The organism is Flavobacterium sp. (genome assembly GCF_029945805.1).
Taxonomy (GTDB): Bacteria; Bacteroidota; Bacteroidia; order Flavobacteriales; family Flavobacteriaceae; genus Flavobacterium.
In genome coordinates, this window is the sequence record NZ_JAQSDH010000008.1 from 1 (window position 1) to 45,770 (window position 45,770).

General features: G+C 35.2%; 38 protein-coding genes and 1 other RNA gene. 15 read left to right on the forward strand and 24 right to left on the reverse strand.

Features of this window, described 5'->3' with window-relative positions; genetic code table 11:
- The 10 genes from PSU83_RS01570 to PSU83_RS01615 all read right to left on the reverse strand — a co-directional run.
- The coding region (locus PSU83_RS01570; protein WP_300585951.1) for a lamin tail domain-containing protein at nucleotides 1-4,177 on the reverse strand (4,177 nt) is incomplete at its 3' end.
- Between the two features lie 141 nt (nucleotides 4,178-4,318).
- On the reverse strand, nucleotides 4,319-5,488 hold the full coding sequence (locus tag PSU83_RS01575; protein WP_300585954.1) for a proline dehydrogenase family protein: 1,170 nt from the start codon (nucleotides 5,486-5,488) through the stop codon (nucleotides 4,319-4,321).
- Nucleotides 5,489-5,815: 327 nt separating this feature from the next.
- The gene (locus PSU83_RS01580; RefSeq protein ID WP_300585956.1) at nucleotides 5,816-7,114 is read right to left on the reverse strand and encodes a DASH family cryptochrome; all 1,299 of its coding nucleotides are present in this window, start codon (nucleotides 7,112-7,114) and stop codon (nucleotides 5,816-5,818) included.
- Complete coding sequence (locus PSU83_RS01585) at nucleotides 7,111-8,646, reverse strand: cryptochrome/photolyase family protein (RefSeq protein ID WP_300585958.1); 1,536 nt, start codon at nucleotides 8,644-8,646, stop codon at nucleotides 7,111-7,113. Before PSU83_RS01585 ends, PSU83_RS01580 begins: the two co-directional genes overlap by 4 nt.
- A 76-nt stretch (nucleotides 8,647-8,722) precedes the next feature.
- The gene (locus PSU83_RS01590) at nucleotides 8,723-8,860 is read right to left on the reverse strand and encodes a DUF2256 domain-containing protein (RefSeq protein ID WP_300585960.1); all 138 of its coding nucleotides are present in this window, start codon (nucleotides 8,858-8,860) and stop codon (nucleotides 8,723-8,725) included.
- Nucleotides 8,861-8,864: 4 nt separating this feature from the next.
- Complete coding sequence (locus tag PSU83_RS01595) at nucleotides 8,865-9,578, reverse strand: DUF2071 domain-containing protein (protein ID WP_300585963.1); 714 nt, start codon at nucleotides 9,576-9,578, stop codon at nucleotides 8,865-8,867.
- Nucleotides 9,575-11,080 (reverse strand): deoxyribodipyrimidine photo-lyase, encoded by a 1,506-nt coding sequence (locus tag PSU83_RS01600; RefSeq protein WP_300585966.1) that lies wholly within the window; start codon nucleotides 11,078-11,080, stop codon nucleotides 9,575-9,577. Before PSU83_RS01600 ends, PSU83_RS01595 begins: the two co-directional genes overlap by 4 nt.
- Nucleotides 11,077-11,721: a flavin reductase gene (locus PSU83_RS01605; RefSeq protein ID WP_300585967.1), complete on the reverse strand. Its 645-nt coding sequence runs from the start codon at nucleotides 11,719-11,721 to the stop codon at nucleotides 11,077-11,079. Before PSU83_RS01605 ends, PSU83_RS01600 begins: the two co-directional genes overlap by 4 nt.
- Before the next feature lie 13 nt (nucleotides 11,722-11,734).
- The gene (locus tag PSU83_RS01610; protein ID WP_300585970.1) at nucleotides 11,735-12,154 is read right to left on the reverse strand and encodes a DUF2452 domain-containing protein; all 420 of its coding nucleotides are present in this window, start codon (nucleotides 12,152-12,154) and stop codon (nucleotides 11,735-11,737) included.
- A gap of 24 nt (nucleotides 12,155-12,178) precedes the next feature.
- Entirely contained in the window at nucleotides 12,179-12,469 is a 291-nt protein-coding gene (locus PSU83_RS01615) for a TIGR03643 family protein (protein WP_300585972.1), read from the reverse strand.
- Between the two features lie 135 nt (nucleotides 12,470-12,604).
- Between PSU83_RS01615 and aroB the strand changes: the two genes are divergently transcribed.
- The 4 genes from aroB (at nucleotide 12,605) to PSU83_RS01635 (ending at nucleotide 16,905) form a co-directional block, all read left to right on the forward strand.
- Entirely contained in the window at nucleotides 12,605-13,672 is a 1,068-nt protein-coding gene (gene aroB / locus PSU83_RS01620; RefSeq protein WP_300585975.1) for a 3-dehydroquinate synthase, read from the forward strand.
- A gap of 293 nt (nucleotides 13,673-13,965) precedes the next feature.
- Nucleotides 13,966-15,369, forward strand: a complete 1,404-nt coding sequence (locus tag PSU83_RS01625) for an arginine decarboxylase (RefSeq protein ID WP_300585978.1) — start codon at nucleotides 13,966-13,968, stop codon at nucleotides 15,367-15,369.
- Between the two features lie 134 nt (nucleotides 15,370-15,503).
- A complete protein-coding gene (locus PSU83_RS01630; RefSeq protein WP_300585981.1) occupies nucleotides 15,504-16,478 on the forward strand; it encodes a deoxyhypusine synthase family protein in 975 nt (324 codons plus the stop codon).
- A 10-nt stretch (nucleotides 16,479-16,488) separates the two neighbouring features.
- Complete coding sequence (locus PSU83_RS01635) at nucleotides 16,489-16,905, forward strand: DNA primase (protein WP_300585983.1); 417 nt, start codon at nucleotides 16,489-16,491, stop codon at nucleotides 16,903-16,905.
- Nucleotides 16,906-17,014: 109 nt separating this feature from the next.
- On the opposite strand, the gene PSU83_RS01640 is transcribed toward PSU83_RS01635, so the two are convergent.
- A complete protein-coding gene (locus tag PSU83_RS01640; RefSeq protein ID WP_300585984.1) occupies nucleotides 17,015-17,533 on the reverse strand; it encodes a DinB family protein in 519 nt (172 codons plus the stop codon).
- 76 nt (nucleotides 17,534-17,609) lie between these two features.
- Here PSU83_RS01640 and PSU83_RS01645 point away from each other — a divergent pair, with 76 nt between their 5' ends.
- The gene (locus tag PSU83_RS01645; RefSeq protein WP_300585985.1) at nucleotides 17,610-18,416 is read left to right on the forward strand and encodes a hypothetical protein; all 807 of its coding nucleotides are present in this window, start codon (nucleotides 17,610-17,612) and stop codon (nucleotides 18,414-18,416) included.
- Between the two features lie 5 nt (nucleotides 18,417-18,421).
- Here the strand turns inward: PSU83_RS01645 and PSU83_RS01650 are convergent, their stop codons facing one another.
- The 5 genes from PSU83_RS01650 to PSU83_RS01670 all read right to left on the reverse strand — a co-directional run bounded on the left by PSU83_RS01650 (nucleotide 18,422) and on the right by PSU83_RS01670 (nucleotide 24,058).
- Entirely contained in the window at nucleotides 18,422-21,007 is a 2,586-nt protein-coding gene (locus tag PSU83_RS01650; protein ID WP_300585988.1) for a phosphoenolpyruvate carboxylase, read from the reverse strand.
- Nucleotides 21,008-21,010: 3 nt separating this feature from the next.
- On the reverse strand, nucleotides 21,011-21,733 hold the full coding sequence (locus tag PSU83_RS01655; RefSeq protein WP_300585990.1) for a phosphodiester glycosidase family protein: 723 nt from the start codon (nucleotides 21,731-21,733) through the stop codon (nucleotides 21,011-21,013).
- An 85-nt stretch (nucleotides 21,734-21,818) separates the two neighbouring features.
- The gene (locus tag PSU83_RS01660; RefSeq protein ID WP_300585992.1) at nucleotides 21,819-22,301 is read right to left on the reverse strand and encodes a winged helix-turn-helix transcriptional regulator; all 483 of its coding nucleotides are present in this window, start codon (nucleotides 22,299-22,301) and stop codon (nucleotides 21,819-21,821) included.
- A gap of 59 nt (nucleotides 22,302-22,360) precedes the next feature.
- Complete coding sequence (locus PSU83_RS01665; RefSeq protein ID WP_300585993.1) at nucleotides 22,361-23,497, reverse strand: M14 metallopeptidase family protein; 1,137 nt, start codon at nucleotides 23,495-23,497, stop codon at nucleotides 22,361-22,363.
- Between the two features lie 9 nt (nucleotides 23,498-23,506).
- A complete protein-coding gene (locus PSU83_RS01670; RefSeq protein ID WP_300585994.1) occupies nucleotides 23,507-24,058 on the reverse strand; it encodes a 1-acyl-sn-glycerol-3-phosphate acyltransferase in 552 nt (183 codons plus the stop codon).
- Nucleotides 24,059-24,118: 60 nt separating this feature from the next.
- Here PSU83_RS01670 and PSU83_RS01675 point away from each other — a divergent pair, with 60 nt between their 5' ends.
- Both PSU83_RS01675 and PSU83_RS01680 read left to right on the forward strand, forming a co-directional pair.
- Nucleotides 24,119-24,781, forward strand: a complete 663-nt coding sequence (locus PSU83_RS01675; protein WP_300585997.1) for a methyltransferase domain-containing protein — start codon at nucleotides 24,119-24,121, stop codon at nucleotides 24,779-24,781.
- Nucleotides 24,781-25,500: a potassium channel family protein gene (locus PSU83_RS01680; protein ID WP_300585999.1), complete on the forward strand. Its 720-nt coding sequence runs from the start codon at nucleotides 24,781-24,783 to the stop codon at nucleotides 25,498-25,500. Before PSU83_RS01675 ends, PSU83_RS01680 begins: the two co-directional genes overlap by 1 nt.
- On the opposite strand, the gene kdsB is transcribed toward PSU83_RS01680, so the two are convergent.
- From kdsB to PSU83_RS01695, 3 genes are all read right to left on the reverse strand, one after another.
- Nucleotides 25,497-26,222 carry a 3-deoxy-manno-octulosonate cytidylyltransferase gene (kdsB, locus tag PSU83_RS01685; RefSeq protein WP_300586002.1) on the reverse strand — a complete coding sequence of 242 codons (726 nt, stop codon included), beginning with the start codon at nucleotides 26,220-26,222 and terminating at the stop codon, nucleotides 25,497-25,499. The two genes, PSU83_RS01680 and kdsB, sit on opposite strands and share 4 nt — an antisense overlap.
- A 110-nt stretch (nucleotides 26,223-26,332) precedes the next feature.
- On the reverse strand, nucleotides 26,333-26,821 hold the full coding sequence (locus tag PSU83_RS01690) for a hypothetical protein (RefSeq protein ID WP_300586003.1): 489 nt from the start codon (nucleotides 26,819-26,821) through the stop codon (nucleotides 26,333-26,335).
- A 46-nt stretch (nucleotides 26,822-26,867) separates the two neighbouring features.
- The gene (locus tag PSU83_RS01695; protein WP_300586005.1) at nucleotides 26,868-28,289 is read right to left on the reverse strand and encodes an AAA family ATPase; all 1,422 of its coding nucleotides are present in this window, start codon (nucleotides 28,287-28,289) and stop codon (nucleotides 26,868-26,870) included.
- Nucleotides 28,290-28,561: 272 nt separating this feature from the next.
- On the opposite strand from PSU83_RS01695, the gene PSU83_RS01700 reads away from it, so the two are divergent.
- Both PSU83_RS01700 and PSU83_RS01705 read left to right on the forward strand, forming a co-directional pair.
- A complete protein-coding gene (locus PSU83_RS01700) occupies nucleotides 28,562-29,374 on the forward strand; it encodes a DUF3822 family protein (protein WP_300586007.1) in 813 nt (270 codons plus the stop codon).
- Nucleotides 29,371-29,961, forward strand: a complete 591-nt coding sequence (locus PSU83_RS01705; RefSeq protein ID WP_300586010.1) for an RsmD family RNA methyltransferase — start codon at nucleotides 29,371-29,373, stop codon at nucleotides 29,959-29,961. The genes PSU83_RS01700 and PSU83_RS01705 overlap by 4 nt, the downstream gene beginning before the upstream one ends.
- 2 nt (nucleotides 29,962-29,963) lie before the next feature.
- Here PSU83_RS01705 and PSU83_RS01710 read toward each other — a convergent pair whose 3' ends face one another.
- Nucleotides 29,964-32,051, reverse strand: a complete 2,088-nt coding sequence (locus PSU83_RS01710) for an outer membrane beta-barrel family protein (protein WP_300586012.1) — start codon at nucleotides 32,049-32,051, stop codon at nucleotides 29,964-29,966.
- A gap of 121 nt (nucleotides 32,052-32,172) precedes the next feature.
- Between PSU83_RS01710 and PSU83_RS01715 the strand changes: the two genes are divergently transcribed.
- Together PSU83_RS01715 and PSU83_RS01720 are read left to right on the forward strand one after the other, a co-directional pair.
- Nucleotides 32,173-33,528, forward strand: a complete 1,356-nt coding sequence (locus tag PSU83_RS01715; RefSeq protein ID WP_300586014.1) for a HAMP domain-containing sensor histidine kinase — start codon at nucleotides 32,173-32,175, stop codon at nucleotides 33,526-33,528.
- Nucleotides 33,529-33,531: 3 nt separating this feature from the next.
- Nucleotides 33,532-34,218, forward strand: coding sequence for a response regulator transcription factor (locus PSU83_RS01720; protein ID WP_300586017.1), 687 nt, complete (start codon nucleotides 33,532-33,534; stop codon nucleotides 34,216-34,218).
- Between the two features lie 13 nt (nucleotides 34,219-34,231).
- On the opposite strand, the gene rnpB is transcribed toward PSU83_RS01720, so the two are convergent.
- An RNA gene (rnpB, locus tag PSU83_RS01725) (RNase P RNA component class A) lies at nucleotides 34,232-34,537 on the reverse strand.
- A gap of 107 nt (nucleotides 34,538-34,644) precedes the next feature.
- On the opposite strand from rnpB, the gene PSU83_RS01730 reads away from it, so the two are divergent.
- Nucleotides 34,645-34,950, forward strand: coding sequence for a hypothetical protein (locus tag PSU83_RS01730; protein ID WP_300586019.1), 306 nt, complete (start codon nucleotides 34,645-34,647; stop codon nucleotides 34,948-34,950).
- A gap of 184 nt (nucleotides 34,951-35,134) precedes the next feature.
- Nucleotides 35,135-36,901, forward strand: coding sequence for a DNA polymerase III subunit gamma/tau (locus PSU83_RS01735; RefSeq protein ID WP_300586022.1), 1,767 nt, complete (start codon nucleotides 35,135-35,137; stop codon nucleotides 36,899-36,901).
- 193 nt (nucleotides 36,902-37,094) lie between these two features.
- Here the strand turns inward: PSU83_RS01735 and PSU83_RS01740 are convergent, their stop codons facing one another.
- The 3 genes from PSU83_RS01740 to PSU83_RS01750 are packed head-to-tail and all read right to left on the reverse strand — an operon-like array spanning nucleotide 37,095 to nucleotide 40,611.
- Nucleotides 37,095-37,985, reverse strand: a complete 891-nt coding sequence (locus PSU83_RS01740; RefSeq protein WP_300586024.1) for an exopolyphosphatase — start codon at nucleotides 37,983-37,985, stop codon at nucleotides 37,095-37,097.
- A 9-nt stretch (nucleotides 37,986-37,994) separates the two neighbouring features.
- Nucleotides 37,995-40,124, reverse strand: coding sequence for a polyphosphate kinase 1 (ppk1, locus tag PSU83_RS01745; RefSeq protein WP_300586027.1), 2,130 nt, complete (start codon nucleotides 40,122-40,124; stop codon nucleotides 37,995-37,997).
- A 1-nt stretch (nucleotide 40,125) separates the two neighbouring features.
- Nucleotides 40,126-40,611, reverse strand: coding sequence for a histidine phosphatase family protein (locus tag PSU83_RS01750; RefSeq protein WP_300586029.1), 486 nt, complete (start codon nucleotides 40,609-40,611; stop codon nucleotides 40,126-40,128).
- Between the two features lie 674 nt (nucleotides 40,612-41,285).
- On the opposite strand from PSU83_RS01750, the gene PSU83_RS01755 reads away from it, so the two are divergent.
- Entirely contained in the window at nucleotides 41,286-41,807 is a 522-nt protein-coding gene (locus tag PSU83_RS01755; RefSeq protein WP_300586031.1) for a hypothetical protein, read from the forward strand.
- A gap of 22 nt (nucleotides 41,808-41,829) precedes the next feature.
- Nucleotides 41,830-45,770: hypothetical protein (locus PSU83_RS01760; RefSeq protein ID WP_300586033.1), on the forward strand; the 3,941-nt coding region annotated here is incomplete at its 3' end.

Sequence of the window (45,770 nt, forward strand, 5' to 3'; positions counted from 1 at the left end):
TCTCAGTGTTTGAACCTGCAGTAGTATTACACAATAGGTAGTCGGTTGGAACTGTGGCTACTGGAGTTGGATTCACATTTAACTGGAGTTGGACAATTTGAAAACAGGTTGAAGTGCTTGAAGTAACTCTGATATAAATCACCTGTAAATCAGGCAAAATATTTTCGTATGAAGTAGGAGTTGGAATAAACGTTCCGCCTATATTCGCATCAACTTGGGTTTCATGGAACGTAACTGTACTATTTGGATTTCCTCCTGTGATGAAACTAATGGTTTGTGTTAAATCAAACGATTCAAATCCATCATTATTAGAGTCACACGCTTGCAATGGCTGTGGGGTGTTTACAGTAAAATTAGCAATAATACTAACTAAAACAGGTTCAATATCGGTACAATTGCCTAGAGTACTTTTGACATAATAGGTTCCGCTTACTGTAATTGCTGTTGGATTAGCCAGCGCTATTGTAGCACCTGCATTCGTCCAATAACTTAAAACTCCCATACTAGTACTTCCAACGGTAATTGATGGTGAAGTAATATCAACCGTACTTGGCGCACAGACTGCTGGAGGATTGGTAATTACTAAATTAGGACTAGTAATGGTAACGATTACTGCTTGAATATCGGAACAAGAACCAACTGTACTTTTTATATAATACGTTCCGCTAGCTGCAATTGCATTTGGATTAGCCAATGCGATTGTAGCGCCAGCATTGGTCCAATAAGTTAATGTGCCGCCTCCTGTACTTCCTGCTGTAACAGCTGGCGAAGTAAGGCTAACCGTGTTTGGGGAACAAACGGCTGCTGGATTGGTAATTGTTAGTACTGGTGTCGGATTTATAGTTACTATAACTGGTTTAATATCAAAACAATTTCCAACGGTACTTTTAATATAATAGGTTCCACTTGTAGCAACCGCTGAAGGATTTACTAATGCTGTAGTTGCTGCAACGTTAGTCCAATAACTCAAAGTTCCACCTCCAGTGCTTCCAGCTGTAATAGCGGGTAAAGTTATATCAACTGCATTGGGTGCACAAACTGCAACTGGATTTGAAATAGTTAATGATGGAGAAGGATTTATTGACACTAATACAGGATTAATATCTGTACAACTTCCAAGAGTACTTTTAATATAATAGGTCCCGCTAGTTGTAACAGCAGTTGGATTAGCTAGTGCAATTGTAGCAGCCGCATCAGTCCAATAAGTTAAAATTCCGCCACCTGTACTTCCAGCAGTGACAGCCGGTAAAGTTAGATTAACGGTATTTGGTGAACAAACAGCTACTGAATTGGTAATGGTTAAAACCGGACTTGGATTTATAGTAACAATAACTGGTTTGATATCCGAACATATTCCGACGGTAGCTTTTATATAATATGTACCGCTCATCCCAACTGCCGTTGGATTTGCCAATGGTATTGTTGCAGCTGCATTCATCCAATAAGTGAATGAGCCACCTGAAGTTCCTGCGGTCACATTATTGGCAGTAAGATTGACTGTGTTTGATGAGCATACAGCGGGTGGATTCGTAATGACTAAAGTTGGAGTAGTTGAAATGTTTACCAAAACCCCCTCAATATCCGAACAAGTACCTAATGTACTCTTAATGTAATACGTTCCGCTTATTGCTATTGCTGTGGGATTAGCCAGTGTTGCGGTAGCTGCGGCATTTATCCAGTAGGTTAATGTTCCGCCTCCTGTACTTCCTGCGGTAATTGCCGGTAAGGTAATGTCCTGTGTATTTGGTGTACAAACTGCGGTTGGACTATTAATTAGTAAAACAGGACTAGGGTTTACAGTAACTAAAACAGGTTTAATATCATAACAAGTTCCTGATGTACTTTTGATATAATAAGTTCCACTTGCACCAACTGCATTTGGACTTGTTAAAGCGGTAGTTGCTGTTGCATTTGTCCAATAACTCAACGTTCCGCCACCAGTACTTCCTGTCGTTACAGCTGGTAAAGTAATATCAACTGTAATTGGTGCACAAACAGCTGCGGGATTCGTAATGGTTAGTGTTGGATTTGGATTAATAGTAACGATAACCGGTTTTATATCGAAACAAGAACCTAAGCTACTTTTTATATAGTAAGTTCCGCTAGTAGCAATTGCATTTGGATTAGCCAAAGCTATGGTAGCGGCAGCATTAGTCCAATAACTTAAAGTTCCACCACCCGTACTTCCAGCGGTAACAACTGCTGAAGTTATATCAACTGTACTTGGTGAGCAAACGGCAGCTGGATTACTAATAGTCAATTGCGGTGTTACAGTACACGGAACAGAACATGTTCTTGTTATTGATGGTGTGCAAATTCCATTCCAAGTTATCGTTAAAGTAACAACTTGTCCCTGTGAAAGTCCTGATACAGTATAATTTGAAAACGGGATAATAAATGGATTATAAGTTCCAGTGACAGCAGGTCCGCCATCTATTGAATAACTATAATTAACAGTTAAATTTCCAACATTATTAAAATCAAAATTTATAGATGTAGCAGTTGTAAATGGACTTGAATTATCACAAAATAAAAATGGAGCTGCTGTTGGAACATTTCCTATGTAAACAGGTAAATCAGCTCTTGTACTTTCACAACCTCCAATAGTTTGGCTCACAAAATAATGTATCACAGAACCTGCAGCACCAGTAGTTAGCGGCGTTGGTGCTGTTGCAGAAGCTGTACCTCCTGTTGCATTGGTTCCGTACCAATTTAATGTTCCGCCAGCACTTGGAGTGGCTGTAAGAGGAACGGCTGTTGCATTTGGACAATAGGTTACCGGTAAAATACTTGGCGGTGTAGCTGATGTTGGTGTGTTTACTGTTAGTACTATTGGACTTGAAATACAACCCGTTATGATGTCTCTTATAACTACATTATTGTAGACACCCGGTGCAACACTTGTAAATGTTGGACTCGTTTGAAAGTTTACCCCATTTATACTATACTCATAACTATTCAGTCTATAAGTTCCAATGTCAGTATAATCCTGAGGATCTAACGCGGTCCAATCGGCAGGATTCCAAACCAAACTTGGATGTGGCGCTGTTTGCAATCTTCTGTAGGTATATCCATCCTGATTACTTGGCGTAAAATTAACCCCATCAGTTCTTCCCCATAAATCAATTTCTAAGTCTGTACTTGTTGTCAAACGAACATTATCATTGGTATTAAAACCTGGACATAAATTCATCACCATGTCCGGCGTTACTCCTCCCTGATTGGCCAAATTACCAACAGATATAACAAATACATCATTGCTTGCTAAACTTCCTAACAATGGAAAGTCACAATTAAGCGATGGTCCTGGATTTCCGTTGTTGTATATTTTAAGTTTATAATTGGTTAAGTTTTTCGTTACACCGGTTCCGTTGTAAATTTCGATATATGATAAAGCTCCCGTACTTTCATCGGTAACTTCAGAAATAAATAAATCGGACGGAATCGGAATTGGTGCTGTATTCAAAGGACTCGTAAACACAATTGTCCCTGTTGGCAACGGACAAGTTGGTTGTTGCGTAACGCTTGCAATCGGGTTTGGACATAAATTGGCTATATCGATAAGAGAAAGGTTATCTAACGCAAAATCATTTCCTGTTCCTCCGCCAAAAGTCTGCGTATCTACCAACCAAATTTGAGCGTTATTAGTAGATGCTGTCCATCTGTAAACAACTTTGGTCCAAGGCGATGGATTTCCAACGGGACAAATCGAGGGCCCTGACATCAATTGGGGGATGCTTGATGTTCCGTTAGTTTTTACATCAATAATTGCCGAATTAGCATTATTATTTGTACCAGAAATCGAACGGATATAATAGGTAAATTCATAGGTTCTGCCACTAACGACTCCAATACTTGCACCATTCAGTAATTCCCATACCTTATCATTAGGGCTACCTGAACCATCAACCACCATCATTTTTCCTGTTCCAGAAGGATAATCAAACGCATGCGAAAAATTGACTGTATTCATTGTAAATGAATCATTTAAGATATTATAATTTCTCGGAACGCTATTCCCTGGCGCTACCGGCAGAAAATAATTCGTTTGAAATCCAACACCAGCACCACCACTTTCAAAATCGCCATTGACTAACAAATTTTGTGCAATTGCCTGAAAGGAAACTAATGTCATTACAACAAATAATAGTTTATTTAAAAAAGTAATCATCTTCATATTTAAAGTAGCTTTTTAGTAGTGTTTAAAGGGGTCTGTTCAAAAACATGGTCAAATATATTCATTTTAACAAAATGAACAATACTATTTTGAACTAAATAACATAAAAAAGCCTCAACGAATCAAGGCTATCTATCTCTATTACTGACGTTTTCTCCTATCTCTTTCCGTCTTTAATAAATTTAATTCTCTGCTGGTTTGACCAGCAACTGATGTATTTTCTTCTGCTCTTCGTATTAAATACGGCATCACATCGCGAACGGGACCAAATGGTAAATATTTGGCCACATTGTAGCCGTGATCTGCAAGGTTATAGCTTATATTATCGCTCATTCCGTACAATTGTCCGAACCAGATTCGAGTATCATTTTTCAAAATTCCTTTTGAAGCCATCAGATCAATAACTTTATACGAACTTAATTCGTTATGCGTTCCCACAAAAATGGACATCGATTCTAGATTTTCCATCATGTATTCCATTGTGAGATCATAATTAACATCGGTTGCTTCTTTGCTTGCGCAAATTGGTGTTGCATACCCTTTCTCTTCGGCACGTTTGTTCTCTTTTTCCATATAAGCACCTCGAACCAATTTCATACCGATGAAAAAACCTTCAGCTGTTGCCTGCTCGTGTAACTTCTTTAAATAATCCAATCGATCCCAACGGTACAATTGTAATGTATTGAAAACAATCGCCTTTTGCTTGTTGTATTTGCGCATCATTTCAGTAACCAACTCATCTGCAGCATCCTGCATCCAGCTTTCCTCGCCGTCAATTAAAAGCGCTACATCTTTTTCGTATGCTGTTCTACAAATCAAATCAAAACGAGCAACAACTCTATTCCACTCCCGCTGTTCTTCAAGAGTCAGTGGCTGCTTTTCTCCAATTTTTTCATACAAATGAAAACGTCCCAAACCGGTTGGCTTAAATACTGCAAACGGAATAGCTTGACGTTCTTTAGCAAATTCGACCGTTTTAAGTGTCATTTCCAACGCGGCATCAAACTGGGCCTCTTCTTCTTTTCCTTCGACCGAATAATCTAAAACCGATGAAACTCCTTTAGTAAACATTTTATCGACGACAGAAAGGCAATCTTCCTCGCTTATTCCGCCACAAAAATGGTCAAAAACCGTCGCTCGTATCAATCCTTCTACAGGTAAATGGGCTTTGAGTGCAAAATTGGTTACAGCAGTTCCGATGCGCACTAATGGCTCGTTGTCAATCATTTTGAACAGAAAATACGCTCTGTCTAATTCGGTATCTGTTTTAAGTGCAAAAGCAACTTGAGTATTGTTGAAAATTTTTTCCATTTTTTTCTAATATTGTCACAAATATAGATGAGTTTTATGAATTATTGTCTTTAAAAAACTAGTTTTCAATAACTGATTTTGTATGGTTAGAAAATAGAAAAAAGCTTTCATATTATGAATCAAATTTTAACCCGTCGTATACAAGTATATAGTAACGTCCGTTATTTGCAGTTTGTCAAACTGAGCTTGTCCGAGTGCTTAGAAAAAGATCTTCGACAAGCTCAGACTGAGATTTTTGGGTCTTATTAAACTAAGGTGAAAATTTATTTTTAATTAAACTAATGATAATTGTACCCAAACTTTAAAAAACTAATGTTTATTTTAGTATCAACTTTGATAAGGGCTCCACAAATTCCGATAAATTTTAATTTTATCATAATCTTGAGCTTGCTTCTCAATATTAAAATACCGGTTTCCTCTTGGATCGTTGCCTACTCCTGCCAAATAAGCCCAATTACCCCAATTGCTACACACATCATAATCAATCAATTGTTGTTCAAAATAGCTCGCGCCAAAACGCCAATCCAACTTTAAATCGTTGCATAAATAACTTGCTACATTTTGACGTCCGCGATTACTCATAAATCCGGTTAATTTTAATTCAATCATATTAGCATCAACAAAATCAATACCGGTATTTCCATCAATCCAATCCTGCAGTTGTTGCTTATTGTGCTTGTTAACCGTAATTCCTTTGTCTTGAATTCCGGCTTGTTGAAAGAATTTAGCATTGTATTTTTTCATCATGAACCTAAAATAATCACGCCATAATAATTCAAAAACCAACCAATAAGTGGAATCATTGGCTCCGAATTGGGTTTCATATTTTTTCAATTCTTGGTATATAAATCTTGGTGAAATACAACCTAGACCCAGCCAAGCTGAAAATTTAGACGAATAATCAGCACCAACTAATCCGTTTCGAGTTTCTTTATATTTTGAAATGCATTTGGATTCAAAAAAATAATGGTTTAAGCGTTTGATACCTTCCGATTCTCCACCTTTAAAATGGATGGCTGCTCTTTTATCCATTGGAGTAAACGCTAAATCTAAATCTTCAAACGAAGGTAAATTTAGGGGTTCAATTTCGGGGCTATGTATTTGAGTTGGTTCTTCAAATGCGATTCTAATCACAGCATCTTTCTCTGTTTTTTTTCTAAAATTGGTAAAAACATCTGGAATATCTTTAATCGAAAACGGCAAATCTTCCGCATGATATAATGTACTTGTACTTAAGGTTTGTAGTTCGCATCGTAGTTTAAAAAGCTCATTTTGCACCAGTAATTCCGTTTGTTGTTCTTCGTAGGTGACCTCTCGCTTTGCAAAAACTTTAGATGCTTTATAGTGTTCAACAAGTTTTGGAATTTCAATTTCGGGTTTGCCGTGAACAATTACTAATCCGGAACCAATAGCTCTCAAATTAGCATCTAAATCTAACAGCGATTCCAACAAAAATTGTAATCTGAAACTTCCTGTTTTTTTAAATCCAAATTCAGTGGTTGTGAAATGGGAATCCTCAAAACAATAAAAAGGGACAATACTGTCGCTTTGCGCAATTGCTTTTACCAAGGTTTCATTGTCGTGTAATCGTAAATCGGTTTTAAACCAAACTAGTGCAGTCTTCATAATTCATTTATATTTTTCAAATAGTAATCCGCTTGTTCCAATAGAGCCGTTTTGGCTTCAGGTTGCATTTTTCGCCAAACATTATACATCATCCCGATACGCGGATTTTTAGCCAATTTATCCTCATTTCTATCATAAAAATTCCAGTACAAACTATTAAACGGACAAGCTTTGTCTCCTGTTTTAACCTCTTTTTTATAAAAACAACTGCCACAATAATGACTCATTTTATCAATATACGATGCCGAACTTACATAGGGTTTTGTACCTACTATTCCGCCATCGGCAAACTGACTCATGCCACGTGTATTGGTGATTTCAACCCATTCGATAGCATCAATATAGATCCCGAGATACCAAGCGTCAATTTCATCTGGATGGATTCCAGCTAAAAGTGCAAAATTCCCCGTAATCATTAAGCGCTGAATGTGATGCGCGTATGCATAATTTAAGGATTGCCCAATAGCGTCTTTCAAACAATTCATTTTTGTTTTTCCGGTCCAAAACCAATCAGGTAATTTTTCCTGATTGTTGAAGAAATTCATGTTGGCATATTCTGGCATTTTGAGCCAATAAATACCTCTCATGTATTCGCGCCAACCTATAATTTGTCGCACAAAACCTTCAAGTTGGTTGTATTCAATTTCAGTGGGTCGTTTTTCCCATTCTTGGATTGCTTTATCGATAACTTCTTGTGGCGAAATCATTTTTACATTCATCGAAAAAGATATTCGAGCATGATATAACGACCATTCGTTAGGTGCCATCGCATCTTGATAACTGCCAAATAAATGCAGACATTCCGCTAGAAAAAAGTCTAATAATTCCAAAGATTGTTTTCTGTTGATTGGCCAAACAAAATTCGAAGCATCAATAGTTCCAATGGTTTTGATATCCGTTTTCGTTATTTCATTTAAAATTTCAGAAACATCAGTATTGAAAACTAAAGGTGAAGTTGCTTTATGATTTTTGGGTAATTTTTTTCGGTTTTCACTATCGTAATTCCATTTTCCGGTTAACGGATTTGAACCATCCATCAAAACATGGTGCTTTTTTCGAAGCATCCTATAAAAGCTTTCTAACAAAAAGGTTTTTTTTCCTTCAAAAAAATCACCTAATTCAGTTCGAGAGGTAAAAAAATGTTCACTATCCACTACGGAACTGCTGATCGAAATAGATTGACACAGCTGTTTTAAATCCAAATCAACACGATATTCATCAGGTAATTGGTATTCAAAATGTTTGAAATCGTGTTTTGAAATTAGGTTTTGAATATTTTTTTCAAACGACTGCAGGTTGTCTTCATCATTCAAATGAAGGTAAATTACTTGATGCTTTTTAGCTTTTAGTTCATCAGCAAAAGCCTGCATTGCCGAAAAGAAACCAACCACTTTCTGAATATGATGCGTGGCATAATCGGTTTCCGATCGAATTTCCATCATCACATAAACAACAGCGTCATCTAAAGTTTTAAACCACGAATGATTCGCATTTAGTTGATCGCCAAGAATTAATCGTATCGTTTTTGACATTTTTTTATTTTTGAACCTTTAAGAGATTAAGAAAATTAAGTTTAAAAAAAGCTAATTACTAATTACTTTTCACTAATCACTTTTTACTCCTACATTTATCACTACAATATTTTACTTCGTCCCAAACTTTCTCCCACTTTTTGCGCCAAGCAAACGGTTTGTTACAAACAATACACGTTTTAGTGGGTAAGTTTTGCTTTTTTACACCTTTCATTCGTCTAAATTTTGTGTCGTTTCCAGTTAATTTCTATCGCTGAACCTTCGGCTAAAAATATCGAAGTTGGTTGTGTTTGATCTAGAACTGCAAAATCATTTCCGTACATCATTTCAAAATCGCAATCAATTTTATAGTCTGTAATTTCATTAATTAACCAACTTGGATGTGCAATTTGATATTCTTGCGTTGTGGTTTTATTGTATTTTGTGTATCCGTAGTAATGTTCGAAAATGAAACTTTCAAAACTATTTTTCACCATCACTTTTTTTTCTTTCTCGGCTACTAATTCAATACTATTCCATTTTTTATTTACTCGCCACTCGTATTTTATTTCTTTATGTTCATTGGTGTAATCCCAATGATGTCGTGTCGGAATCGTGGTGTAATGTTCTTTATACAATGCATTGGCTAGCCAAGCAACCGCTTTGTAAGGTACGGTTTCATTGATAAAAACAACACCTCGTCTGATTTTATTTCCAACTTTTCTCGAAACATAAAAGCGCAAATTAATTTCTTCAAAGGTTCCGAATTTGAAAATGGGCACATTGAATATTTTAGTGTTTTTAAACATAAACCCAACTAGACTGACGTACGCTTTTCCGTTATACAAATCCAATTCAATTCCTTTTGGAAGATATTTTTCCAAAATGGCTGGCGCTATTTCATAATTGGCCATGACGATATTTTCCCAATTCGCTTTTAAAAAGACACTCATTTGGATTTCTTTTTTAGTGGTTTACTTCTCATCAGTGCTTTTGAACTGTTCACATGTTTTTTCAAAATGCGTTGTCCTTCTTCTTTAACATCGTCCTGCTTCCGGAAACTCCAAACTATGTTGCTAGCATGTTTTCGAGTTTCTTCAATATTAACAATCGGCAACGGATAATCTAAACCAATTTCACAGTTGTAAAACTGCTGTTCGATCACATTCAATTTCCATGGTTCATGAATTAGTTCCACCGGAATTTCCGCTAATTCAGGCAACCATTTTTTAATAAAAATGCCATCTGAATCATGGTCTTCCGAGTTTTTTATTGGATTATAAATTCTAATCGTATTGATTCCGGTTGTTCCTGATTGCATCTGAATTTGCGGATAATGAATTCCGGGTTCGTAATCTAAAAATTGTCTTGCCAGAAAATGCAATTCGCGCCAATCTTGCCATAAATTGAATGTAAAAAATGAAACCACCATGGCGCGCATTCTGAAATTGATGTAACCCGTTTGCACCAAACAGCGCATGCAAGCATCAACAATGGGAACGCCTGTTTTGCCTTCTTGCCATGCTTTTATGTAGATTTCATTTTTTGGTTTTACCAATGCATCATAGGCTTTATTGATGTTTTCAAATTCCATTCGACATTCATCTTCAAATTTTTGAATAAAATGGCAATGCCAATGCAATCTGGAAACAAAATTCAGCATTGCTCTTTTATTAGGCGAACCTTCATAATGTTGATTGGTATAGTGATAAATCATGCGCATGCTAATGTTTCCATAGGTTAAATAGGGCGACAATCGGCTACAGCCTTTTCGGCTTAAACTCGGTTTTGAAATGTGTTTGCTGTAATTGACATGGCGTTCTTTTACAAAACTGTCCAGATAACGCCACGCCCAATATTCGCCACCTTGTTGAAAGTTTGTATTACGAGTTGTAATTTCAATTGGAAGTTCTTTACCTTTTAATTTTGTATAAAAATCAGCAGTTAGAGTTTCGATATTAAAAATATTTAAGTCGATTACTTTAGGATCAGCTCGCATGAAGTTTTCCCATCTTTTATCCCAATCTTTCCTCGATTTTAGTTTCCGAATTACACCGTGCGTTTGCGATTGTTTCCAATGAATATTCTTGTCATCAAAAAAAGATTGCATCGCACTATCTCTATCAAAAGTGACTTTATTGCCAATTTCTTGATGCGAAAAAATAGTTCTAACGTCGTATATTTTAACCAATTCGTCAAAAACCGTTTGTACGTCGTTATGAAAAAAATAAATTTCAGCAGCAATAGGCCTTAACTTAGCCTGCATTTCCTGCAACGATTCGTAAATAAAACGCCAATGACGACTATCCGAATCGTCATAACTCATCACCGAAGGTTCGAAAAAGTAAACCAATAAAACAGGAAGATTTTCGTGTTGCGCCAAATAAAGCGGCTCGTGATCTGTAAAACGCAAATCACGCTTGAACCAAACAATATTTATCGGTTTTTTACTCAATTTTGCGTCAGAGATGTAATTTCTTTATCGGGTTTTGCATAGCTTAATCGATCCAATTGAACGGTTTTATGGTAACTATCTAATCCAGAGCAGGTGATAGTATTAGCTCTTTCCAAGTCTAAAAAACCATCACTACTCAGACAATCTTCAGGAAAATGTACTTGTACAATTTCGCCGATAACCATTATAGTATTGTTGATTTTAATATCTATTTTTTCCCTGAATTCGATTCCGAGTTGCACCGAACTCTCACTGACAAACGGAGCTTTAAAATTATTTTTGTAAATTGGGGTTAAACCGGTAACGTCAAACTCAGAAATTTCTTTGTCATAACGTGCGGAAGTCTGATGTGCTTTTTTATAAATAATTTCATTGATGTGATTCACGGTATAAAAACCGGTTTCTAGCAGGTTACTCAGCGTGTCGCGCTCGGGCGGACTTGGTCTGAAAATATGGGCGACCAAGGCAGGATTTGCTCCAATATGTACTAAAGAACTAAAAATAGCGACGTTCGTTTTTCCTTGTTTGTCATTAGTTCCAACTAACGAAACGCTTTTAAATCCGCCGATACTATTGATAAAATGTACCCGCATTTGCTTTTCCAGTGCCTTGATATCATCGGACGAAAAATATTTTTGCATATTTTGTTTTGGTTTAAGAAAAAAAACTGTCTTTAGAACTTAAGACCACCCACTTTCTTTCGCTGTTGAGTTTAAAAGTGCCTATGTGTTCTTTATTCCATTCTTGCGGTCCGATTAACGAGAGAAAATTTACACCATCATCACCTAGATACAAATGATAAATTTCACCAATAACTGGTTCAAATGAAAATCGAGCACCATATACTAACTCGTTCCATTCGTATTCCGCCATTAAATTTTCGTATTGTAACTTAAGCTCGTTGAACTTATTTTCAAACTGTTTATTTACCGTACTGATGCCTCTGCTTTTCCATGAAACAACATCATCCATTTTAATTGCTGGAGCACCAACGCGCGTTGCGTAAGGCAATAAACTTGCGTTATATCCTTGTTCATCAGAGTATACTATATTATCTGGTCTTTCTTTATTCATTCTTAGTAAAATAGATATTATTTTTTATCGTTTAGAAATCTTATTATTAGAAATAGCGCGCTGCATAGTGCATTTAAATCGGTCGATTCCCTCTGCTCGTTTTGCGGTGTGCTTCGTTTTACAATTCTCTACTCGCTTTCTCCAAAGTTTGTAACTGCTAAATTTGAGTTCTTTTTTCATCAAAACTTTCACATCGGCTTCAGCCAATCCAAACTGAAATTGAATGGCATCAAAAGGAGTTCGGTCTTCCCAAGCCATTTCAATAATGCGATCTATGGCGATGTCATCTAATTCTAATATAACGCTTACAGGCATTTTGTTTATTCTTTTTGTGATTAAGTTAAACAAAAGTACGCATTATTTATTATTAAAAGCAAAAACTGTGTTAATTATAGTATTCGATATTTAGAAAAAAAGCCCGTATTTTGTTGAATATTTTACAAATAAAAAATGCAATCAATACAAGCTAACGGTTATCCTATTGTTTTCGGTGAAAACGGATATGAATTTCTGAATACTTTCATAAAAGAAAATAACTATTCTTCTATTTTTATTTTATCGGATACCAATACAAATGAATTTTGTTTGACTCGTTTCTTGCCTTTTCTAGCAACGGACAAAAAACTTGAAATTATAGAAATAGAGCCTGGAGAAAGCGAAAAGAACATCACTAGCTGCGTTGAAATTTGGTCTATATTAACAGATTTCGGTGCCGATAGAAAAAGTTTAGTTATTAATGTCGGCGGTGGCGTTATTACGGATATTGGCGGATTTGTAGCTTCGACTTTTAAAAGAGGTATTGATTTTATTCATATTCCAACATCGCTTTTAGCTATGGTTGATGCCTCCGTTGGCGGCAAAAACGGCGTTGATTTGGGCAGTTTAAAAAACCAAATTGGTGTGATTAATGTTCCAAAATTAGTTTTGGTTGATACCGAATATCTATCGACTTTGCCTCAAAACGAAATGCGTTCTGGATTGGCTGAAATGCTAAAACACGGATTAATATTTGATGTGGATTATTGGACACAATTTAGAGAATTAAATGCTATCGATTTTGCTGACTTTGATACTTTAATATACCGGTCGATTGAAATTAAAAATGAAATTGTACTGCAAGACCCAACCGAAAATGGCATTCGAAAATCGTTGAATTTTGGCCACACTTTAGGCCATGCGATTGAAAGTTATTTTTTGGAAAACGAAAACAAAAAAACCTTGTTACACGGCGAAGCTATTGCGGTTGGAATGATTTTAGAAAGTTATATTTCATGGCAGAAAAAGTTGATTACGGCTGCGGAATATATCGAGATAAAAAATACGATAACTGCCGTTTTTGAAACTATAGTTTTTGAAGAAGACGATCTGAATCCGATTCTGGATTTACTCATTCACGATAAGAAAAATGAGTATGGAAAAATTCAATTTGCGCTGCTCGACGGAATCGGAAATATAAAAATTAATCAAGAGGTTGAAAATGAATTAATTATAAAATCGTTTGCTGATTATAAAAGTTAATATATTTTTCACCCATATACTTGCATTTCGACTATTTTATTTTTTACATTTGCCCTGATGAAAAAAAGTGCCAACACTTCTGTTTACAGTAATTACAGTCAGGAATCAAATCATAATTTCTTAGTTATTTCTAATCTTATTTTTAGGGGAAAAAGCGACTTTATGGCTTTGTGTTCGCACATTTCCGTTCTATCACAGGAAAAACTTCCTATTATTTATGCAAATATTAGGGTTTGAATTATAGATTCTTTTGTTTTCTATAAAAAAAGTTAATCTATAATTCCATCTCTTAAATGAACACTAAATATTTCGATTTAATAAATCAAACCTATTATTTTCCACAAGAAGAATTTACTTTAAACAAAGAAAGTCAGTTGCAGTTTCACAATATCGATTTGATGAAATTGGTGGAACAATATGGCACTCCATTAAAGTTTACGTATTTGCCTCAAATTTCCAGCAACATCAAAAAAGCCAAAAACTGGTTCCGAAATGCTATGGAAAAAAACAAATACGATGCGAAGTATTACTATTGTTATTGCACCAAAAGTTCTCATTTTCAATACATAATGAATGAGGCTTTCAAAAATAATATTCATATCGAAACGTCTTCGGCTTTTGATATCAACATTGTCGAGAATTTGTTGGAAAACGGTAAAATCAATAAAAGTACTTTTATCATTTGTAATGGATTCAAACGCGACCAATACATCGAAAACATTGCTCGTTTGATTAATAACGGACATAAAAATACCATTCCAATCATTGATAATTATGAGGAATTGGATTTGTTACAAGAGCAAATTAAAGGAAAATTCAAAATTGGAATTCGAATTGCCGCTGAAGAAGAACCAAAGTTTGAATTTTATACTTCTCGATTAGGAATTGGATATAAAAATATTGTGGCCTTTTACAAAAAGCAAATTCAGGAAAATGATAAGTTAGAGTTGAAAATGCTTCACTTTTTTATCAACACCGGAATTAATGATACTTCCTATTATTGGAACGAATTGGTGAAATGTATTAAAGTTTATGTTGCACTAAAAAAAGAATGTTCCACACTAGACAGTTTGAATATTGGTGGCGGATTTCCAATCAAAAATTCTTTGGCATTTGAATTTGATTACCAATATATGATTGACGAAATCATAAACCAAATCAAGATTGCTTGTGAAGAAGCTGAGGTGGATGTTCCGAATATTTTTACCGAATTTGGTTCGTTTACCGTTGGAGAATCAGGCGGTGCAATTTATCAGATTTTGTACCAAAAACAACAAAATGATAGAGAAGCTTGGAATATGATTGACAGTTCATTCATTACCACTTTACCCGATACTTGGGCTATAAATAAACGTTTTATTTTATTGGCAATTAATCGCTGGAATGATACCTATGAACGTGTTTTATTAGGCGGAATGACTTGCGATAGCGATGATTATTACAATTCTGAGCAGAATATGAACGCGATCTATTTACCAAAATACAACAAAGAAAAACCGTTATATATAGGTTTCTTTAATACGGGCGCTTACCAAGAAACAATTGGTGGGTACGGCGGATTACACCACTGTTTGATTCCACAACCGAAACACATCTTAATAGACAGAGATGAAAACGGAATTTTAGCTACTGAGATTTTTTCAGAGCAACAAACTTCCGATGATGTATTGAAAATATTAGGATACGAGAAGAAATAGTCATAAGAATTTAGAAATCAGAGGGCAGCATTTAGAAATTAAAATTCTGGAAAATATTAAAAAAAATAGTTTGTCGTTTTAAAAAAAATAGATTTTCTTTGAAATGTTCAAAACATAAACTTGAAACGAATATAATGAGCAAAGGACCAATAAGTCAGTTTATAGAAAAACACTACCTTCACTTCAATGCGGCAGCTCTTGTGGATGCAGCCAAAGGATATGAAGAACACTTACTAGACAATGGTAAGATGCTAATTTCCCTTGCCGGTGCTATGAGTACGGCTGAATTAGGAAAATCATTAGCCGAAATGATCCGTCAAGATAAAGTACATATTATTTCGTGTACGGGAGCGAATCTTGAAGAAGACATCATGAATTTGGTGGCACACAATTCATACAAAAGAGTGCCAAATTACAGAGATTTATCGCCACAAGAAGAATGGGATTTATTAGAAAACCATTACAATAGAGTTACCGATACGTGTATTCCTGAAGAAGAAGCTTTCCGCAGATTACAATCGCATTTATATGATATTTGGAATAATGCGAACTCGAAAGGAGAACGTTATTTTCCGCATGAATTTATGTACCAAATGATTAATTCAGGCGTTTTGGAGCAGTATTACGAAATTGATCCAAAAGATTCCTGGATGGTTGCGGCAGCTGAGAAAAACTTACCAATTGTTGTTCCGGGATGGGAAGACAGTACGATGGGGAATATTTTTGCTTCCTACTGCATCAAAGGCGAATTCAATGCTACAACTATGAAAAGTGGAATTGAATACATGATGTGGTTAGCGGATTGGTATCCAAAAAACTCGACTGGTAAAGGATTAGGATTCTTCCAAGTTGGTGGCGGAATTGCAGGTGATTTTCCAATTTGTGTGGTACCGATGTTGTACCAAGATATGGAAATGCACGACGTTCCGTTCTGGAGTTATTTTTGCCAAATTTCAGATTCAACAACAAGTTACGGTTCTTATTCCGGAGCTGTTCCCAACGAGAAAATCACTTGGGGAAAACTTGATATCCATACACCCAAATTTATTGTAGAATCGGATGCAACAATTGTTGTACCTTTAATCTTTGCTTACATCTTAGATTTATAAAAGTTTTTTTATGAGAAGAATTATCGTTGATTATGCTAAACTAACTGGAAACATACTAAATTTATTAGTAGAGCGTTTCCCTGAAGGCTATGATGACTCAGACATCATTCGTTTTAGAAATGCTCAAAACGAGTTAATAGAAGCTGTTGAAGTAAAAACAGATGACACTATTTACTTGGTAAAAGTTAGTACCAAATTAGCCAGTAGAATGGAAAAATTTGATGAAGAAGAAGATATCGACTCTGTAATTGAACCTATTAATCCAATCAAAGGTTTAGATGATGATGATGATGCGCGTTCTGATGAAGATGAAGATGAGGAAGAAGATTTATTGAAAGACAAAGGCGGTTCCGATGATGGTGAAGATGAAGATGAAGATGATTTTGAACCTTCTGAAAATTTTGAAGAAGACGAAGACGAAGAATAATTTTAGTTACGAATTATAAATTACGAATCCCAAATTCTAAAAGAGTTTGGGATTTTTTTTGTACTGTATTCCACTCTGTAAATCGTAATTCAAATACCTTAAATAGTACTTACAAATAGCGTTCTTCAAAAATACGTTGATGGTGATTTTGGTGTCCAATGGTGACAATACCCAAAGCACGCACCGACATTGGATTATTTGATGCAATACCGCTACGAAGTAATTCTTCTTCAGAAAATGATTTGAATAATGAAAGTGTCGCTTGCCTCACTACGGCCAATTCAGTTAGCAAATCTTGAATACTTCTTTTGGTAGCATTTGTAGCTTCTACATATTGATTTTCATCAAAACCTGGCAATTCGGTTTTATCATTTCGAGCAAAACGCAAAGCGCGATAGGCAAATATTCTTTCAGTGTCAATTAGATGCTGCAGAAGTTCTTTGATCGTCCATTTTCCTTCAGCATAACGGTAATCAAACTTATCCATTGGAATATTTTGAACAAATTTAATCAATCGATGTAAGGATATTTCGAGTTCTTCTATCATAGTATATTCTTCGGAAACCTGAGCAATATAGGTTCCGTAATAAGGGGCGTATTCGTTCGGGTTTAGATGTGATGGTTTCATAATTTCAATTTTAGTCTCACAAAGGTTGGATTTTTTCACGATATTAAATGTACTTTAGCTAAAAGATTTTATTCTAATGAAAAAGCTGATTTTTATTTTATTCCTTTTATTTCAACTTTCAACTTTCGGACAAACTGTGAAGGTTTATGAACAAAAGTTGAATCATTTGATAGAAAAACGAAATTATTGGATGGAAGAAAATGAAAAAAAGTTTCAAGATATCGCTTCGGATTCAATGAGTTATTATAATACTGCTTTTGAAAAATCTCTATTGCGAGTTACTGCTAAAAATCAGGAAAGTATACAAATTAAATTTAAGACATTACAAGAAAATTATATTAATATACTGACTTCAAGTGATGGCAATTTCAGGATTTATTCATGGGATACATTTGAAGGTGGCACCATGCATTTTTACCGAAACATACTTCAGTTCAAGACCAATGGAAAGGTTTACTCTGAAATATACACTACAGATTTTCAAGATAATAGTTGTAGCTTTTATGATCTAAATCAAGTAACTAGCAAAAATAAAAACTATTATATTACATCTAGTGTAATGGTTGGAAGCAGCGCTGTTTACTATTATGAAGCGAAAGTTTTTAGTATTGAAAACAAAAAATTGAATAGGAATGCTTCCCTAATCAAAACTACTTCTGGAATGAAAAATACTGTTGGATATGATATTGATTTTTCTAGTGAAGCCAATCGGAATGACACATCAGAAATTAATAAGTTTGAGTATATGTCGCTAGATTATGATAAAAAAAATAAAATTATCCTTTTAGCATTGCTTACTGAAGATGGAATTGTAACCTCTAAAAAAATAAAATATAAATTTAACGGAGTTTATTTTGAGAAAATGATATCGAATATAAAGTAACCGTATTAAGCCGAATTCCGACTTGCATTAGTATTTCCAAAAAGAGATCGCGTTACCAGTTTTTCGTAAACGCTGACTAACTTTTCATCGAAGTCTTTTTGTTTTTTCATTTCGTTGATTTGTGACGAAGCATATTGCTGAATGGCCAATAAAGGCATCACGATTTGTTCCCGTATCACAATTGAAGCTTTTCCGTCGGGATAATTTTCCATGAGTTCTTTGTGTCCAGCAATTTTAAGTAACAAGCGTTTGGTTTCCAGAAATTCATCAAAAATAAGTTGCCAGAATGCACCAAACTCTTTATCCTCTTTCAAATACGCCGTTAGTGGAAAAAAACTCTTGGCCATTGACATCATACTATTTTCTAATAAGGTTCTAAAGAATAACGAATTCGTATAAAGATCTTGTACTTTATCCCACTGATTAGTATCTTCATACTGTTTTAAAGCGGCGCCCACACCAAAAAATCCAGGAACATTCTGCTTTAATTGAGACCAAGCACTCACAAACGGAATCGCACGCAAATCAGAGAAATTCAATTTATCATCCGTATTTCTTTTGGATGGTCGACTTCCAATATTTGTTTTCGAATTGTATTTTAATGGACTTATTTGCTCCAAATACGGAATGAATTTCGGATGCGATTTGAAATCCAGGTATTTTTGGTAACTGATGTTTGCTAGCTCATCAATAATTGCATGATCAGCATCCGAAAGATTATTTTCATGCTTATTAAAAACCTGATTTGTAACGCCAGCACTTAACAAATTCTCTAAGTTATATCGGCAGGAATCCACAGTTCCAAAATTAGAACTAATCGTTTGACCTTGAACCGTAATTTGAATCGCTTGATTTTCGATAGTTGAACCTAATGAGGCATAAAACTTATGCGTCTTTCCACCACCACGTGCAGGAGGACCGCCACGACCGTCAAAGAAAATAACTTTAATTCCGAATTTTCGAGAAACTTCCGTAATCATTTCTTTAGCTTTAAAAATAGACCAATTTGCCATTAAATAGCCGCCATCTTTTGTTCCATCCGAAAAGCCTAGCATTACCGTTTGCTTTTCTTTTCGTTGTGCAATATGATTTCTGTAGACTTCATTTTGATATAGTTGTTCCATAATTTCATGCGCTTTGTGCAAATCGTCCACCGATTCAAATAGCGGAACAATATCTACTGTCGGATGTTCCCAATTCATCAATCGGAACATTGCAAAAGTCTCAATCACATTTAAGGCGCTTTCATTGTTGCTTATAATATAACGGTTACTTCCTTCTTCACCATTATTCTTCTGAATTTCGCGCATCAGTTTTATGGTATCCAATGTGAAACGCGTTATTTCATTTTCAAAAGTATGTCTGCTTAAATCAAACGTCAGTTTAGAAATGGCATCCATCTTCTGTATTTCGGAAAAAGTATCAAAATCTTCAGGAAAAAACGAAGCCGTTTCGCGTTTTAATACCATAATTATATCCCCAAAAACCTGATTGTGAATTTTACTATTTTGACGGATATCAAGCGATGCAAAATGAAATCCAAACTGATTTACTTTCTGTAAAAGAAGGTTAACATCGTCTAAATACAGGGAATTATGTTCGTCGATGATGATTTGCTTGATAATCAATAATTCGTTTTTTAATTCGTCAACAGTAATGAAAATTTCGCCTTGTGAATAAAAAACAGAGCGGTATAATTTATTTTCCAAAGTAAAGATCATAGCATCCACTTCATTAAACGTTAATTTTCGGCGTAATGCTCTGACGTCAAAATAGTAACATTTTAAAATGGAGGTACGCAATCTACTAGAAACCATTTCAGTAATTTGGGGTGTTACGAACGGATTTCCATCTCTATCACCGCCCGGCCAAAAACCAAGATTGATAATCGGATTCTCAATGATATTTCCATCAAAAATATTCTTCAGTAAATACTGCATCATGTCGCCGATGGTTTGGTAAAATACATTTTCGAGATACCAAATCAAACTCACAGCTTCATCAAAAGGCGTTGGTTTTTCTTTTTTGAAAAAGGGTGTTTTTCCAAGTTGGGCCAGTAATCGCTTTATTTTCAGCAAATCGTTTATTCGAATAGCTTCCGTTAAATCGGTTATGATTCCCAATACCGAACCGGGATAAAACTGCGTTGGATGCGCTGTTAATACCGTTCTAACATTAAAATTATCCAGAAATTCAATTACTTCTTCACGTTTGCCTTCTGCGTCAGCTTTATCTTTGATATCCCTTAGTGATCCTGTTCCTTCAAGATTATTCACTACCGGAAAAGCCGCATCTTCAATGGCATCAAAAAGCACAATCTGACGTTCCACATATTGAATAAATCGAAACATTAAATCAATTTTATGCTCTTCTGAAGGGTTGTCCAAATATTTAGCTGCAAAGAAATCGACAATTTGTTTTGGTGACCAATTATTTTTGAAACCAGCATCACAAACTTCGCTGAACAAAGGCAATAAAACGCCGGTATTATCTATAGCATCAAACGGAAGTGTTAGAAAAACACTATTGTAAATATGGTATTTTGATAAAACATTTTGATTGAAACGCTCGATTTTTGGTAAAGTGTACATGGTTTATTTATTTTTTGTAACTGCAATTATAACTCCGAAATCGCCGTCGGTTTGAATCCAATTCTGGCTTGGACAATAGGCTCTTGATACGAATCCATCCAAATATAACGCATTTTCGCATCCTTTCTCTTTGAAGAAAGAAGCAAAATCGTAAAAATTTATTTCCTTTTTTGACAATGCAAATAGTACTTTCCCATTGGGTAAAATACCAACTCCGTTACGAATATTCAAATTAGTCGAACTCCTATTGAATGCTTTATGAATTTCACCATCAATAACAAGCATAGGACCCGATTGGGTAGCGAAATTTACATCGTTATAAACTTTAAAAGTTTCTGTTTTTACAACTCTAGCTTCCTTTTTAGTAGTAAGATAAAAAATCCCGTTTGGTTTAAGGTAAAAATTTCCATCCGCGCTCGTACTGTCTATTTTTGCTTTTACGACTCCGTTTTCAATAAAAAGGCCTTGCGGTGATTTGTCCGTTTTATACATTCCGCCATTCATTGCAAAAACTAACTCTTTGTGATCTTTAGTCAGGGACGACTTCAAATTAGTTATACTTTTGAAATTGGACTTATTTTTATCTTTATAATAAAAGCCAATCATTTCAGTTTTTGGATTGACTGTATAAGACACGAATTCATCATCTGAAGGTTTCCAGACCAATTGTATAAGAAGCGCCGAAACAACCGCTAAAAAAACAAGTACTCCAAATTTATTTCTCATAGTTAACCCTAAAAAGATCTTGGTAGAAAAGTAACAAAAAAACCTCAAGTTTGCACTTGAGGTTGTATTTTTTTTTAATTTTTGACTAGTCTAATTCTTGAAAAATAGTGTGCATTAAACGTTTTTTGTCGTTAATACTTTCTTCCAATGAAATCATGGTTTCTGTTCTGTACACACCTTCAATATCGTCAATCATGAAGATAACATCTTTAGCATGTTTAGTGTGCTTCGCTCTTATTTTACAGAAAATATTGAATTTTCCAGTTGTTACATGAGCAACGGTTACAAAAGGAATGTCGTTAATTCTTTCCAAAACAAATTTGGTTTGAGAGGTGTTATTCAAAAACACACCAACATAAGCGATGAACGAATACCCTAATTTTTCATAATCTAAAGATAATGAAGAACCCATAATAATTCCTTGATCTTCCATTTTTTTGACTCTAACGTGAACCGTTCCGGCAGAAATCAACAATTTTTTGGCGATATCGGTAAAAGGAATTCTAGTGTTGTCAATCAACATGTCTAAGATTTGGTGATCTACTTCGTCTAATTTAAACTTGCTCATAAAATGTATTTTTAATAACTTTTCTCTTAAAATTCAAACGTTCAAAGTGTACAAATCAACTAGGAAAGAGTACCATTAACAATTTTTATTTTTCCTAAATTAAAGTTGGCTTTTGCACCTATTTTTGGATAATTACCTTCGACATCATGATAAATTTCATTATTGGCATCAACGGTAATATGACCAAAATAATGTTCTAAATCATCAACTTTCGAGATGACCGCTTCAAAAGCTATTGCTCCGTTTTTTAGGACCTCTTTGAACTGAGCTGCAAAATTGACAATTTTTTCGACATTATCATAATTAATTTTGACATTTTTATAAACAAAATCACAAAAAGCGACTTTATTTTGCGGAATTTTCAAGTAATCTTCAATTTTATTGTGAACTATATCGTTTTCGTGAAGATTTTGAAGTCCGGAAACCAAAGCAATAAAAATATACATTCTAGTCATTTCTCGGTTGTAATCGTTCTGAAAATGTCCAGCTTCGAAAAGAATCGTCGGTGAATTCAAATATTGAAATGTATCTCCAATACAATTTAAATTAAAAGAATCGTCAAAGCGACCGATTTGATTGGGAATATAGTCTTGTAGCGTTTCATTCATCGCCACAATAACATTCATTGCTTTTATCCGCACATCATTGATTTCTCTTTCTTCGTTATAGGCTGGTGCCAAAAACGAAACTGTTGCCGGTTTACCTGTAGTTCCAGCGGCGAAAATTGTTCGTTGGTCGTGCAGATTGTAACAATAATCAGGTTTGAATTCTTCGAATGTTTTTCTTAATAGTACACTTTCTGGTTGGGAAAGGTTTTGCGCATCGCGATTCAAATCAATTTCGTTGGCGTTTTCCCGAGTGTATAATTCGGCGCCGTCAGGATTGAGCATTGGTAACAAACAAAAGGTAAATTTACTTCGAAGACTTTTACCCAAATCTGTTGATGAATGTGCGAGATTTATAAAATCAAACAATGCCTTAGTCGTAGTACTTTCGTTTCCGTGCATTTGCGACCACATCAGAATTTTGGTTTTCCCGCTTCCGAATTGCAGTTTGTATAGTGGTTTACTCAAAACCGATTGTCCAATAACTTCCGTTTTATATTTTGCCAATAAAGGTTCAATGTGCTGCAGTGTGATATAACGTCCGGAAATTGAAGTTTCCTTATATTGCTGATGTAACTGTAAATAATCCATGATATTGTTTTAAACTTCGTAACTCCTCTCCGCATTTTTGCCTTTCACCCCTTTGAAAAAAGGTAGAATTACCTTCATATCTTCTTCGTAATTGCCAGTGACAGTAATTGGGTCGCCCACTTTCACTTCTTTTTTTCCATAATCAAATGCGATTGGAATAATGGGAACGTTGGCTTTAAGTGCGATGTAATAGAAACCTGTGCGGAGTTCGGTTACTTTTTTTCGTGTGCCTTCCGGCGATAATGCAAGTCTGAAAGTTTCATGTTTGCTAAAAACCTCAGCTGTTGCGTCAACATTATTTTTGCCACCAGTACGGTCTAAAGGTGCGCCGCCAACACTCCTGAAATAATAACCAAATGGGAAAGCAAACAATTCTTTTTTGCCCACAAAATTAATTTCAACAGCCATTATACCGCGGACTAACAAAGCGATGAAAAAATCTAAATTGGAAGTATGCGGAATCACCATGACAACACTCTTTTTGATTGAAGGATTGATTGTCCCAAGTAGCTTCCATCCGAGTAATCGAAAAAAAATAAATTTGTAAAGTCGCTTTTTCATGAATGGAATTTTGTGTAAATTTAGTATTTCTGTCTTACTTTTGAGAAAAATAATCATTTGATGGTACGAAAACTGTTTAGCTACTTTATTCCAATCAACGTGTACAAGAAAAACTCTTTGGTAAGCAAATCGATTGAGGTAACTTGGAACAATGGCGAACTGGTGTTAGATAGCAAAAGCACTAATTATTCGTATGGAAGTCTGCAACGGATTCTCAGAAAAGGTTTAAGATATATCGGCTTTGACCGTATTCGCAATTTTAAGAGCATTTTGGTTCTTGGCGTTGCGGGCGGAAGTGTCATCAAAACATTGGTGGACGAAATCAAATTTAAAGGTAAAATTACTGGAGTCGAAATTGACAGCGATATTATTGCGATTGCCAATCAATACTTTCAATTAAATAAAATCCCGAATCTTGAAATTGTGATTGATGATGCCTTTGAATATGTACTAAAAACAAAACTCAACTACGACTTAATCATCATTGATATTTTTCAGGATACCACAATGCCAAGTTTTTTGTTTGAAGATTTTTTTATTCAAAGAATCAATGCGTTGGTAAATCTTAATGGTTTTATCTTGTTTAACACGATGGTAATCAATCAAAAACAAGAAGAACGAAACCAACTGTATCAATCGAAATTTGGTGGGAACTATTCACTTAGGATGTATCCCAAAGTAGAAATTCACAACGAATTATTCACCATTAAAAAACTGGCCTAATGATACAATTCTTTAAGAAACTTTTGTTGGGCAAAATTTCTAAAAAAAACAGTAATCGATTCAACATTACGCCTATTCAAAAAAGAATCTTGACCATTCGTTCCATCTGGAACAACGATCATCAGGATGATAATGGCATTGAGAAAATCGTACGTTTGTTTCTTTCGATTTCACAATTAGTTTTTCCGGGAGTTTATATCAAACACATTTTTCATAAAATTGGATTTGAATACCAAGATTTGAGTATGGATGCTTATGTGCTATTTAAAGTGGCATTTCCGGTTATTATTTTAGTCAATCATTGGGAAACCAATTTTTTTGTAGTAGGCTTGATGGTGTATCTATTGCTTGAAACCGTTTTATACATTCCAACACTGATTTTTGCATCTGATATGTTATCGCGTCCACGATCTTATAAACGCTCGATGCTGTTATTGTTTTTCAATTATATCGAAATCGTGCTTTCGTTTGCCGTACTTTATTCTTGTGGCGACAATATGAACAAACCTTTTACTAATTGGTTCGATCCAATATATTTCAGCATGGTGTCTTCGTCCTCAATAGGTTTTGGCGATTATGTTCCTATCAGTACTTATGCAAAAGTTTTGGTAAGTATTCAAGCACTTTTCTTCTTATCCTTTGTGGTTTTATTTCTGAATTTCTTTTCGACTAAAGTCAAAAATAAAGGCTATTTTGACAACGAAAGTGAAGAGTTCTAGAGCAACTTTCTTGCTTTTTCCAAATCTTCAGGCGTATCAATTCCGATGCTACCTTGATCGGTTTCGACCATTTTGATTCTTTTTCCAAATTCCAAATACCGAAGTTGCTCCAATTTTTCAGAAGCTTCCAAAGATTTCATTGGCAAACGATAAAAATCCAAAAGCGCTTCTTTACGGAAGGCATAGATTCCGATGTGTTTCATATAGCGAACTCCAGCAGTTGTATCTCGTGGATACGGTATTACCGAACGCGAAAAGTACAAGGCAAATCCGTTTTGATCGGTAACTACTTTTACGTTATTCGGGTTATCAATTTCTTCGGTATCCGTTATCTGAAACATCAATGAAGCCAAATCGACTTTCTTATCAAAATCATTTCTGAAAACTTCTAACAGTTTTACCAATGGTTCTTTGTTAATAAACGGTTCATCACCTTGAACATTGACAACGATATCAACCTCGAGTTTCTCTGCGGCTTCAGCAATTCGGTCGCTACCACTTTCGTGTTCTTTGATGCTCATAATGGCTTTTCCACCATTATTACTGATTTCGTTATAAATCAGAATCGAATCGGTAACCACAAAAACATCATCGAACAAACCCGTACTTGTAGCCGATTCATAGGTGCGTTGAATCACGGTTTTTCCACCCAAATCTTGCATTAGTTTAGCAGGAAAACGTGTAGAAGCATAACGGGCTGGGATTACGGCGATGATTTTCATTTAAAAAAAGTTACAAAGTTTCAGAGCGGCTAAGGTACAAAGTAATAAAATTATTATTTACAAAAAAACCTCGCTTAACTAAACGAGGTTCTTTATTAATTTGATATTATTTATTCTAAACCTTTTTCTAATTCTCCTTTTTTATTGGCATCAAGTAGTTTTTTCAATGTGGGTGTAATTGCAACTTTGTGTTCCGCTTTTTCAGCAAATGCCACTAGCGATTTAAATCCGTTTAATTGAACTGCTTTCATATCTTCCGCTTTTGTTGGATTTTCTAAAGTATATTTTGTCATTCCAGCATAAAAAATACCCAAAAAAGATTCGTTCTCTTGAGTTAATTTTGTGATACTCGGAGAGACAATATTAAAGGTGTAATCGGGAGTTCCTTCCATCCAATTTATTATAAACCGAACTGCTTTGAGTTGAGTGATATCATTTTTATCTATTGGAACCGAAAGTATGTAATTACTGGCTTCCAATGCATATTTATCAGCAGCTTTAAAATCTGCATCGGTTTTCATAACAATCTTAGTATAATCTGTTTGTGCAAACGAACAAATACTAGTGAAAACAAAAAGAATAAAGATATATTTTTTCATGATTAGGTTGGTTTTTAATTATTACTTCAATTATACAACTAATTTTTCATTCTTCGAAACTTTCATCCTTAAAACCAATCAAATACAATTTATCTTTTGCTCGTGTAACAGCTGTGTAAAGCCAACGCAGATAATCCAAGTCAATGCCGTTTGGCAGATAAGGTTGTTCTATAAAAACGGTATTCCATTGCCCGCCTTGCGATTTGTGACACGTAATAGCATAAGAGAATTTCACCTGAAGCGCATTGAAATATTCATTTTCTTTTACTTTTAAGAACTTTCGATATTGTGGTTCGCCTTCGAAATCTTTCATCACTTCTTGATACAAACGGTTGCTCTCTTCAAAAGTTAGTGAGGGCGATTCGCTGGTAATGGTATCTAATAAAAGTACGGTTTCAAATGGTTTCTGTTCAGGATAATCTACCATTCTGATTTTGACTTTCGCAAATTTGAATTCGTATAATTCCTTGAACCCGAATATCTCCAAAACTTCAATAATATCACCATTGGCAATAAATCCAGCTTCATCTGTATCTTTTAACCAAAAATAATTGTTCTTCACCACCATCAAATAATCACCAACCGATAAATCGCTTTCTTTATCTAAAATTCGAGTCCGAATCTGCTGATTGTACTGATTCGCTCTTTTATTAGAACGCACAATAAAACATGTATCTTCAATACTATAATTGCTATAAGCACTCTGAATCGCATCTTGAATATCGAAACCATCCGATAACCGAACAATATCTTTATAGCCTTTTACGTTGAATTTAAAGGTGTCTAAAAAACTGCTTTTCATTAATTCGCGCAGTTCGGTAGCATTGTATAAAATCCCAGAATGTTCTTCTTGACGCATTACTTCATCCAACTCAATCGAATAAATTTCTTTGTCGTAATTAATGGCTAATTTTTCGGTATCCAATGCTGGACTTACATCCAATTGCACCGGTGGAAGCTGGGCTGTATCGCCTAACAGAATCATCTTGCACCCATTTCCGTTATAAACGTAGGAAATCAAATCGTCCAATAATGAACCGTTTTCATAAAGTTTTCCTTCCGTATTCACATCCGAAATCATCGAAGATTCATCGACAATAAAAATAGTATTCTTGAATTTATTGGTCTGCATCGTAAATGAAACGCCGCCTGATTTTCCTTTCTTGGGAAAGTAAATTTTCTTGTGAATCGTAAATGCTGGTTTGTTGGAATAATTCGCAATCACTTTCGCAGCTCTTCCTGTCGGCGCTAGCAAAACATATTTTTTATTAATGTGTTCTAGATTATTGACAATTGTAGAAATCACAGTAGTTTTTCCGGTTCCGGCGTATCCTTTTAATACAAAAATTTCATTCTGATGCGAATTGGTCAGGAAATCGGCAATCTTCTGAAAAAAAATATCCTGCTTTACAGTTGGCTGAAACGGAAACTGTCTTTGTAACACACTGTAAAACTGGCTGGAATTCATTTGGATTCATGCTGAAAAATGGAATTCAAATATAAAGGTTTCAATGGCAATGGCAATGTCAATTCCAATAAACAATTAAGATTTTCGGTTTTATTAATGAATTTTAAAATTGCTATTGATTTTTGAAGTTGATTTTTGCTATTGATTTTTGCTATTGTCATTGCCATTGATTTTTGCTATTGACATTGCCCTTGATTTTTGCTATTGATTTTTGCCATTGATATTGCCATTCCTTTTCGTAAGTTTGCCGTTCCTATAGATAATGGACAACTATGTGGCAAAATACAAGTGTTATTGATAAAATGTACCAAAAACTGGCCATTCAGGTTTCGCTGAACGGCTTGTCGTTTGCTACGTTTGACACGTTGACCAACAAGCCACAAATGTTGAAGAAAATCGATTTGGGTAGTTTTAATCTTACTACCAAAATTGAAGATTTGTTTGCCGAAGCGTTTCAGAATCATCCGGAACTTAAAGCAGATTATGACGAAGTTATCGTTATTCACAACAATAATCTTTCGACTTTTGTGCCAACTGCTTTGTTTGACGAAGAATATTTAGGCAGTTATTTGCAATTCAATACCAAGGTTTTTGAAACCGATTTCTTTGCGTATGACGAATTGGGGAACTATGAAATGAACAACGTTTACATTCCGTATGTGAATATGAACAATTATTTTATTGACCAATTTGGCAGTTTTGATTACAAACACGCGAATACTATTTTAGTCAATAAGCTTTTGGATTTCTCTAAAAACAATGAAGAACGCAAGATGTTTGTCCACGTAAGTGCTAGCCATTTTGAAATCGTAATCATCCAAAATCAGAAATTGCAGCTTTACAATACGTTTGAATACAAAACCCCTGAAGATTTTATTTACTATATTTTATTCACTGCAGAACAATTGCAATTGAATCCTGAAAATTTTAAACTCGAACTTTTAGGAAAAATTTCAGAAGGCGATGCACTTTATGATATGGCTTTTAAATATGTACGCAACACAAATTTGTTTGACGTAAGTTTTATGTTTGGTCCGATAACCGAATCTGAAAAACGCGAACATTTTATCTTATTACACTCATGAGAATCGTTTCCGGAAAATATAAAGGTCGAAGAATTCAGCCACCAAAGAATCTTCCTGTTCGTCCAACAACCGACATGAGCAAGGAAGCGTTGTTCAATGTTTTGAATAATCATTTCAACTTTACCAATTTAAAAATTCTAGAGCTTTTTGCTGGAACCGGAAGCATTAGCTACGAATTTGCTTCGCGCGGATGTACTCCAATTTTATGCGTTGATGGCGATATGGGTTGTGTAAATTTCATCAAGAAAACAGCTAAAGAATTTGATTTTGACATTACAGCTATCAAAAGCGACGTATTCAAATTTCTCGAAAAACATTCTGGGAATTATGACATTATTTTTGCGGATCCGCCTTACGGAATGACTCAAAATGAATTCGAGAAAATCGTTGAACTTATCTTCGAAAAAGAAGTATTGAATGAAGATGGAATGCTCGTTGTAGAACATTCGAAATACACCAAATTGCAAGCGATGCCCAATTATTCATTCCAGAAAAATTACGGTGGTTCGGTTTTTACGTTCTTCGAATTTGAATCTGATGCAACTGATGCTGAAGATAACGACGAAGACAATTCTGAAGAAGAATAGCATTATTTTATTCGGCCCGAATTTTCATCCACGCTTTTCTCTATAAATACTGACTTAATTTTACCAAAAGTATATTTCACAGAAAATGCTATCGAACGAGAATCAGAATAATAAATTCCTCTTGAAGAAATAGTATTGATGATGAAAGTTTCCTTATACTTTATTTTTCTGAAAATATCATTCCAGCCAATGCTACAACTAAGTTGTTTGAAAAAAGTTTTAGAAACTGCGGCATCAAAAGTAAACAATCCGCTTCGTTCAAAAATTCCGAGTTTCTGCGTGGTGTAACCCCAACCTGTTACCGAGAATTCAAGTTCCTTTTTAAGCTTAAAAATATGATTCGAATAAAAATATACCGATGGCTTTGAGGTATTCACTACTGCCGATTTATCTTCAATTTTGGTTTGCCCAATATTAAGCACATTGGTTGTTGACCAGAATTTGTACTTAAATGGAACCGTAAGTTCAATCGCCATATCGGATTGTTTATCGAAATTAGTCGTATTGAAAGTCAACAAATTTTGGGAGTCGTCATAAGATGCTCCTGAATATACTGGATTGGTGCTTTTATAACGAATCAATCGAAGCGAAAGTTCTTTGTGTTGGTAAGTCAACGAAAGTTCATTTGAAATCGTTGGATCCAGATTAATATTATTCGACCAAACAAAATACGGATTGATATATACACTAACCTGACTTGTTGACGAAAAGTTAGGCCGCATAATACTTTTTGCGTAATTCACGCTAATGATGTTTGAACTATCAATAACCAGTTCCAACTGTGCTTTCGGGAACAGATTAATGTAATTTTTATCTATAGACAAAGTGCTTTCCGAATCGTATTTGCCTTTTACGATTGTATTTTCGGCACGCAAACCGGCTGAGTAATTCAGTTTGTTATAAGTGCCTGAAAATTGTGAATATGCCGCAAGATTTTGTTCTTTATAAGTATAGTTCGAATTAGTACTCGTTGGTGGATTGAAATTTTCTACTTTAAAATCAGTTCTGGCATTCGCTTCCAAATACAAAGCGCCAACTTCCAATTTCATTTCATTTTTAAATTTCTTCTCCAAATCGATTCTTCCTGAAAAAACATTCACACCAAAATCCTGATCTCGAAATTGCGACAAAACAGAACCTGTTTCATTATAATCATTACTAATTACACTGGCAATTTGCTGATTATAGTTGGAATACTGAAAACCCGAAAACAAAACGGTATTGATGCTTTTAATCTTGTGATTGTAATTCAAAAAACCACTGATAAAGTTTCGGGATTCGCCATTTCTATTCAAAGTATTGATGTCGTTTACATCAGTTCCGTCTTCATTATGGGTTTTCGTTACTATGTCAAAGTTATCTTTCTGACTTCTTGCGCTTAGGTTTGCTGAGAAATAATCGTCTTCAGTAATCTTATAAAAAATGCCGCCGCCATACAAAAATTGAGGCCTATCCGTAACAGCTGTAACCAAATAGTTCGACTTAATATCATAATCCGGTATGACAAAATTATTGCCGTTCTTTTCCCAAACTTTAATCTGATTGTAACTAAAATTGGCTTTAAACTCGAACTTTCCCGTTTTAAAACTCGAATTGATTCCAGCATAATTATTAAAATACTTCTTAAAAATAGCATTCTCAGAAACTGATACTTTATAGCCTTCTTTTTTACTGAACTTCCTTGTGATTAAGATAACTGCCCGACCATCCGCTTCATATTTTGCTGAAGGATTATTGATGATTTCGATGGTTTTAATATCAGCGACATCCAAAGTATTCAAATCGTTCAAGCTTACTTTTTGATTATCGATATACAATAATGGCCTTCCTTTTCCAATAATCGAAATACTTTCTTTATCTGGACTTATCTGAATTTTGGGCAACTTCGACAACAATTCAATCGTATTCGGTTGCGAGCTGTAGATAGAATTGGCGACATCCACTTTAAGGTTTCCGTTTTTATTGGTAATTGCTTTGGTTTCACTTTCGATGACAACAGTTTCGAGTTCTTCGGGTTTTTCTTTTTTGGTTTCTTGAGAAAAAGCAAACTGGACAATAAGTAAGGCTACTAAAAGAATAAGTTTCTGCATTTTCATGGATTTTAATTCGACACAAAAATGTTTCAATTCTAGGTTTCCGAAAGTTAATTGGAGGTTAATGCTGCGTTAAAAGTTTTATTTTGACATAAATGCTCTATTTTTGAACCTTATTATGAAACAGAAAATAAATCTATTAATCGGCTTTTCCACATTGGTTTTACTGATGCTGATTGCTATTCAGATTTATTTGGTCAAAACGACTTACGATTATAAAGTCGAGCAATTCCACAGCGAAGTCAAAGACAAAATCGGAACCATTACTAATAATTACACCGAATTAGATTCGAGTATCTTTTGTAAAAAAGATATTTTGTATAAAGGTTTATTAGAAAAATTCATCAATGACGAAGACTATCGAAATCAGATCAAAGAAGATTTAAGATCGAATCAATACCGAAATGCTTTGACGTTGCGTTTGCAGCAAAAACTAAAACGTGCTTTTCCGAAAAACGAGGTAAATTTCACTGTAATTACTACAAAATTCGTTGTCTATAATGTGGCAAAAACAGATACTCTTTTTTCCGAAAAACCATCAATTGAAAATGCTATTTATGGAAATCTGACTTCATTAGACAATGCGTTTCAGGTTAGAAGTTATGTCGGAACCACGAGCGGATTTCAAAATTCAGATTACAAATTACTAACCGAAGACACTTTATATGTTTCGGTTGCCGACTGGGAACAAATTATTCTCGGCCGAATGGCAATCTTGCTAATCTTGTCTATAGTTTCGATGGTAATTTTGATATCACTTTTCGTTATCGCCATCAAAGCCTTAATCCAACAGAAAAAAGTAAGTGATGTCAAAACCGATTTCATCAACAACATTACGCACGAATTGAAAACGCCTTTGACCACTTTATCAGTTTCAACAAAACTGCTGGAACGTAAGGAAGTAAAAGATAATGAGGTTGTTTTTAATTCGATTTTGGATACGGTTAATCGACAAAATGCACGCTTGCAAAATATCATCGACCAAGTAGTGTACAATTCTTTAGGTTATGACGAAATCCAACTCCAAAAAGAAACCATAAAAACGAACGCTTTACTAAAAACGATTATAGCCGATTTCAATTTGGCCTATCCAAAAGTTCCGATACAAACACAATTTACAACGGATGAAACTAATTTGTCATTGGATAAATTTCATTTGACAACAGCGTTAAATAATGTTCTAGAAAATGCTGTGAAATATGGCTGTCAAAATATAACCATCGTTACATCGCATGTAAATAATGAATTTCACATCAGTATTCAGGACGATGGAATCGGAATTCCGAAAAACAAACACTCATTGCTTTTTGAAAAATTCTATCGCGTGGAACAAGGAAATATTCACAACACCAAAGGACTTGGTCTTGGATTGTATTATGTAGATCAGATTATCAAAGCGCATCAAGGTTCGATACAAGTTGTTAGTGAAATGGGCAAAGGTGCTTCTTTTGTAATTCGCATTCCATCCGTTTAAATTATGAAAAAGATTCTTTTAGCCGAAGACGATATCGATTTTGCCAACATTCTAAAGCACTATCTTGAAATACACAATTTTGAAGTACATTGGACTAAAGATGGTGAAGAAGCATGGCAAGCATTCCGTTCTCAAACTTTTGATATTTGTGTTTTTGATGTGATGATGCCAAAAATTGACGGATTCACATTAGCCGAAAAATGCATCCATCACAATCCCGAAATTCCGTTTCTATTTTTAACTGCAAGAAGTCAAAACGAAGACAAAATCAAAGGATTGAAACTCGGTGCTGACGATTATATAATTAAACCGTTTGAAGTCGATGAATTGATTTTACGTCTGACGAACATCTTAAAGAGAACATCTAAAGCGCCTATACCGAAATCCAATTCAAAAGAAATACAGATTGGAAATTATGTTTTTCACACTTACCGATTGGAATTAAAACGTGGAGACAAAATTCAGCAACTAACCGAAAAAGACGCTGCCTTATTGACATTCTTATGTAATAATAAAAATCAAGTACTAAAACGCGATGAAATATTACAAGCCGTGTGGAAAACCGACGACTATTTTTCAGGTCGAAGTATGGATGTGTATATCAGTAAGCTCCGAAAATATTTCGCAGATGACGTTTCTATTTCTATTGAAAGTGTTCGAAATATTGGTCTCGAATTTAAAGTCAAATAAACTTTAATAGTTTAAAAAAAGCAGACCTATAAGCCGGATTCTGTATTCATCGAAATGAACCCTTATCATTTATCTAGGCCAACAATTACTCATTGGCTCGAGCTTCCTACCCTTCGACAACGGACGAGTCGCCCTTAAATGCCGATATACTTGGAATTTCACCGCATAGAGTTTACCTGGTTTCACTACAGCATTACCTGTACCTGCTTTCTGTTGCACTTGTCCTCGCCTTTCAACGGTTGGGTATTACCCAATATGCTACTCTTTGGTGTCCGGACTTTCCTCCCCGATTGCTCAGGACGATAAGGCGGTCTGCGGTGCAAACTTACAATAAAATACCGTGAAGCCCATAATTTTATAACAAGCTAGCGGTTATTTAATTATTTTTAATCGATGAATCTGAGACAAAAAGCTTATTTTTAAAGTATGGAAAATCGATATCATTACGCCTCCGTTTCAGTAGCGCTGGAAGAACTCAAAACTGTTGGTTTCACGGTTGATTATAATCTTCAAGAAGAAGCCATCATGGATTATCCTGATCGCTATGAAATTGTGCACATTTACCGCTATGAGGGCAATTCCAACCCCGATGATGAAGCAGTTGTTTATGGGATAGAATCAAATACCGGAGAAAAAGGAGTTTTCGTTGCTGGCTTTTCTGCCAACTCAGAAAGTGACGCCGCACGAGTTTTAAGAGAGATAAGCATTAAAGGGAAAAATAAACAACAATAGCAATCAAAATAACAATAGCAATAAAAATAAGAATCCGTAAAATTGTCATTGATTTTTGAAATTGATATTGATTTTTGAAATTGATATTGTTTTTTGAAACTGATATTGTTTTTTGCTATTGAAATTGTTTTTTGACATTGCCATTGTCATCGAAAATTCTATATTTGTACTCCAATAAAAAGCTATGGAACAATTTGTAGTATCTGCCCGTAAGTATCGTCCGCAAACGTTTAAAGACGTCGTGGGGCAACAGGCAATTACCAACACTTTACTCAACGCTATAGATAGCAATCACTTAGCTTCTGCCCTATTGTTTACGGGTCCAAGAGGTGTTGGAAAAACAACTTGTGCGCGTATTCTGGCTCGCAAAATTAATCAGCCCGGTTATGATGATCCGAATGAGGATTTCGCTTTTAATGTTTTCGAATTGGATGCCGCTTCAAATAATTCGGTTGACGATATTCGCAATCTGATTGATCAAGTTAGAATCCCACCACAAACCGGACAATACAAAGTGTATATTATTGACGAGGTGCACATGTTGTCTGCCAATGCGTTCAATGCGTTTCTGAAAACTCTCGAAGAACCGCCAAAGCACGCCATATTTATATTGGCTACGACCGAAAAGCACAAAATCATTCCAACCATATTATCACGTTGCCAGATTTTTGATTTTAAAAGAATCACTGTTAAAGATGCCAAAGACCATTTGGCTGAGGTAGCTAAAAGCCAAGGCGTGGAATATGAAGATGATGCCTTGCATATTATTGCCCAAAAAGCAGATGGCGCCATGCGTGATGCTTTATCAATTTTTGATCGAGTAGTTTCGTATTGTGGTAACAACCTAACGCGCCAGGCAGTTACAGAAAATTTGAACGTACTTGATTATGAGACCTATATTAACGTAACCGATTTAATACTGGAAAATAAGATTCCGGAATTACTTTTGGCTTATAATGAAATCTTGTCTAAAGGATTTGACGGACATCACTTCATATCGGGCTTGGCCTCACATTTCAGAGATTTATTGGTTTCAATGAACCCAGCGACGCTTTCATTATTAGAAGTAGGCGAAGCCGCTCAGAAATTATACGGACAACAATCGCAACGTGCTACTCAAGAGTTTCTTTTACAAGGAATCAATAGTGCCAACGACTGTGATTTGAAATATAAGGTTTCGCAAAACCAACGCCTTTTAGTAGAACTTACTTTAATGCAGCTTGCCTCTATCACCCTTGATGGAGAAAAAAAAAAAGCTGACTTTATAATTCCACCTACGTTTTATCGTAACGGCTATTCTATAGTTGAAGTTCAGCAATCAGAAACTCAGAAACCACAAAGGGAGGAAGCGGATGTTCAGAAAGCGGAAACGCAGAAGGCAGAAGTTGTTCAACCGACACAACATTCAACATCTACTACCCAACATCCAGCACTTGGTACCCCGAGCGCAGTCGAAGGGCAAAAAACGCTAAATGGTAACGGACAACCAAAAGTTTCTGCTATGTCATTGGCGAGTATTCGTGCTAAAAAAGAAATGGTAGAAGCGCATAGATCAGCAGTGAAAGAGGTCGTGCATCTGCCAAGTGAAGTTTTTACCGAAACAGAAATGCTGGAACAATGGCTGAAGTATGCACAACGCATGGAAGATAAAGGCTTCCGAATTATAGCTTCTTTATTAACGATAAACGATCCGATTCTTAACGGTACAACTATTGTTCACGAAATGCCGAATGAAAGTTCAAGGATTGATTTCGAAAAAGAAAGGCCCGAGTTATTGGGTTACCTGCGTGGGAAACTTCACAACCACGATATTACTATTGAAGTAAAAGTAAATGAGACATTGGTTGCCAAAAAAGCATTTACTGCTCAAGATAAATACAATCGTTTGGCTGAGCTTAATCCAAACTTAGAGCTCATGCGCAATTTGTTTGGGTTGGATATTAATGAGTGAGTACTATTACTTCTTCCTTTTTTCGTTCCGTAAACTTGAAAGTATACTCCAGCCAATAAACAACATTGCTGCAATTCCAAGATAGTGATTACCATTAGATTTAAAACTAAAATCGTAATAATTCATTTCGTAGATATGCACTCCAATAAGCGCTAAGCAAACTACGAAGAGTAGGATTCTGAAAATTTTCATATTATAATTTCCCTTGATACATTGCTTTAACGATGCCGTCTGCCAAACCAATTTTCGGCACGAATAATTGTCGGGCACCACTCCATTTCATTGCGTTAAGATACACTTTTGTAGCTGGAATAATTACATCAGCTCTATCTGTGTTTAGCGCTAACTCAGCGATTCGTTGTTCGTAGGTTAACGAGTTTAGATATTGGTATTGGGAGTTCAGGTATAAATAGGACAACGGTTTGTCTTGCGGTTTGCCTGAAAGTTTGAACAGTTTGTTGATGTTTCCGCCTGAACCTATTAGTATAACATTATCAAATTGTTCAGTATTGGTTTTAATCCATTTTTCTATTTCTTCCCAAACCACGTCGCAAACCATATTGTTTAACATCCGAACCGTTCCAATTTTAAAAGATTTGGATGCTACCATTTTAGCGTCGCTAAACAAAGAGAATTCGGTACTTCCACCACCCACGTCTGCGTATAAATACGTTTGGTCGGTTTTTAAGAAATCGTGCAAATCGGAAGACGCAATAATAGTGGCTTCAATTTTCCCGTCGATAATATCGATATCAATGTCACATTGTTCTCTTATAGTATTGGCAATTTCTTTTCCGTTGTAGGCTTCGCGCATGGCGGATGTTGCACAAGCTTTATATTTTTCGACCTTATATACTTTCATTAACAGTTTGAATGCTTTCATAGCGTCAATCATTCTGTCGATATTTTCTTCTGAGATTTCTCCAACGGTGAATGCATCTTGTCCCAAACGAATTGGCACACGGATTAAGGCACTTTTATTGAATTGGGTTTCCTTATCTTGCTGCTCAACAATATTGGTAATGAGCAATCGCATGGCATTGGATCCAATGTCAATTGCTGCATATTTTTTAATTGAAATCATTAAATTTAGTTATTCGTTGTTAGGTATTGTATTTGCGTCAAGTCTTTCTTTATAATAATTGTAGGTTTCGTGTTGTGCTCTAAATATCGGTTCATCAGCATTACGAATTTTATACTTATTTTCGAATTTTTCAGAATGTAAACGTGCTTTTACGTTTCCTTTCCATCCTATATCGAAGTTGTCAATAATTTGTTTTTTGATATTCTCATCATATATCGGACACGTGACTTCTACTCTTCCGTCAAGATTTCGGGTCATGAAGTCGGCTGAAGAAATAAAAACTTCAACATCCTCATTATTACAGAAAATATAGGAACGAGTATGTTCTAAAAAGTAGTCCACAATACTCACTGCTTCTATGTTTTCACTCATTCCTTTCACACCTGGAATTAGACAACAAATACCTCTGACTTGTAATTTTATCTTGACACCGGCATTGCTTGCTTCATACAATTTGTCAATCATTGGATTATCGGAAAGACTATTCATTTTCAAATTTATGTATGCCGGTCGTCCAATTTTCGCATTGTTAATTTCTCTTTCAATGAGTTTATAAAATTTAGATCGGGTGTAATGTGGCGACACAATTAAGTGTTTATAACGATGAACTCTATAATTAATATCAAAAAAATCAAATATCTTATTGACGTCTCTTAATATTTGCTGATGACTGGTTAAAAGAGTAAAATCGGTATAAATTTTAGCGGTGCTTTCATTAAAATTTCCGGTAGAAATAAAGCCGTACCGTTTCAATTTATCATCTTCAATACGATCCACCACACAAATTTTACTGTGCACTTTTAAACCTTTAATACCAAAAATAAGTTCTATTCCTTCTTGCTGCATTTGCTCAGCATACGATATATTACTAGCTTCATCAAACCGCGCCTGAAGTTCAATCTGAACAACTACTTTCTTTCCGTTTTTGGCGGCGTTAATTAGTGAACTTATTATTTGAGAATTCTTTGCCAAACGGTATAATGTGATTTTTATTGCAGTAACCTTTGGATCTAGAGCTGCCTCACGCAAAAACTTTATGATGTATGAAAATGACTGAAAAGGTGCGTTTATAAGATAATCTTTTTGCGCAATTTTGTTTAGAATACTGCCGTCTAATGACAAACCTTCCACCGGAAGTGGAATTCTTGGTGGATATAACAGATCAAACCTACCTAGATTCGGGAAGCTCATGTAGTCGCGTCGGTTGTGATATCTTCCGCCTGGAATTACACCATCGGAAGCATCAATTCCCATTTTAGAAAGAAAAAACTTGAGCGTGTCTTTTCCGATATGTTTATCATATACAAAGCGAACGGGCTCTCCAATTCGTCTTTCTTTTACAGAGGTCGCAATCTTTTCGAGCATACTTTTGCTCATATCACTGTCAATATCAAGTTGGGCATCACGTGTGATTTTTATCATGTGTGCCGAAATACTTTGGTAATCAAAAATATTGAAAATACTATTTAAATTATAGCGAATCAAATCATCGAGCATGATCAAATATTGTTTCCCTTCTTTGTTAGGAAGTTCCACAATACGATTGGTAGTTTTCGGAATTTCAATGATGGCGTAGCGCACTTCCGGTTTATTCTTTTTAACCAAACCGAGCATACCACTGGAAACTTGTTCCGATTTCAGCACCAGTTTAATGGCTAAATAACCAGACGTGTCTTTTAACAATGGAAATTCAGCCAAATCATTTAGGATAATGGTAACAAGTTCAGGACTTATTTTCTGGATGAAAAAATCTTTAATAAAATTTTCCTGTTCGTCTGAAACTTCATTTTCATCAATGATAATAACATTTTGCTTCACCAATTCTTTTTCAATTAAGCTGAGTATGCGTAAACTTTCTGATTGTTGTTTGATTACAATTTTAGTTATTTCTTTAACTAATTGTTGCGCAGATATTCCTCCTAAAATCTTTTCCCCTGTTTTGCCGGATAAGCTCAAACGTCGGATTGCTGCGAAACGCACACGGAAAAATTCGTCTAAATTGTTGGAAAAAATGCCAATGAAGCGCAATCTTTCCAATAATGGAACTGATTCATCCGCTGCTTCTTGCAAGACTCTGGCATTGAAAGCTAACCAACTTTTCTCTTTATCTAAGTATCTAAAATTATGTTCTGTACTCATATTACTTTAAATCTCTGGGGAAAACGACATTTTTGGTACTACCTTTTTCAATTTTCTGCCAGCTTTTTTGTTCAAATATAATATTTACAAACCCAGAAGTCGAAACATTATCAATTAAAGTACTGCCAAACTTATTCACAAAATTAGTAATTGCCTCATTGTGACCAAAAACGATTATATGTTCGTATTCATCTGAACACGATTTGATAATTTGCTCCAACTTTTTTTCATCAAAAGTATAAAGCTCTTCTTTAAATAGGATACTTTCAATGGGATAGGACATATTTTGTGCAAAAATTAATGCAGTTTCCTTAGCCCGCCTAGCGGAACTGCTCCAAATCAAAAAGGTTTTTGGAAGTACCTGTACAATGTGGGTTGAAACTAAATGTGCATCCTGAATACCTTTGCTAGTAAGTGGTCTGTCAAAGTCGCGAAGTGGTGCTTCCCAACTTGATTTGGCGTGTCGAATCAATATTAGCTGTTTCATACTATTTCATAAATGTTTGAAAGCATAAATTTAAGCTATTAATGTTTACCATGAAATAGTAAGATAAGATTAAAACAGTACTAATTAGTATTATGCTCAAACCAAAAACGAGACCAAAACAAAAAAAACATAAAGTATTTATTTTGAAATAAATGTTAAAACCTAAAAAATCTTATAAACAGCTTGTTGTTAATAATATTTTGTAGTATATTTCCATTTAAAAATGTTAAATAGTGCACTTTATCTATTAAATTATACACTTTATCGATTTTTTTTTTGGTAGATAAATTAAAACTAGCTACTTTCGAACTGTTAAAGAACGATAAAATTAAAAATACACTCACTAAAACTCTAAATTATTATGTCAAAATCAAAAGAATCTTATGAAAAAACTATTCGTAAAAAGGCAAAAACGAACAAAAAACGTCACTTGAACGAGTTTTTGGGTTATTCGTAGAAAAAGTTGTGTTCGGTAGTAGTTACTATATAATTTAGCACTCGATTAGTATAACCCAAATATCTATATCTACCAATATGCCTACATCAATCACACTTCACGCCCGAAAACCCTTTTGCAAAATTATTTTTCAATAACTAATTGTATGAAAACAAATAACCCAAATGTATTATTTAACCATCAAACAAAACTTTTGTTTGGAAAAACAAGTCAATTTATGAAACAAAATCTATTATTAATGTTACTCTTGGTATTCGTCTACACTGGCAGCTTTGCGCAAGCCAGTAGAGAAAATGGAACCATCGTAGTAAACGACATGAAATCAATTCTCTATCCAGAGGGAATAGCTCGGCAGGCAGCTTCAAGTAGTGCTTTCGATGTTACCCGTCTTCGGGATTTGGTAGGTGAAGTTCAATCTTCAATGTATTTTTATGGAAGTGAAGTTAAAACCTATGGTGATGTGCCGACAAATCTATTTACAGATTTGAGTTCACTGAACCTAGTAAACAATTCCATTACCATGAAACAAAATGTTGAAATTGTAACTGTGCGAATTAAAACTGCAAGTGAACTAAATTCAACTATTGATTTAGCTGTTTTTTCAAACTTTCCAAATTTAAAATACATTTATTTTATCTCAGCACTAAATACAACTAGTGCGAATATCGCTAGTCGTATTTCTAATTATGATCGCAGATTTAATATATTTTATAAAATAGAGAATGGTGATGGTAATTAATAAATTGAAAAAATACAAAAATATGAGAAATTTATACTTTAATTCAATCATAAAAAAGTTTAGCTGTGTTACAGTATTATTAGTTATTCTATTAGGAATTTCTAATTCAGTTAGTGCGCAGTTAAAAGTTCCTTTCACATCTAGAACTTCGCAATACAGTCCTACTCAGCAGATTTACAATGTTAAAGGAGATTTTGTAATGTTAGGAAATACCAACCTTACTTTGCAGAACTATGGTGCTACTACGCCTAACAACAACAATGTAATGGTATATGTTGATGTTGATGGAAATAGCATCGCAGGTTTAGGCGGAAGCCCAACATTTAACTCTTCTTCAGCAACATTAAGTTTTTCATCAGAAAATGGTGCAAACCCGGCATGTTCTAACATTGTTTATGCTGGTTTATATTGGACCGGTAGAGCAGAACAATCAAATACTGCAACAAACACATTTAATGTTACAAAAACAATAAATGGTACTTCATATACAAAGGCTTTTGACAAAAGAAAAATTATGTTCAAAGGTCCAGGAACGAGTGCTTACACAGAATTTACTGCTGCTGCATCCGATATTTTCTACCCAACTACCTCTAGTGATGGCGATTATATTTATTCAGCTTATAAAGAAGTTACGGACTATGTTAGATTGCATGGTATTGGTGAATATTTAGCTGCCGATATCGCTTTAAGAGATGGTAATGGTGGTGGAACTGGATATTCTGGCGGATGGGGATTAGTAGTTGTTTATGAAAATTCAAAAATGAAATATCGTGACGTCAATATTTTTGACGGTCATGCTTTCGTGGTTTCAACAAATAGTACTGGATTCGATTTACCTGTTTCTGGGTTTAATACAGTTAGAACAGGAGAAGTTGGTGTTAAATTAGGCCTAATGGCCAGTGAAGGTGACGTAAATTTAACAGGTGATTATTTTAGAATCAGAAATCTTAACACTACTTCTTATACAACATTAAGTCGAGCTGCGAACGGACTTGTTCCTAATCCTGATAATTTCTTTAACTCATCTATTAGTACAGGTGGAAATTCAAGAAATCCTACTTTAGGAAATAATACTGGTATTGATATTACAATGTTCAATATTCCTAATACAAATAATGCCGTTATTGGCAATCAGCAAACAGCAACCAATTTTAGATATGGGACTGGTGGTGACACCTATGCTATTTTCGCAATTGCGATGTCGGTTGATGCATATGTTCCTGAAGCAGAAGGTATTTTAACAACGACTACTATCAACAATCAACCTGCTGTTCAACCTTACACAATTTTACCTAATCAGGAAGCTGGTTTTACTATTGATGTTAGAAATTTAGGTAGTGAAGCTATTAATAATTATAAAGTAATTGTTCCTTTACCATACAATGCTACATACGTTGCAGGAAGCGCAACGGGTACTATTTTCTACAACAATCCAAACACAACTATTACAGGTACTTATGATCCTAACTTAGGAGTAACGGGTTCAATTGTTTGGGATTTTGGGACTTTGCCTTTACCTGCAAACCCTACTACATTGTTGGCTAGATTATCATTTAAAATAAAAGCTACTAATAACTGTGAAATTTTAGCTAATGCTTCATGTTCAAGTGTCATGGCTGTAAATGGAAATTCTACGGGTTTAGGTAGTATAACGAATGTTCCTTTAAAGAATTCAAATTTAATTCAAGGATATACACAAAACGGCACTTGCGTTGGACAAGCGATCCCATCTCCGATCAATATTGGAATAAATGGAACAAGCTTTGTAGAACAAAATTGTCCAGGAACCAATATAGTTAGAAATTTTTCATATTGTAGCAGTAGCACAACGGTGTTACCTTCTCAAATTGCTTCAAATTTCCCACTAGGATCTTTATTCTACGATTCATTCCCTGTTACTGGAAGTTCTATCCAATATACAGAAACATTACCAATTCCACTAGTAGCTGGTTCTACTTTAACTTACTACGCAGTGCCTTCAGGTGGTGGTAGTGGTTGTAGATTCCCTTTTACCATTTCAAAATGTCCAACCATTATTGCTCAAAATGATGCACTTACAGGTGGTAATGGTACAACAGGAAATACTAACGCTGGAAACGTATTAAACAATAACGGTAGTGGTGTAGATACTTTAAATGGAGTTCAAGCAACTATTGCTCAAGTAAATATAAATGTTACAACTCCTGCTGTTTCAATAGGTGGCGCTCTGGTACCAGTTATAAACACAACAACCGGAGTAGTTTCTGTACCTGCTGGAACTCCAGCTGGAACATATACTATTACTTATAACTTATGTGAAAAATTAAATCCTCTTACAAATTGTGATCCTGCTATCGTAACTATTACGGTAACAGCTCCTTCAATTACTGCAGTTAACGACACTTATACTGGTGTTAATTGTACAACTTCAGGTGTAATTGGTAATATTTTCACAAACGATACTTTAAATGGTGGATCGTTTACTGCTAATCAAGTAAATTTCACATTGCTTACAGGAAGTAACCCTAACATTACTATCGGTTCAAATGGAGATGTAAATATTACATCTGGTATAGCTGCTGGAACTTATACTTTTACATATAAGATTTGTCAGACTATAAATCCAACGAACTGCAGTAATACGGCAACGATTTCTATTTCAGTAAATCAATCTCCATTACCTACAATGACTGCTCCAGCTGCAATAACTGTGGCATGTGGAGCAATAACATCTAGTACTATTCCATATACTAATGGATTAACTGGTGCTTGTGCTATTACTGGAACTTCAAACGCTTCTACTTTTACAGCAACTCCAAATGCTTGTGGTGGAACGGTAACTGAAACATGGACTGCAACTGATTCTTATGGTAGAACTATAACTTCAGTATCAAGAATAATTACAGTAAGCCCTGCTGCATTGCCAACAATGACTGCACCAGCTGCTATCACTGTAGCTTGTGGTTCAATACCATCAGCCAGTACTATTTCATTCAGTAATGGATTAACTGGTAGTTGTGCTATAAATGGAACTTCAAATCCTTCAACTTTTACAGCAACGCCTAATTCTTGTGGTGGAACTGTAACTGAAACTTGGACTGCAACAGATAGTTGTGGTAGAGCTTTAGCTTCAGTATCAAGAACTATAACTGTAAGTCCTGCTGCATTACCAACAATGACTGCACCAGCTACTATAACGGTAGCTTGTGGTTCAGTACCAGCAGCAAGTACTATTTCGTTCAGCAATGGATTAACTGGTAGTTGTGCTATAACAGGAACTTCAAATCCTTCGACTTTCTCAACTACAACTTCTGCTTGTGGTGGAACTGTAACTGAAACTTGGACTGCAACAGATAGTTGTGGTAGAGCTTTAGCTTCAGTATCAAGAACAATAACTGTTAGCCCTGCTGCATTGCCAACAATGACGGCTCCTGCAGCTATAACGGTAGCTTGTGGTTCAGTACCAGCATCAAGTACTATTTCTTTCAGCAATGGATTAACTGGTGCTTGCGCAATAACTGGAACTTCAAATACTTCTACTTTTTCAACTACAACTTCTGCTTGTGGTGGAACAGTAACTGAAACTTGGACTGCAACGGATAGTTGTGGTAGAGCTTTAGAATCAGTATCAAGAATAATCACTGTAAGTCCTGCTGCACTGCCAACAATGACTGCTCCTGCTGCTATAACGGTAGCTTGTGGTTCAGTACCAGCATCAAGTACTATTTCTTTCAGCAATGGATTAACTGGTGCTTGCGCAATAACTGGAACTTCAAATACTTCTACTTTTTCAGCAACTCCTTCTGCTTGTGGCGGAACGGTAACTGAAACTTGGACTGCAACAGATAGTTGTGGTAGAGCTTTAGCTTCAGTATCAAGAATAATTACAGTTAGCCCTACTGATTTACCAACAATGTCGGCTCCTGCTTCTATAACGGTAGCTTGTGGTTCAGTACCAGCATCAAGTACTATTTCTTTCAGCAA

What these genes read in the sequence shown, in the direction of transcription:
- PSU83_RS01705 (WP_300586010.1), top strand. Translation starts at nt 29,371, where the DNA reads ATGAGAATCGTTTCCGGAAAATATAAAGGTCGAAGAATTCAGCCACCA.
- PSU83_RS01700 (WP_300586007.1), top strand. Translation starts at nt 28,562, where the DNA reads ATGTGGCAAAATACAAGTGTTATTGATAAAATGTACCAAAAACTGGCC.
- PSU83_RS01690 (WP_300586003.1), bottom strand. Translation starts at nt 26,821, where the DNA reads ATGAAAAAATATATCTTTATTCTTTTTGTTTTCACTAGTATTTGTTCG.
- PSU83_RS01650 (WP_300585988.1), bottom strand. Translation starts at nt 21,007, where the DNA reads ATGTACACTTTACCAAAAATCGAGCGTTTCAATCAAAATGTTTTATCA.
- aroB (WP_300585975.1), top strand. Translation starts at nt 12,605, where the DNA reads ATGCAATCAATACAAGCTAACGGTTATCCTATTGTTTTCGGTGAAAAC.
- PSU83_RS01720 (WP_300586017.1), top strand. Translation starts at nt 33,532, where the DNA reads ATGAAAAAGATTCTTTTAGCCGAAGACGATATCGATTTTGCCAACATT.
- PSU83_RS01660 (WP_300585992.1), bottom strand. Translation starts at nt 22,301, where the DNA reads ATGAGCAAGTTTAAATTAGACGAAGTAGATCACCAAATCTTAGACATG.
- PSU83_RS01575 (WP_300585954.1), bottom strand. Translation starts at nt 5,488, where the DNA reads ATGGAAAAAATTTTCAACAATACTCAAGTTGCTTTTGCACTTAAAACA.
- PSU83_RS01665 (WP_300585993.1), bottom strand. Translation starts at nt 23,497, where the DNA reads ATGGATTATTTACAGTTACATCAGCAATATAAGGAAACTTCAATTTCC.
- PSU83_RS01635 (WP_300585983.1), top strand. Translation starts at nt 16,489, where the DNA reads ATGAGAAGAATTATCGTTGATTATGCTAAACTAACTGGAAACATACTA.
- PSU83_RS01640 (WP_300585984.1), bottom strand. Translation starts at nt 17,533, where the DNA reads ATGAAACCATCACATCTAAACCCGAACGAATACGCCCCTTATTACGGA.
- PSU83_RS01580 (WP_300585956.1), bottom strand. Translation starts at nt 7,114, where the DNA reads ATGAAGACTGCACTAGTTTGGTTTAAAACCGATTTACGATTACACGAC.
- ppk1 (WP_300586027.1), bottom strand. Translation starts at nt 40,124, where the DNA reads ATGAGTACAGAACATAATTTTAGATACTTAGATAAAGAGAAAAGTTGG.
- PSU83_RS01610 (WP_300585970.1), bottom strand. Translation starts at nt 12,154, where the DNA reads ATGAATAAAGAAAGACCAGATAATATAGTATACTCTGATGAACAAGGA.
- PSU83_RS01740 (WP_300586024.1), bottom strand. Translation starts at nt 37,985, where the DNA reads ATGATTTCAATTAAAAAATATGCAGCAATTGACATTGGATCCAATGCC.
- PSU83_RS01630 (WP_300585981.1), top strand. Translation starts at nt 15,504, where the DNA reads ATGAGCAAAGGACCAATAAGTCAGTTTATAGAAAAACACTACCTTCAC.
- PSU83_RS01585 (WP_300585958.1), bottom strand. Translation starts at nt 8,646, where the DNA reads ATGTCAAAAACGATACGATTAATTCTTGGCGATCAACTAAATGCGAAT.
- PSU83_RS01605 (WP_300585967.1), bottom strand. Translation starts at nt 11,721, where the DNA reads ATGCAAAAATATTTTTCGTCCGATGATATCAAGGCACTGGAAAAGCAA.
- PSU83_RS01595 (WP_300585963.1), bottom strand. Translation starts at nt 9,578, where the DNA reads ATGAGTGTCTTTTTAAAAGCGAATTGGGAAAATATCGTCATGGCCAAT.
- PSU83_RS01625 (WP_300585978.1), top strand. Translation starts at nt 13,966, where the DNA reads ATGAACACTAAATATTTCGATTTAATAAATCAAACCTATTATTTTCCA.
- PSU83_RS01590 (WP_300585960.1), bottom strand. Translation starts at nt 8,860, where the DNA reads ATGAAAGGTGTAAAAAAGCAAAACTTACCCACTAAAACGTGTATTGTT.
- PSU83_RS01755 (WP_300586031.1), top strand. Translation starts at nt 41,286, where the DNA reads ATGAAACAAAATCTATTATTAATGTTACTCTTGGTATTCGTCTACACT.
- PSU83_RS01645 (WP_300585985.1), top strand. Translation starts at nt 17,610, where the DNA reads ATGAAAAAGCTGATTTTTATTTTATTCCTTTTATTTCAACTTTCAACT.
- PSU83_RS01735 (WP_300586022.1), top strand. Translation starts at nt 35,135, where the DNA reads ATGGAACAATTTGTAGTATCTGCCCGTAAGTATCGTCCGCAAACGTTT.
- PSU83_RS01695 (WP_300586005.1), bottom strand. Translation starts at nt 28,289, where the DNA reads ATGAATTCCAGCCAGTTTTACAGTGTGTTACAAAGACAGTTTCCGTTT.
- PSU83_RS01675 (WP_300585997.1), top strand. Translation starts at nt 24,119, where the DNA reads ATGGTACGAAAACTGTTTAGCTACTTTATTCCAATCAACGTGTACAAG.
- PSU83_RS01715 (WP_300586014.1), top strand. Translation starts at nt 32,173, where the DNA reads ATGAAACAGAAAATAAATCTATTAATCGGCTTTTCCACATTGGTTTTA.
- PSU83_RS01655 (WP_300585990.1), bottom strand. Translation starts at nt 21,733, where the DNA reads ATGAGAAATAAATTTGGAGTACTTGTTTTTTTAGCGGTTGTTTCGGCG.
- kdsB (WP_300586002.1), bottom strand. Translation starts at nt 26,222, where the DNA reads ATGAAAATCATCGCCGTAATCCCAGCCCGTTATGCTTCTACACGTTTT.
- PSU83_RS01615 (WP_300585972.1), bottom strand. Translation starts at nt 12,469, where the DNA reads ATGCCTGTAAGCGTTATATTAGAATTAGATGACATCGCCATAGATCGC.
- PSU83_RS01680 (WP_300585999.1), top strand. Translation starts at nt 24,781, where the DNA reads ATGATACAATTCTTTAAGAAACTTTTGTTGGGCAAAATTTCTAAAAAA.
- PSU83_RS01730 (WP_300586019.1), top strand. Translation starts at nt 34,645, where the DNA reads ATGGAAAATCGATATCATTACGCCTCCGTTTCAGTAGCGCTGGAAGAA.
- PSU83_RS01750 (WP_300586029.1), bottom strand. Translation starts at nt 40,611, where the DNA reads ATGAAACAGCTAATATTGATTCGACACGCCAAATCAAGTTGGGAAGCA.
- PSU83_RS01670 (WP_300585994.1), bottom strand. Translation starts at nt 24,058, where the DNA reads ATGAAAAAGCGACTTTACAAATTTATTTTTTTTCGATTACTCGGATGG.
- PSU83_RS01710 (WP_300586012.1), bottom strand. Translation starts at nt 32,051, where the DNA reads ATGCAGAAACTTATTCTTTTAGTAGCCTTACTTATTGTCCAGTTTGCT.